This is a genomic window from Streptomyces niveiscabiei (assembly GCF_033794345.1).
Taxonomy (GTDB): Bacteria; Actinomycetota; Actinomycetes; order Streptomycetales; family Streptomycetaceae; genus Streptomyces; species Streptomyces niveiscabiei.
In genome coordinates, this window is sequence record NZ_JARAYJ010000010.1 from 56,804 (window position 1) to 113,244 (window position 56,441).

The 56,441-nt window shown below is 71.7% G+C and carries 49 protein-coding genes, 5 tRNA genes and 1 pseudogene (2 of these 55 running past the window's edge); 20 read left to right on the forward strand and 35 right to left on the reverse strand.

Annotated features, from left to right (window positions below):
- A pseudogene (gene rsmD / locus PV682_RS16270) lies at positions 1-345 on the reverse strand (16S rRNA (guanine(966)-N(2))-methyltransferase RsmD); its annotated part reaches 267 nt to the left of the window's first position; the annotation flags it as partial.
- 31 nt (positions 346-376) lie between these two features.
- Positions 377-3,595, reverse strand: a complete 3,219-nt coding sequence (locus PV682_RS16275; protein ID WP_319730312.1) for a helicase-related protein — start codon at positions 3,593-3,595, stop codon at positions 377-379.
- A 169-nt stretch (positions 3,596-3,764) separates the two neighbouring features.
- Between PV682_RS16275 and PV682_RS16280 the strand changes: the two genes are divergently transcribed.
- Positions 3,765-5,597: an HSP90 family protein gene (locus PV682_RS16280; RefSeq protein ID WP_319730313.1), complete on the forward strand. Its 1,833-nt coding sequence runs from the start codon at positions 3,765-3,767 to the stop codon at positions 5,595-5,597.
- Positions 5,590-8,520, forward strand: coding sequence for a tetratricopeptide repeat protein (locus tag PV682_RS16285; protein WP_319730314.1), 2,931 nt, complete (start codon positions 5,590-5,592; stop codon positions 8,518-8,520). Before PV682_RS16280 ends, PV682_RS16285 begins: the two co-directional genes overlap by 8 nt.
- Before the next feature lie 48 nt (positions 8,521-8,568).
- On the opposite strand, the gene PV682_RS16290 is transcribed toward PV682_RS16285, so the two are convergent.
- Positions 8,569-10,263: a DAK2 domain-containing protein gene (locus PV682_RS16290; protein ID WP_319730316.1), complete on the reverse strand. Its 1,695-nt coding sequence runs from the start codon at positions 10,261-10,263 to the stop codon at positions 8,569-8,571.
- 204 nt (positions 10,264-10,467) lie between these two features.
- On the opposite strand from PV682_RS16290, the gene rpmB reads away from it, so the two are divergent.
- The gene (gene rpmB, locus PV682_RS16295) at positions 10,468-10,653 is read left to right on the forward strand and encodes a 50S ribosomal protein L28 (RefSeq protein ID WP_003973430.1); all 186 of its coding nucleotides are present in this window, start codon (positions 10,468-10,470) and stop codon (positions 10,651-10,653) included.
- An 83-nt stretch (positions 10,654-10,736) separates the two neighbouring features.
- Here the strand turns inward: rpmB and thiD are convergent, their stop codons facing one another.
- Positions 10,737-11,522, reverse strand: a complete 786-nt coding sequence (gene thiD, locus PV682_RS16300; protein WP_319730319.1) for a bifunctional hydroxymethylpyrimidine kinase/phosphomethylpyrimidine kinase — start codon at positions 11,520-11,522, stop codon at positions 10,737-10,739.
- Entirely contained in the window at positions 11,519-12,481 is a 963-nt protein-coding gene (locus tag PV682_RS16305; protein WP_055724029.1) for a thiamine-phosphate kinase, read from the reverse strand. The genes thiD and PV682_RS16305 overlap by 4 nt, the downstream gene beginning before the upstream one ends.
- A gap of 197 nt (positions 12,482-12,678) precedes the next feature.
- Between PV682_RS16305 and PV682_RS16310 the strand changes: the two genes are divergently transcribed.
- Positions 12,679-12,912: an Lrp/AsnC family transcriptional regulator gene (locus PV682_RS16310; RefSeq protein WP_050369289.1), complete on the forward strand. Its 234-nt coding sequence runs from the start codon at positions 12,679-12,681 to the stop codon at positions 12,910-12,912.
- A 20-nt stretch (positions 12,913-12,932) separates the two neighbouring features.
- Positions 12,933-13,415: a DUF3515 domain-containing protein gene (locus tag PV682_RS16315; protein ID WP_319730326.1), complete on the forward strand. Its 483-nt coding sequence runs from the start codon at positions 12,933-12,935 to the stop codon at positions 13,413-13,415.
- On the opposite strand, the gene PV682_RS16320 is transcribed toward PV682_RS16315, so the two are convergent.
- From PV682_RS16320 to PV682_RS16330, 3 genes are all read right to left on the reverse strand, one after another.
- A complete protein-coding gene (locus PV682_RS16320) occupies positions 13,412-14,566 on the reverse strand; it encodes a D-alanine--D-alanine ligase family protein (protein WP_319730328.1) in 1,155 nt (384 codons plus the stop codon). The genes PV682_RS16315 and PV682_RS16320 overlap by 4 nt on opposite strands.
- A gap of 118 nt (positions 14,567-14,684) precedes the next feature.
- Positions 14,685-15,695, reverse strand: a complete 1,011-nt coding sequence (locus PV682_RS16325; RefSeq protein ID WP_055724026.1) for an NAD(P)H-dependent glycerol-3-phosphate dehydrogenase — start codon at positions 15,693-15,695, stop codon at positions 14,685-14,687.
- Positions 15,692-16,456 carry a lysophospholipid acyltransferase family protein gene (locus PV682_RS16330; RefSeq protein ID WP_319730331.1) on the reverse strand — a complete coding sequence of 255 codons (765 nt, stop codon included), beginning with the start codon at positions 16,454-16,456 and terminating at the stop codon, positions 15,692-15,694. The genes PV682_RS16325 and PV682_RS16330 overlap by 4 nt, the downstream gene beginning before the upstream one ends.
- Positions 16,457-16,655: 199 nt before the next feature.
- Between PV682_RS16330 and cofC the strand changes: the two genes are divergently transcribed.
- Together cofC and PV682_RS16340 are read left to right on the forward strand one after the other, a co-directional pair.
- Complete coding sequence (gene cofC, locus PV682_RS16335; RefSeq protein WP_319730334.1) at positions 16,656-17,294, forward strand: 2-phospho-L-lactate guanylyltransferase; 639 nt, start codon at positions 16,656-16,658, stop codon at positions 17,292-17,294.
- Between the two features lie 22 nt (positions 17,295-17,316).
- Positions 17,317-17,520: a hypothetical protein gene (locus tag PV682_RS16340; RefSeq protein WP_319730335.1), complete on the forward strand. Its 204-nt coding sequence runs from the start codon at positions 17,317-17,319 to the stop codon at positions 17,518-17,520.
- Between the two features lie 83 nt (positions 17,521-17,603).
- Here the strand turns inward: PV682_RS16340 and PV682_RS16345 are convergent, their stop codons facing one another.
- From PV682_RS16345 to leuC, 4 genes are all read right to left on the reverse strand, one after another.
- Entirely contained in the window at positions 17,604-18,185 is a 582-nt protein-coding gene (locus PV682_RS16345) for an HU family DNA-binding protein (protein WP_055724022.1), read from the reverse strand.
- Positions 18,186-18,321: 136 nt separating this feature from the next.
- Complete coding sequence (locus PV682_RS16350; protein WP_050369283.1) at positions 18,322-18,552, reverse strand: SCO5555 family protein; 231 nt, start codon at positions 18,550-18,552, stop codon at positions 18,322-18,324.
- Between the two features lie 254 nt (positions 18,553-18,806).
- Positions 18,807-19,400 carry a 3-isopropylmalate dehydratase small subunit gene (gene leuD / locus PV682_RS16355; RefSeq protein WP_319730341.1) on the reverse strand — a complete coding sequence of 198 codons (594 nt, stop codon included), beginning with the start codon at positions 19,398-19,400 and terminating at the stop codon, positions 18,807-18,809.
- Between the two features lie 5 nt (positions 19,401-19,405).
- Complete coding sequence (gene leuC / locus PV682_RS16360) at positions 19,406-20,830, reverse strand: 3-isopropylmalate dehydratase large subunit (RefSeq protein ID WP_319730344.1); 1,425 nt, start codon at positions 20,828-20,830, stop codon at positions 19,406-19,408.
- A gap of 185 nt (positions 20,831-21,015) precedes the next feature.
- Here leuC and ndgR point away from each other — a divergent pair, with 185 nt between their 5' ends.
- Positions 21,016-21,732 (forward strand): IclR family transcriptional regulator NdgR, encoded by a 717-nt coding sequence (gene ndgR / locus PV682_RS16365; protein WP_007384919.1) that lies wholly within the window; start codon positions 21,016-21,018, stop codon positions 21,730-21,732.
- A gap of 128 nt (positions 21,733-21,860) precedes the next feature.
- Here ndgR and PV682_RS16370 read toward each other — a convergent pair.
- The 9 genes from PV682_RS16370 to PV682_RS16410 form a co-directional block, all read right to left on the reverse strand.
- Positions 21,861-21,933 (reverse strand) — tRNA-Glu (locus PV682_RS16370).
- A gap of 4 nt (positions 21,934-21,937) precedes the next feature.
- A tRNA-Gln gene (locus PV682_RS16375) sits at positions 21,938-22,009 on the reverse strand.
- A gap of 21 nt (positions 22,010-22,030) precedes the next feature.
- Positions 22,031-22,103 (reverse strand) — tRNA-Glu (locus tag PV682_RS16380).
- 31 nt (positions 22,104-22,134) lie between these two features.
- Positions 22,135-22,207 (reverse strand) — tRNA-Glu (locus PV682_RS16385).
- A gap of 25 nt (positions 22,208-22,232) precedes the next feature.
- Positions 22,233-22,304: transfer RNA gene (locus PV682_RS16390), tRNA-Gln, on the reverse strand.
- Between the two features lie 94 nt (positions 22,305-22,398).
- Positions 22,399-23,130 carry an HAD family hydrolase gene (locus PV682_RS16395; RefSeq protein ID WP_319730346.1) on the reverse strand — a complete coding sequence of 244 codons (732 nt, stop codon included), beginning with the start codon at positions 23,128-23,130 and terminating at the stop codon, positions 22,399-22,401.
- A gap of 68 nt (positions 23,131-23,198) precedes the next feature.
- Complete coding sequence (gene gltX, locus PV682_RS16400; RefSeq protein WP_319730347.1) at positions 23,199-24,683, reverse strand: glutamate--tRNA ligase; 1,485 nt, start codon at positions 24,681-24,683, stop codon at positions 23,199-23,201.
- Positions 24,667-25,443: a fumarylacetoacetate hydrolase family protein gene (locus PV682_RS16405; protein WP_319730350.1), complete on the reverse strand. Its 777-nt coding sequence runs from the start codon at positions 25,441-25,443 to the stop codon at positions 24,667-24,669. The genes gltX and PV682_RS16405 overlap by 17 nt, the downstream gene beginning before the upstream one ends.
- Positions 25,444-25,585: 142 nt before the next feature.
- The gene (locus PV682_RS16410; protein ID WP_407705683.1) at positions 25,586-25,753 is read right to left on the reverse strand and encodes a hypothetical protein; all 168 of its coding nucleotides are present in this window, start codon (positions 25,751-25,753) and stop codon (positions 25,586-25,588) included.
- A gap of 561 nt (positions 25,754-26,314) precedes the next feature.
- Between PV682_RS16410 and PV682_RS16415 the strand changes: the two genes are divergently transcribed.
- The 4 genes from PV682_RS16415 to PV682_RS16430 all read left to right on the forward strand — a co-directional run bounded on the left by PV682_RS16415 (position 26,315) and on the right by PV682_RS16430 (position 31,578).
- Complete coding sequence (locus PV682_RS16415) at positions 26,315-30,079, forward strand: sensor histidine kinase (RefSeq protein WP_319730352.1); 3,765 nt, start codon at positions 26,315-26,317, stop codon at positions 30,077-30,079.
- Between the two features lie 9 nt (positions 30,080-30,088).
- Complete coding sequence (locus PV682_RS16420) at positions 30,089-30,502, forward strand: roadblock/LC7 domain-containing protein (RefSeq protein ID WP_003993189.1); 414 nt, start codon at positions 30,089-30,091, stop codon at positions 30,500-30,502.
- Between the two features lie 121 nt (positions 30,503-30,623).
- Positions 30,624-31,022, forward strand: a complete 399-nt coding sequence (locus PV682_RS16425) for a DUF742 domain-containing protein (protein WP_055721152.1) — start codon at positions 30,624-30,626, stop codon at positions 31,020-31,022.
- Complete coding sequence (locus tag PV682_RS16430) at positions 31,003-31,578, forward strand: GTP-binding protein (protein ID WP_319730353.1); 576 nt, start codon at positions 31,003-31,005, stop codon at positions 31,576-31,578. Before PV682_RS16425 ends, PV682_RS16430 begins: the two co-directional genes overlap by 20 nt.
- A gap of 138 nt (positions 31,579-31,716) precedes the next feature.
- Here PV682_RS16430 and PV682_RS16435 read toward each other — a convergent pair whose 3' ends face one another.
- Both PV682_RS16435 and PV682_RS16440 read right to left on the reverse strand, forming a co-directional pair.
- Complete coding sequence (locus PV682_RS16435; RefSeq protein ID WP_319730355.1) at positions 31,717-31,908, reverse strand: acyl-CoA carboxylase subunit epsilon; 192 nt, start codon at positions 31,906-31,908, stop codon at positions 31,717-31,719.
- Between the two features lie 35 nt (positions 31,909-31,943).
- On the reverse strand, positions 31,944-33,527 hold the full coding sequence (locus PV682_RS16440; protein WP_319730356.1) for an acyl-CoA carboxylase subunit beta: 1,584 nt from the start codon (positions 33,525-33,527) through the stop codon (positions 31,944-31,946).
- 276 nt (positions 33,528-33,803) lie between these two features.
- Between PV682_RS16440 and PV682_RS16445 the strand changes: the two genes are divergently transcribed.
- On the forward strand, positions 33,804-34,403 hold the full coding sequence (locus PV682_RS16445; RefSeq protein ID WP_319730627.1) for a YceI family protein: 600 nt from the start codon (positions 33,804-33,806) through the stop codon (positions 34,401-34,403).
- A gap of 135 nt (positions 34,404-34,538) precedes the next feature.
- The gene (locus PV682_RS16450) at positions 34,539-35,600 is read left to right on the forward strand and encodes a Hint domain-containing protein (RefSeq protein WP_319730358.1); all 1,062 of its coding nucleotides are present in this window, start codon (positions 34,539-34,541) and stop codon (positions 35,598-35,600) included.
- Here the strand turns inward: PV682_RS16450 and PV682_RS16455 are convergent.
- Positions 35,597-36,802, reverse strand: coding sequence for a GNAT family N-acetyltransferase (locus tag PV682_RS16455; protein ID WP_319730360.1), 1,206 nt, complete (start codon positions 36,800-36,802; stop codon positions 35,597-35,599). The two genes, PV682_RS16450 and PV682_RS16455, sit on opposite strands and share 4 nt — an antisense overlap.
- Before the next feature lie 95 nt (positions 36,803-36,897).
- On the opposite strand from PV682_RS16455, the gene PV682_RS16460 reads away from it, so the two are divergent.
- Both PV682_RS16460 and PV682_RS16465 read left to right on the forward strand, forming a co-directional pair.
- On the forward strand, positions 36,898-39,156 hold the full coding sequence (locus PV682_RS16460; protein ID WP_319730362.1) for an ATP-binding protein: 2,259 nt from the start codon (positions 36,898-36,900) through the stop codon (positions 39,154-39,156).
- 221 nt (positions 39,157-39,377) lie between these two features.
- Positions 39,378-40,166 carry a S1 family peptidase gene (locus tag PV682_RS16465; RefSeq protein ID WP_319730365.1) on the forward strand — a complete coding sequence of 263 codons (789 nt, stop codon included), beginning with the start codon at positions 39,378-39,380 and terminating at the stop codon, positions 40,164-40,166.
- 66 nt (positions 40,167-40,232) lie between these two features.
- Here the strand turns inward: PV682_RS16465 and PV682_RS16470 are convergent, their stop codons facing one another.
- The 8 genes from PV682_RS16470 to PV682_RS16505 all read right to left on the reverse strand — a co-directional run bounded on the left by PV682_RS16470 (position 40,233) and on the right by PV682_RS16505 (position 49,987).
- Positions 40,233-41,567 (reverse strand): hypothetical protein, encoded by a 1,335-nt coding sequence (locus PV682_RS16470; protein WP_319730367.1) that lies wholly within the window; start codon positions 41,565-41,567, stop codon positions 40,233-40,235.
- 140 nt (positions 41,568-41,707) lie between these two features.
- Complete coding sequence (cimA, locus tag PV682_RS16475; RefSeq protein WP_319730369.1) at positions 41,708-43,303, reverse strand: citramalate synthase; 1,596 nt, start codon at positions 43,301-43,303, stop codon at positions 41,708-41,710.
- Between the two features lie 417 nt (positions 43,304-43,720).
- Positions 43,721-44,812 (reverse strand): branched-chain amino acid aminotransferase, encoded by a 1,092-nt coding sequence (locus PV682_RS16480; protein ID WP_319730371.1) that lies wholly within the window; start codon positions 44,810-44,812, stop codon positions 43,721-43,723.
- Between the two features lie 344 nt (positions 44,813-45,156).
- Positions 45,157-46,200: a 3-isopropylmalate dehydrogenase gene (locus PV682_RS16485; protein ID WP_319730374.1), complete on the reverse strand. Its 1,044-nt coding sequence runs from the start codon at positions 46,198-46,200 to the stop codon at positions 45,157-45,159.
- A gap of 102 nt (positions 46,201-46,302) precedes the next feature.
- The gene (locus PV682_RS16490) at positions 46,303-46,434 is read right to left on the reverse strand and encodes a hypothetical protein (RefSeq protein WP_319730376.1); all 132 of its coding nucleotides are present in this window, start codon (positions 46,432-46,434) and stop codon (positions 46,303-46,305) included.
- Positions 46,435-46,670: 236 nt separating this feature from the next.
- A complete protein-coding gene (locus PV682_RS16495; RefSeq protein WP_319730378.1) occupies positions 46,671-47,288 on the reverse strand; it encodes an HAD family hydrolase in 618 nt (205 codons plus the stop codon).
- 99 nt (positions 47,289-47,387) lie between these two features.
- On the reverse strand, positions 47,388-49,019 hold the full coding sequence (gene pruA, locus PV682_RS16500) for an L-glutamate gamma-semialdehyde dehydrogenase (protein WP_319730380.1): 1,632 nt from the start codon (positions 49,017-49,019) through the stop codon (positions 47,388-47,390).
- 41 nt (positions 49,020-49,060) lie between these two features.
- Complete coding sequence (locus PV682_RS16505; RefSeq protein ID WP_319730382.1) at positions 49,061-49,987, reverse strand: proline dehydrogenase family protein; 927 nt, start codon at positions 49,985-49,987, stop codon at positions 49,061-49,063.
- A 106-nt stretch (positions 49,988-50,093) separates the two neighbouring features.
- On the opposite strand from PV682_RS16505, the gene PV682_RS16510 reads away from it, so the two are divergent.
- The gene (locus tag PV682_RS16510) at positions 50,094-51,620 is read left to right on the forward strand and encodes a PucR family transcriptional regulator (RefSeq protein ID WP_407705684.1); all 1,527 of its coding nucleotides are present in this window, start codon (positions 50,094-50,096) and stop codon (positions 51,618-51,620) included.
- A 24-nt stretch (positions 51,621-51,644) separates the two neighbouring features.
- Here the strand turns inward: PV682_RS16510 and PV682_RS16515 are convergent, their stop codons facing one another.
- From PV682_RS16515 to PV682_RS16525, 3 genes are read right to left on the reverse strand one after another with little or no spacing between them, the layout of a single operon-like run.
- Entirely contained in the window at positions 51,645-51,872 is a 228-nt protein-coding gene (locus PV682_RS16515; RefSeq protein ID WP_319730387.1) for a hypothetical protein, read from the reverse strand.
- On the reverse strand, positions 51,872-52,339 hold the full coding sequence (locus tag PV682_RS16520) for a hypothetical protein (protein ID WP_319730389.1): 468 nt from the start codon (positions 52,337-52,339) through the stop codon (positions 51,872-51,874). Before PV682_RS16520 ends, PV682_RS16515 begins: the two co-directional genes overlap by 1 nt.
- The gene (locus PV682_RS16525; protein WP_319730391.1) at positions 52,306-53,004 is read right to left on the reverse strand and encodes a hypothetical protein; all 699 of its coding nucleotides are present in this window, start codon (positions 53,002-53,004) and stop codon (positions 52,306-52,308) included. Before PV682_RS16525 ends, PV682_RS16520 begins: the two co-directional genes overlap by 34 nt.
- 128 nt (positions 53,005-53,132) lie before the next feature.
- Between PV682_RS16525 and PV682_RS16530 the strand changes: the two genes are divergently transcribed.
- The 3 genes in view from PV682_RS16530 to PV682_RS16540 are tightly spaced (each overlapping or abutting the next) and all read left to right on the forward strand, a layout consistent with a single transcriptional unit that may run on beyond the window.
- Entirely contained in the window at positions 53,133-54,623 is a 1,491-nt protein-coding gene (locus tag PV682_RS16530; RefSeq protein WP_319730393.1) for an ABC transporter substrate-binding protein, read from the forward strand.
- A complete protein-coding gene (locus PV682_RS16535) occupies positions 54,620-56,377 on the forward strand; it encodes an ABC transporter permease subunit (protein ID WP_319730396.1) in 1,758 nt (585 codons plus the stop codon). Before PV682_RS16530 ends, PV682_RS16535 begins: the two co-directional genes overlap by 4 nt.
- Positions 56,358-56,441, forward strand: partial view of an ABC transporter ATP-binding protein gene (locus PV682_RS16540; protein WP_319730398.1) — the beginning only. Its footprint extends 882 nt past the window's final position; only the first 84 of its 966 coding nucleotides appear in the window; it begins with the start codon at positions 56,358-56,360; the stop codon falls past the right edge of the window. The genes PV682_RS16535 and PV682_RS16540 overlap by 20 nt, the downstream gene beginning before the upstream one ends.

A 56,441-nucleotide genomic window follows, 5' to 3' on the forward strand; every position in this document is an offset into this window, starting at 1 on the left:
GGGCGCCTGGACGATCTGCTCGGCCTTGCCCTGGCGGACTTCGGCGCCGGGGAGGGAGAGGGATCTCACGTTCTCGCGGATGGTGCGGACCGCTCTGGGGTCGGCTTCGACGAGGAGGGTGTGGCTCGCGCCCCGGGAGAGGGCTTCGAGGCCGACCGCGCCCGAGCCCGCGTAGAGGTCGAGGACCCGTTCGTCCCTCAGGGAGCCGCCGAGGAGGGACTCCCAGGTGGACATGAGGGCTTCGCGTGCGCGGTCGGAGGTGGGTCGGGTGCCGGTTCCCGGGGGTACGGCCAGTCGACGTCCGCCGGCTTCTCCGGCGATCACGCGCGTCATCTTCAGGTCCTTGGTACGGGGTCGAGTACAGGTCCAGTGTGGCTCAACCCTTCTCCAGGTACTGCTCCCTCTCCTTGTCCAGGAGAGCGTCCAGGGCCGTTCGCAGGGCTGGGTACTTCTCGAGTTCGGGGTCTTCCAGGACGACCGCCGTCGCCTCCTCCCGCGCCTCCGCGATGACCTCCTCGTCCTCGATGACCTCCAGGACCCTCAGGGAGGTCCGCGCCCCCGACTGGGCCTGCCCCAGGACGTCGCCCTCGCGCCGCTGCTCCAGGTCGATCCGCGACAGTTCGAAGCCGTCCAGCGTCGAGGCGACCGCGTTGAGGCGCTGGCGGGCCGCGCTCGCCTCCGGCATGTCCGTGACGAGGAGGCAGAGGCCCGCCGCCGCGCCCCGGCCCACCCGGCCGCGGAGCTGGTGGAGCTGGGACACGCCGAAGCGGTCCGCGTCCATGATCACCATGGCGGTGGCGTTGGGGACGTTGACGCCGACCTCGATGACGGTGGTCGCGACCAGGACGTCCGTCTCCCCCGCCGCGAACCTCCGCATCACCGCGTCCTTGTCGTCGGGGTGCATACGGCCGTGCAGGACCTCGACCCTGAGCCCGCCGAGCGCGCCCTTGGACAGCTGGTCGGCGACGTCGAGGACGGCGAGCGGCGGGCGCTTGTCGCCGTCCGGCGCCTCCTTCTTCGCCTTCTTGGCGTCCTCCTCGTCCCCGATCCGGGGGCAGACGACGTACGCCTGATGCCCCTTGCCGACCTCTTCGCGCACCCGCTCCCACGCGCGCGTGAGGAAGTGGGGTTTGTCGGCGGCGGGCACGACATGCGTGGCGATCGGCGAGCGCCCGGCCGGCAACTGGTCGAGTACGGACGTCTCCAGGTCCCCGAACACGGTCATCGCCACGGTCCGGGGAATCGGCGTCGCGGTCATCACGAGCAGATGCGGCGGCTGCTTCCCCTTCCCCCTGAGCGCGTCCCGCTGCTCCACCCCGAAGCGGTGCTGCTCGTCGACCACGACCAGTCCCAGATCATGGAACTGCACCTTGTCCTCGATCAGCGCGTGCGTCCCGATGACGATCCCGGCCTCGCCGGTCACGAGATCGAGCAGCGCCTGCCTGCGCGCGGCGGCTCCCATCGACCCTGTGAGCACGACCACCTTGGTGGCCCGCTCGGACCCGCCCAGCATCCCGCCCTCGGCGAGGTCCCCCATCATCTCGACGACGGACCGGTGATGCTGCTGGGCGAGCACCTCGGTGGGCGCGAGCATCGCGGCCTGTCCCCCGGCGTCGACGACGGCGAGCATGGCGCGCAGGGCGACCATCGTGTTGTGGGTGACGGTGAAGTTGTCGGTGATGTAGGCGTGGCTGGGGTGAGCGACGCTGATGCACTGGACCGGTTTGCAGCCCACGTATTCGACCGCTCGGATGCCGCGCCGGAAAGTGTTGTACGTCGGCCGGGGATGGACACGGGCGGCTTTGCGGGCCAGACGGAACGGGGCGTGCTCGTCCGGAAGAGCCACCGATACGTTGAAAGCGGCCTTCTTGGGCAGAACGCGGGCGCGACCGCCCAGGGAGCGTGCGAGCCAGGCGACATCGTCCGCGAGCCTGCGCGAGGCGGAACAGAACGAGATGCTCATACCATCGGCGTTGACTGTGCCGTCCGTGTCCAGCAGCCCTTGCAGCAGAGCGAGCCGGTTCTTGACCGACGTGTTCTTGAAGTCTTCGGGGACGAACTTGCCGTGCGACGTCTCACCCCAGAGCTTCAGATCCCGCAGGATCTGGATCACCGGATTACGGACTCCGCCGGCACGTTGTGCGAGCTGGATCGTGTAGTCGCAGCGGGACCCTCTCACCGGCACCAGTCGGCATTCCGGCGCCACCGCGGCTGCGGCGGCCTCGCGGATCTCGTCATCGATTGTGGACAGGCGCAGGTTGTGGCGGAACGAGCCGTCGCCGAGGAGGAGTCCGAAAAGATACGGATCCAACGGCAGCCCGGCGTCACCTCCGAGATCGACGGGGGTCGCTGCCGGGATGTACCACTTCGAGGACCCGTTCGCTTTGAACGTGTCCAGACGGATCTCCCGAGTCGTCATCACCTTGGGAGGCTGGCCCCGGTGCCATCCACAGCTCGTACCGACGATCCACAGATGCTCGTCGTCGCACTCCACAGAGCTTCCGTCGGAGAGAACCAGACGCCAGACAGGCCGCTCCCCCTGAGGGAAGACACCGTCGACAAGCGCGATCTCCCCCTCCGGCACGATGACCTCGTCCCCCACGGCCAGATCCCCCATCCGCCGGAATCCGGTGGGGGTGAGCACCTGGGCGTCGAGCGGTTGGGCCTTCCCCGAACCGACCTCCCCCTGAAGGAGCCGGTGCATCGGGTGGCTGGTCGCGAGGTCGTCGAAGATCTCGCGGGAGACCTTCTGCTGGCCGTCGGTGAGGGTGAAGGGGAGGCGGTCGTCGAAGGCGGTGAGGAGGCCGTCGGGGGACGGGACGCGGGGGACGGCGGGGAGTTGGGTGTCGGCGTGGCGGCGGCGGGCGAGGGCTACTTGGAGGACGAACGCCTCGTCCCACTTGAGGCGGGCGCGGGCGTCGGCGATGTCCGCCTTGGTGTGGGGGCGGTGGATCTTGAGGAGGGCCTCGGGGAGGGAGACGAGGCCGCGGCCCTCGCGGAGGGAGGCGGGGAGGGGGTCGAGGGCTTCCTGGGCCGTGGGCAGGACCGTCTGGATCGCCTTCGCGAGTTTCCAGGACTCCAGTTTGGCGGTGGCGGGGTAGAGCGGGATCAGGGCGCCCGCCCAGGTCTCCACCGACTCGCCCGCCTCGCTGTCGCCGCCCTTGAGGAGCTGGTAGGCGGGGTGCGCGAGCTGGAGGCGGCGGTTGAAGACGGACACCTTGCCGGAGAACATCGCGCGGGTGCCGGGGAGGAGGTCCTTGTGGGGTTTGTGCACGCCGTTGCCGAAGAAGACGAGCTGGAGGCGCCCGCTGCCGTCGGTGATGGTGACTTCCAGTCGTTGTCCCTTGCCCCGGGGGGCTTTGGAGGAAGCGAACGTGTGCAGCCGGGCGTCGGCGACCATCGCGACCACCGTCACGTGCTCGTCCATGGGCAGGTCGGCGAGGTGGGTGAGCTGTCCGCGCTCCTCGTATCTGCGCGGATAGTGGTGCAGGAGGTCGCCGACCGTGTGCAGGCCGAGGTGCTCGGCCATCACCTTCGCGGTGGCGGGGCCGAGCACTTTTTTGAGCGGTTCTTCCAGTGCGGGCACGAGATCCATTGCACACCACGCCACTGACAATCCCCTAGACATGTCCTGAAACCCCTGGTCAGCCGCGTCGCTTGGGCCCTAGTATGTCGCGCCTCACGCCATCCCTTCCGCGGTCACCGCCCCAGTCCGGGACCGCCCGACCCCGCGCCGACGCTCACCCCCCAACGGCGCAGCGACGATGGACTCCCAGACCTCGAAGTCATCCCAGGCATCCCAGTCACCTCACACGTTCCAGGTCGACCTGCGTGGTCTGGTGGACCTGCTCTCCCATCACCTCTACTCCAGTCCGAAGGTCTACCTGCGCGAACTGCTCCAGAACGCGGTGGACGCGATCACCGCGCGCCGCGCGCAGGACCCGGACGCTCCCGCGCGGGTGCGCCTGTTCGCGGACGGTTCCGGCCTGCGCGTGGAGGACTCCGGCATCGGCCTGACCGAGTCCGACGTGCACAGCCTGCTGGCGACGATCGGGCGCAGCTCGAAGCGTTCCGACGGTCTCCAGGAGGCGCGTTCGGACTTCCTCGGCCAGTTCGGGATCGGCCTGCTGGCCTGTTTCGTGGTCGCCGAGCGCATCCGGGTCGTCTCCCGGAGCGCGCGTACGCCGGGGGCGCGTCCGGTGGAGTGGACGGCGCGCGACGACGGCTCGTACTCCGTGCGCACGCTCCCGGACGAGGCGCGCCCCGAGCCGGGGACGACGGTGTACCTCCAGGCGCGCGCGGGCGCGGCCGAGTGGCTGTCCGAGGCGCGCGTGCTGGCGCTGGCGAAGGACTTCGGCTCGCTGCTGCCGTACGACGTGCGGGTGGGCGAGGAGGCGGTCACGGACCTGCCGGCGCCCTGGGACCGCGCGTACCCGTCCCCGGCGAACCGGCGGGTGGCGCTGGCGCGGCACTGTCACGGCCTGTTCGGGTTCACGCCGCTGGACTCGATCGAGCTGTCGGTGCCGCTGGCGGGCATCCGGGGCGTGGCGTACGTGCTGCCGGCGGCGGTGTCCCCGGCGCAGCGGGCGACGCACCGGGTGCACCTGAAGGGGATGCTGCTGACGGAGCGGGCCGAACAGCTGCTGCCGGACTGGGCGTTCTTCGTGCGCTGTGTCCTGGACACGGACTCGCTGCGGCCCACGGCGTCGCGCGAGGCGCTGTACGAGGACGAGACGCTGGCGGCCGTCCGGGAGGCGCTCGGGGAGCGGATCAGGGCGTGGCTGACGGGTCTCGCGGCGGGTGATCCGGAGCGGCTGTCGGCGTTCTTGGCGGTGCATCACCTGGGCGTGAAGTCGCTGGCGCGGCACGACCCGGAGATGCTGCGGACGATGCTGCCGTGGCTGCCGTTCGAGACGACGGACGGCCGCCTGTCGCTGGAGGAGTTCGCGCAGCGCCACCCGGTGGTGCACTTCACGCGCACGGTCGAGGAGTACCGCCAGGTCGCCCCGATCGCCTCGGCGCAGGGCATCGGTGTGATCAACGGCGGTTACACGTACGACAGCGAGCTGGTCGAGGCGCTGCCGTCGGTGCGTCCGGGCACGCCGGTGGCGGAGCTGGACGCGGACACGGTGACGGCTCATCTGGACGCCGTGGACACGGCGGAGGAGCTGGCGCTGGCGGGGTTCCTGGCGGCGGCGCGGGCGACGCTGGACCCGCTGGGGTGCGACGTGGTGCTGCGGGCGTTCCATCCGCTGTCGGTGCCGGCGCTGCATCTGGACGACCGGCAGGCGCGGCACGAGCAGGCGCGCGCGGACGCCGAGGAGCAGGCGGACGACCTGTGGGCGGGCATCCTGGGTTCGCTGCGCGGCGGTGCTCCGCGCGCGCGGCTGGTGCTCAACCATCACAACGCGCTGATCCGGCGGATCAGTTCCCTGACGGACCCGGAGCTGATCGGGACGGCGACGGAGTCGTTGTACGGGCAGGCGCTGCTGATGGCGCAGCGTCCGCTGCGGCCGGCGGATTCGGCCTTGCTGAACCGGTCGTTCATCGGTCTGCTGGAGTGGGCGACGCAGGGTGAGGGTGGCAGGAATGAGTGAGATCGAGGACTTCGACGCGCTGCGCCACGCGATGGCGCTGAACGGCGAGGAGCCGGAGGGCCCGGCGCGCAACGCGCGCGCGGAGCACCTGCTGGGCGAGGCGGAGAAGCTGGGGATCCCGCTGGCGGTGGTGGAGGCGCTCGGGCATCAGCTGAAGGTCTACAACTACAGCTCCGAGAAGGCGAAGATGTTCGTCCCGTTCGCGCGGCTGCTGCGCATGTGGGACGAGCGTCCGGAGGACTTCGACGAGTACGAGGCGCATTCGCTGCACTGGGTCTTCAAGTGGATGTCGGCGGGGATGCTGGACCAGCCGCACATCCCGCTGGCGTCGGTGGAGAAGTGGCTCGGCGAGATGGAGCACCGCTACCGGCTGGCGGGGCACTCGGAGCGGGCGGTGCGCAGCGCGGAGTTCAGTGTCGCCGCGCACATCGGTGATCTGGCGCGCGCGGAGCGGGCGTTCACGGCGTGGATGGCGGCGGACCGCGACCAGATGGCGGACTGTCACGCGTGCGAGCTGCACGGGCAGGGCTGGTGGCGTGCGGAGTGCGGGCGCGACGAGGAGGCGCTGCGGCTGTGGGCGCCGGTCCTGGACGGCGAGTACACGTGCGCGCACGAGCCGCACACGGTCCTGGCGTCGTCGCTGGTGCCGCTGCTGCGCCTGGGCAGGCTGGACGAGGCGCGGGCGAACCACCTGCGGGGTTTCCGGCTGGTGCGGTCGATGGAGTCGATGCGGGGCGCGTACGCGGACCATGTCGAGTTCTGCGCGCTGACCGGCAACGAGGCGCGCGCGCTGGAGCTGCTGGCGGAGCGTCCCGCGTACTTCACGGACGACGGTCATCCGCGCAGCAAGCTGGACTTCCTGAGCGTGGTGACCCTCCTGACGGACCGGCTGGCCGGTCTCGGTCTGGGCGGGCAGCAGGTGCCGGGTCCGGCGGGCCGGGAGTGGACGGCGGCGGAGCTGGCGTCCCACGCGCGCGCGGAGGCGCTGCGGCTGGCCGGCGAGTTCGACGCCCGCAACGGCAGTACGCACGTGTCGGACCGGGCCCGCGCGCGGATGGCGCAGGAGCCGCTGGCGGACCGGCTGCCGCTGGGGGTGCGCGGCGCGCGCCCGCCGGTGTCGGCGCCGGTGCCCGCGCCGCGCGTGGCCGAGCGGGCGGCGCCGGAAGGTGAGCCGGATCTCGCGGCGCTGCTCGCTGAGGCCCGCCGCCAGTCGGACACGCTCCAGCCGCACGCGGTGGAGGCGTGGGTGGCGGTCGGCGAGGCCGCCGGGGACGCCGAGCTGGCGCCCCGCGACCGCGCGGAGCTGGCCGAGCACGAGGGCATGGCGCGCGGCGCCGAGGGGCTGGAGTCCTTCGAGGAGGCGGCCCGCTGGTACGCGGAGGCGGACGACCCGGGCGAGTCCCTGGCGGCCCGCGCGCGCGGGGCGTACGTGCGGGCGCTCGCCGGTGACGTCGAGGAGGCCCTCGCGGCCGTCGAGGAGCCCTACGACCGGGTGCTGGCTCTGTACGCCGAGGGCGGCACCGGGGTGCGGCAGGTGGCCGGGGTGCTGATGAGCAGGGCGCGGATCCTGATGCGGTGCGCGCACGAGGAGGGCGCCGGGGACGAGGTGTTCCCGGTCGCCGAGGCGGCCGTGCGGGAGGTGCTCGCGCTGGTCGGCGGGCGTGCGGGGGACGACGTACGGCTGCACGCGCGCGTGGCGGAGGCCCATGCGATGCTCGCCGAGCTGGCGGCCCTGGGCGGGGACCCGGAGGGGGCGGCGCAGCTGTTCGCGCGCGCGTCGGCGGAGTTCGTGGCGGCCGGGCTGCCGTGGTTCGCGGTGGAGTACGAGGCGCGGCTCGCGTCCCTCGCGCACCACCTGGGCGACATGACGCAGGCCGAGCGGGCGCTGCGGGCGGCCCTGGAGCACGGTGGGCCGGTCCTGGAGCCCGTGGGACGGGCCCAGCTGCATCTCCAGCTCGCGGAGGTCGTCGGGGGCCGGGGAGAGGCCGAGGAGGCCGCCGAGCACGCCCTGGAGGCCGCGCACTGGGCCGACGAGGCCGGCGAGGGCCCGACGTTCGGCGCGTGGGCCCGGCACCAGCTGGGCGGTCACCTGGTCCGGCAGGGCCGGTGGGCGGAGGCCGCCGAGGTGCTGGAGTCGGCGCTCGCGGACCTGACCGCCGAGACGCACGGGGACGGGACGGTCGTCCAGACGAAGTGGTGGCTCGGCGACTGCCTGAGCGAGCTCGGCGAGCACCGGGCGGCGGCCGAGCGCCGGCTCCAGGCCGCCGAGATCGCCCGGCACTGGCCGGAGCAGCACGACCACGCGACGCTGGCGCACCTGGCGGCGGAGTCGCTGAGCCAGGCGGAGCTGCTCCCGGAGGCCGATCAGGCGTACGCGCGCGCGGGTGAGCTGTGGCGGGACCTCGGGAACGTGCACGGCCTGGTGCGGGCCCTGCGCGCCCGCGCGTGGCTGGCGCTGCGCACGGACGACGGCGTCGGCAGCGCGCGCGAGCTGATGACGGCGGCGGTCACGGAGTGCGCGGACGCGCTGGACGCCCTCGACCCGGCGGACGACGAGGAGCAGCGCCGCCGGATGGTCGTGGAACTGGGCCACACGCACCGCCAGTTCGGGGACCTGCTGGCCCGCTCGGCCGCCGAGGACGCCGACGACGACTCGATCCGCGCGGCCCTGGAGGAGGCCCTCGCGCAGATCTCCGACGCGGTCGCCGTCTTCGCGTCCCTCGCGGACGACGCCCTGCACGCGCGCACGTCCGCCGAGCTGGCCGCCGGCTGGCTGGAGGCGGACCTGGGGCGCCCGCAGGACGCCGCCGCCCGCGCGCGGGGGGTGCTGGCCGCGTACGGTCCCGCGCCGGACGACGATACGGCGGCGTCCCGTCGTACGGAGGCGGAGCAGTTGCTCCAGGGGGTGCGCGAAGGGAGCTGAGCCTCCCCGCTGAAAGCCTCTTACCTGAAAGCCTCTTAGCTGAGCCTCTTACTCGACGCCGATCAGCAGCAGCGAACCCTGGCGGCCACCCCGGTACACCACCGTGTCCACCGCCAGGTACGCCTCCCGTACGCGCGCCTGGAGCTGGTCGGCGATCGTGTCGGGGGCGTCGTCGCCGAGGACGAGGGTGACGAGTTCGCCGCCCGCCGAGAGCATCCGGTCGAGGACCCCCCGCGCGGTGTCGGTGACGTCCGTGCCGATGACGGCGACATCCCCGTCGACGAGGCCGAGGACGTCGCCGGCCTGGCAGATCCCGGCCATCGTCCAGGACTGGCGTTCGGCGACGGTGACCTCGGCGTAGCGGGTGGCGCCGGCGGCGGAGGTCATGGAGACGACGTCCTCGTCGAAGCGCCGGTCGGGTTCGTGGACGGCGAGCGCGGCAATGCCCTGGACCGCCGAGCGGGTCGGGATGAGGGCGACCCGGATGCCCTCCGTGCGGGACTGCTCGGCGGCTGCGGCGGCCGTGTGGCGCAGGTCGGCGTCGTTGGGCAGGAGCACGACCTCGCGCGCGTGTGCGCGCCGGACGGCCTCGACCAGTTCCCCGCTCGCGGGCGGCTCCCCCGGCCTGGCCAGCACGGTCGTCGCCCCCGCCTGCGCGTACAGCCCCGCGAGCCCCTCCCCCGGCACGACGGCCACCACGGCGCGCTGGACGCGTTCGCGGGGCGCCCGCTCCCCGCGCGCGGTGTGCGCGTCCCCGGTGCCGAAGTGCGTGATGCGGATCCGGTACGGCCGTCCCGCCTCGACCCCGGCCTCGACGGCGGCCCCGGCGTCGTCGACGTGCACGTGGACGTTCCACAGCCCGTCCCCGCCGACGACGACCAGGGAGTCCCCCAGCGCGTCCAGCCGCGTCCTGAGGCGGGCCACGGCCGCGTCCCCGGCCTCCAGGAGGTAGATGACCTCGAAGGCGGGCCCGTCCCCCTCGGCACAGCTCTCGCCCTCGTCCCGCACGCGCGCGGGAACCCCGATCCCGACACTCGTCACGCCGACGGCACCTGCGCGCCCGCGCGTGCCCCCGTCCAGCCCCCCGCGCGAGGGCGTCTCGCCCGTGAACGTCTCCACCAGCGCCCCCAGCACCGCCACCAGCCCCCGTCCGCCCGCGTCGACGACGCCCGCGTCCTGGAGGACGGCGAGCTGGTCCGGGGTGGCCGCCAGGGCCGTGCAGGCGCCCCGGTAGGCCGCGCGGGCGACGGAGCCGCAGTCGCCGGCGGCCTCGGAGGCGGCGTCGGCGGCGGCCGTGGCGACGGTCAGGACGGTGCCCTCGACGGGGTGGGCGACGGCCTGGCGGGCGAGGGCGGCGGCGCTGCTCAGGGCGAGGGCGAGGCCGGGGCCGTCCGTGTGAGGGGCGTCACCGTCGGCGGCGAGGACCTGGGACATGCCGCGCAGGAGCTGGGCGAGGATCGTGCCGGAGTTCCCGCGCGCGCCTATGAGCGCGCCGTGCGCCATCGCGTGCGCGGCGTCGGCGAGGGAGGGCGCGCCGGGTTCGTGGGCCGCGAACACGGCCTCCACGGCGGTCGCCGCCGATTCGAGCGTCAGGTACAGGTTGGTGCCGGTGTCGCCGTCCGCGACGGGGTAGACGTTGATCGCGTCGATCTCCTCGCGGGCCCCGCCGAGGGCGGCCAGCGCGAGGCCGCACCAGGTGCGCACCGCGAGAGCATCGAGGAATGTCTGCGGCACCTGCGCCACCTGCGCCTCCCTGAGCTGCTGGATTGGACGCAGCGTAGACCGATCGTGGTAGTTTCGTTCAACGGGAGCGGTCGTTGTATGCTGCTCCGGTTGCCCGATCCCGATCGGGCCATTCCCCCCGGCACCGCCACTTCCAGATCCTCGATCTCGATCCCGGCATGCCGGGATCATCCGTAAGTGCATCTGAAGTCTTTGGAGTGACCGGTGGCTGCTAACTGCGACGTCTGCGGCAAGGGTCCGGGCTTCGGCAACAACATCTCGCACTCGCACCGCCGTACGTCCCGTCGCTGGAACCCGAACATCCAGCGCGTCCGTACCGTGGTCAGCGGGACGCCGAAGCGCGTGAACGCCTGCACCTCGTGCATCAAGGCCGGCAAGGTTTCGCGCTGACGCTTCGCCGCTGAGCGCGTGGCCACTGCTGGTCCGCCCGCATAGAGCCGATCCACCTCGCGGTGGATCGGCTTTTTGCACGTCTACGTCCTGATCCGCCAGCCGTGATCCACCGGCCCGATCCCCGCGCCGAGCGCGAACCCGCCGCGGATCGCCCCGGTGACGTACCTCTTGGCCGCCGTCACCGCCTCCGGTACGGCCAGCCCCTTCGCCAGCCCCGACGCGACCGCCGACGCCAGCGTGCACCCCGTCCCGTGGGTGTGGCGGTTGTCGTACCGGGGGGCGCGCAGCCAGTGCTCCTCGCTCCCGTCCGTCAGCAGGTCCACGGCGTCCCCGGGCAGGTGCCCGCCCTTGATCAGCGCCCACCGCGGCCCGTACGCCAGCACGGCCGCCGCGGCCTCCCGCATCCCCGCCTCCGTCTCGACGCGTACGCCGGTGATCTGGAGCACTTCGTCGAGGTTGGGGGTGGCGAGCGTGGCCGCCGGGAGGAGCCGGTGGCGTACGGCGTCGAGGGCCGAGGCGGCGAGGAGGGAGTCGCCGTGCTTGGAGACGCCGACCGGGTCGACGACGACGGGCGCGTCGGTCGTGGCGAGCAGCTCGGCGACCGTCTCGACGAGTCCGGCCGAGGACAGCATGCCGGTCTTGACCGCCTGGACGCCAATGTCGTCGACGACGCTGCGGTACTGGGCGCGCACGGCCTCGGCGGGGAGTTCCCAGGCGCCTTGCACGCCGAGGGAGTTCTGCGCGGTGACGGCGGTCACGACGCTCATGCCGTGCACGCCGAGCGCGAGCATCGTCTTCAGGTCGGCCTGGATGCCGGCGCCGCCGCCGGAGTCGGAGCCGGCGACGGTCAGGACGCGGGGGATCACTCGACGTCCCCGAAGTGGTCCCAGCCGCCCTGCCGGGTCCAGGGCGCGCCGTCGACGGTCACCTGGGGCAGCGCGGAGGGGCCCAGCACCTCGCCGATGACCTTCCAGCGGGCGGGGAGTTTCACGTCCGGCGGGAACGTCGCGACGATCGCGTGGTCCTCTCCGCCGGTCAGCACCCACTGGATGGGGTCGACGCCGACCGCGTGGCCGATGTCGTTCATCTGCGTGGGGATGTCGATGGACTCGGAGCGGATGTCGATGCGGACCTTGCTGGCCTCCGCGATGTGTCCGAGGTCGGCGATCAGGCCGTCGCTGACGTCGCACATCGCGGTCGCGCCGAGCCGGGCCGCCGCCGGGCCCGCGTGGTAGGGCGGTTCCGGGCGGCGGTGGGCCTCCACGAAGGCGCGCGGCGAGCGGAAGCCCCGCGCGAGGACCGCGTACCCGGCCGCCGACCAGCCCAGCCAGCCCGTCACGGCGACCAGGTCGCCGGGTTTCGCGCCGCCCCGGGTGATCGGCTCCTGGCCGCGCAGGTCGCCGAGCGCGGTGATCGACACCATGATCGTGTCGCCGCGTACGACGTCCCCGCCGACCACGGAGGCGCCCGCGACCTGGCACTCGTCGCGCAGTCCGTCCATCAGCTCGGTCGGCCAGGTCACCGGGAGTTCCGCCGGGACGACGAGGCCGAGCAGCAGCGCGGTCGGTACGGCGCCCATCGCGGCGATGTCGGCGAGGTTCTGGGCGGCGGCCTTGCGGCCCACGTCGTAGGCGGTGGACCAGTCGCGGCGGAAGTGCCGGCCCTCCAGCAGGATGTCCGTGCTGGCCACGACCCTGCGGTCGGGCGCGGCGACCACCGCGGCGTCGTCCCCCGGGCCGACGCGGACCGCCGGGGTGGTGGTGAGCCGGGAGGTGAGCTCACGGATGAGCCCGAACTCGCCCAGCTCGCCGACAGTGCCCTTCATCGCCCTGGAGCCCCTTCTGTGCCTGCCCGCGCCCGGTCGCGCGGGACCAGTGTCCTCGATACGGTCGAGTCAGCCGTCAACGTCTGTCCCGCCGGCGCCCCGGCGCGGGGGCCGTGGGTCTCCCCCCGGCACGCGGCGACGCGATACCGTGGCGTTCCTTTTCCCCACATGATCCTCGTGGCCGCCCTGGAGGTTCCGTGGTACAGGCGTACATCCTGATCCAGACGGAGGTCGGCAAGGCGTCGACCGTCGCCGAGACGATCGGAGCGATCCCTGGCGTCGTCCAGGCCGAGGACGTGACGGGGCCGTACGACGTGATCGTGCGGGCCCAGGCGGACACGGTCGACGACCTCGGGCGGATGGTGGTCGCCAAGGTGCAGCAGGTGGAGGGGATCACCCGGACCCTGACCTGCCCCGTCGTCCATCTGTAGCCCCCGTCTACCCTTGGCCGGTGAACTTCTTCCGTCACCGGCTCAGTGGTCTGTCCGCCCTCGTCGTGCTGTGTGCCGCCGCCGGCTGCTCATCGGCAGACGACAGCGCGTCGATCGTGGTTCCCAGTCCGTCCGCGAAAGCCGCGGAGATCTGCGGGAAGCTGGACGCCGCGCTGCCGGCGACGGTGGACGGACTGCGGCGCCGGGACCCCGAGCCCGCGTCACCGCTGACCGCGGGCTGGGGAGACCCGGCGATCATACTGCGGTGCGGTGTCGTGAAGCCGCCGAAGATGGACGCCCAGAACGCGGACGCCGGAGAGGCCGACGGGGTCGGCTGGCTGGTCGAGAAGCAGGACGACGGCTCGATCCGCCTCACGAGCGCGCTGCGGGTGGTGTACATCGAGGTGACGCTGCCCAAGTCGCGGGCGGCGGAAGGGATGTCGCCGACGATCGACCTGGCACCGGCCATCAAGAAGACGGTGCCCGAGGGGATCGCCGACTAGCGCAGCCCGGTGGAGCGGCGCAGGGCCGCCTGGATCAGGCGGTCCACCAGCTCGCCGTAGGCGACGCCCGTCTCCTCCCACATCTTCGGGTACATGGAGATCGGTGTGAAGCCGGGCATCGTGTTGATCTCGTTGATGACGAACTCGCCGTCCTCGGTGAGGAAGAAGTCGGCGCGGACCAGGCCCTCGCAGGACGCCGCGTCGAAGGCCTGGACGGCCAGCTCGCGGACCTCGGCGGTCTGTTCGGGGGTCAGGGGGGCCGGGACGATGCCGGGGACCGAGTCGATGTACTTGGACTCGAAGTCGTAGTAGGCGTGCGCGGACGGGATCTCGGCGGGGACCGAGGCGCGGGGGCCGTCCTCGAACTCCAGGACGCCGCACTCGATCTCGCGGCCCTTGACGGCGGCCTCGATCAGGATCTTCGGGTCGTGGCGCTGCGCCTCGGCGATGGCCTCGTCCAGCCCGGAGGCGTCGTCGACCTTCGTGATGCCGATGGAGGAGCCGGCCCGGGCGGGCTTCACGAACAGCGGCCAGCCGTGGTCCGCCGCGAACCCGGCGATCCGCTTGCGGGCCCCGGACTCGTCCTGCGCCCACTCGCGGGGCCGGACCACCAGGTAGGGGCCGACGGCGAGGCCGAAGGAGGTGAAGACGCGCTTCATGTACTCCTTGTCCTGGCCGACGGCGGACGCGAGCACCCCGGAGCCGACGTACGGCACACCGGACAGCTCCAGCATCCCCTGGAGCGTGCCGTCCTCGCCGTAGGGGCCGTGCAGCACCGGGAAGACGACGTCGACCTCGCCGAGCGCCTTCGGCACGGATCCCGGTTCGCTGTAGACGACTTCACGGTTGGCGGGGTCCAGCGGGAGCACCACACCGCCGTCGCCGCCCTCCGCGAGGTCGGCGACCTCGGGCGTACGGCGCTCCTCGATCGCCATCCGCTCCGGCGCGTCCGCCGTGAGCATCCAGCGGCCCTCCCGGGTGATGCCGATCGGCAGCACGTCGTACTTGTCCCGGTCGACCGCCCGCAGCACGGCGCCCGCGGTCACCACGGAGATCCCGTGCTCGGAACTGCGCCCGCCGAACACGACGGCCACACGCGGCTTGCGCGCGGGCTGCGACTGGGGGCTCTGGGGAAGGTTCTCGGTGCTCATATCGCGACGAGAGTACCCGCTGGTAGTCCACGAGTCAGCGTCCACCACCCCGCGGTCGCTGAGCGTCGCGGACCGTTCGCGGTACGTCGCACCGCACCCCTCCGAACTCCCGCCGCGTCTAGCGGCGTTCCGGCTTCGCGCTGCGGGACATCAGTTCCTTCAGCGCGACCACCGGCGGCTTCGCCTCGTGGACGATGTCGACGACCGTCTCCGTGATGGGCATGTCGACGCCGTGGCGGTGGGCGAGGTCGAGGACGGACTGGCAGGACTTGACGCCCTCGGCGGTCTGCTTGGTGACCGCGATCGTCTCCTGGAGGGTCATGCCCTTGCCGAGGTTGGTGCCGAAGGTGTGGTTGCGGGAGAGCGGCGATGAGCAGGTGGCGACGAGGTCGCCGAGGCCCGCGAGCCCGGCGAAGGTCAGCGGGTCGGCGCCCATGGCGAGGCCGAGGCGTGTCGTCTCCGCGAGGCCGCGCGTGATGAGCGAGCCCTTGGCGTTGTCGCCGAGTCCCATGCCGTCGGCGATGCCGACCGCGAGGCCGATGACGTTCTTGACGGCGCCGCCGAGTTCGCAGCCGACCACGTCCGTGTTGGTGTAGGGCCGGAAGTACGGTGTGTGGCAGGCGAGTTGGAGGCGCTGGGCGACGGCCTCGTCGGTGGCGGCGACGACGGCGGCGGCCGGCATCCGGGAGGCGATCTCGCGCGCGAGGTTGGGCCCGGTGACGACGGCGATGCGCTCGGCGGCGACCTTGGTGACGTCCTGGATGACCTCGCTCATCCGCATGGTCGTGCCGAGTTCGACGCCCTTCATGAGGGAGACGAGGACCGTGTCGGGCGCCAACAGGGGCGTCCAGGCGGCCAAGTTGGCGCGCAGCGTCTGCGAGGGCACCGACAGGACGGTGAAGTCGGCGCCGGCCATGGCCTCGGCGGGGTCGGTCGTCGCCCGTACCCGCGTGGGGAGTTCGAGGCCGGGGAAGTAATCGGGGTTCTGCCGCGCCGAGTTGATGGCGTCGGCGACCTCGGGGCGCCGCGCCCACAACGTGACCTCGCAGCCCGCGTCCGCGAGGACCACGGCGAACGCCGTCCCCCATGAACCTGCGCTGAGGACTGCCGCCTTGACGGGCTCGCTCACTTGCCGATCTCTCCTTCGTGGCCGTGCTGCGCCTCGGTACGGCGCCGCTGCTCGATCCGCTCCCGGCGCGGATCGTACGGCGTCTCGGGCGCCTTCTCGCCCCGGATCTCCTCCAGTTGGCGCGTGACGGCGGCCATGATGACCTCGGTGACCTCCTTGAGGAGGTCGGGGGTCATCTCCTTGCCGTAGTACGCCGAGAGGTCCAACGGCGGCCCGGCGAGCACGTGATGGGTCTTGCGCGGGAACAGCTCGGGCTTCTTCGCGTACGGCGGCAGCAGTTCGTTGACGCCCCACTGCGCGATCGGCACGACGGGGCAGCGCGTCTCCAGTGCCACGCGCGCGGCGCCGGTCTTGCCGGTCATGGGCCAGCCGTCGGGGTCGCGGGTGAGCGTGCCCTCGGGGTAGAACACCACGCACTCGCCGCGTTCCACGGCGTCCACGGCGCCCCGGAAGGCGCTGAGGGCGTCGGTGGACTCGCGGTAGACGGGGACCTGGCCCGTGTTCCGCATCCAGGCGCCGACGATTCCCTTCTTGAAAAGGGCGCTCTTCGCCAGGAATCGCGGCATACGTCCGCTGTTGTACTGGAAGTGCGCGTACGCGAAGGGATCGACGTAGGAATTGTGGTTCACCGCGGTGATAAATCCGCCCTCGGCCGGAATGTGCTCCATTCCGCGCCAGTCCCGCTTGAGGAGAGGCACCAGCAGTGGTTTGCAGATCACCGCGGCGAAGCGGTACCAGAAGCCGATTCTGCGGCGGGGCACGCGGACACCTACCTCTTCCTCCAGGAGCCAGGACTTCCCAGGGCCTGTTCCAAGTCGTTCCGGCGGCCGGGAGCCGCACAAGTGTGGCCCCGGCAGGCCGGTCTGTCGAGAACACCGTACGCCCCGAAGGAAGAACCGCCAGATGGGCAAGGTTGCAGCCGGGTGACAATGACCGCGACGAGCAAGGGACGGTAAGCCGGTGCAGTGGACGTTGGTCATCCCCCTGAAACCCCTCGCGCGGGCCAAGAGCAGGCTGTCGGACACGGCCGGCGACGGGGTGCGGCCGGCTCTCGCGCTGGCCTTCGCGCAGGACACGGTGGCCGCGGCGCTGGCCTCGGCGGCCGTACGGGATGTGGCGGTCGTCACGGACGACCCGCTGGCCGGGCGCGAACTCGGGGCGCTGGGCGCCCGGATCGTCCCCGACACCCCGCGCGCGGGCCTGAACGCGGCTCTGGCGCACGGGGAGAGCGCCGTACGCGCTGTGCGCCCGAAAACGGCTCTCGCGGCTCTGAACGCCGATCTCCCGGCTTTGCGGCCCGGTGAATTGACGCGGGTCCTGGACGCCGCCGCTGAATTCCCCCGCGCATTCCTGCCGGATGCCGCGGGGCTCGGCACGACTTTGCTCGCCGCGGCTCCGGAACATCCCCTGCTCCCCGCATTCGGCCCGGATTCCCGCCTTCTGCACCGCGCCTCGGGAGCGGCCGAACTCCTCCTGCCCGCCGTCGACTCGGTCCGCCAGGACGTCGACACCGGCGAGGACCTGCGCGCGGCCCTCACCCTGGGCGTCGGCCCGCGCACCACCACCGCGACCACCCGCCTCCTGACCCCCGGCCAGTGAGCCCGGCCAGTAGGCTGCCCCCATGCAGGCGACGGCTTACACCTACGACCCCGAGACCCGCACCGGCCAGGTCCTCCTGGACGACGGCACCCCGCTCCCCTTCGGCGCGGAGGCGTTCGACGCGGGCGGCCTGCGGCTGCTGAGGGTGGGCCAGCGGGTGCGCATCGAGACGCGGGGGACCGGCGAGGCCCCGCACATCACCCTGGTGACGCTCCAGACGTTCTGAGAGCCCCTGGACACACCGCGGGCCGGACTCCACAAGGGGTGGAAGTCCGGCCCGACGCGTGAGTACCGCCGTCAGTCCCGCGCCTAGCTGGCCGCCGTCTTCTTCGCGGTGGTCTTGCGAGCGGCCGACTTCTTGGCCGGGGCCTTCTTCGCCGGGGCCTTCTTGGCGACGGCCTTCTTCGCGGTGGCCTTCTTGGCCGTCGTCTTCTTGGCGGCGGCGGTCTTGGCGGTGGCCGCCTTCTTCGCCGGCGCGGCCTTCTTCGCGGCGGCGGTGGCCTTCTTCGCCGGGGCGGCCTTCTTCGCCGCCGCCTTCTTGACCGTCGCCGAAGCGGTGCCGCTCAGGCTGCCCTTGGGCGCCTTCTTGACCGCGACGTCGTTCTTGGGGAGCTTCTTCGAGCCGCTCACCAGGTCCTTGAAACCCTGGCCCGCACGGAAGCGCGGGACGGAGGTCTTCTTGACCCGGACCCGCTCGCCCGTCTGGGGGTTGCGGGCGTACCGCGCCGGGCGGTCGACCTTCTCGAACGAACCGAAGCCGGTGACCGAGACCCGGTCCCCCGCGACGACCGCGCGGACGATGGCGTCCAGAACCGCGTCGACCGCCTCGGCGGCGTTCTGACGGCCGCCGACCTTGTCGGCAATCGCTTCTACGAGCTGCGCCTTGTTCACGTCTTCCCCTTCGGAGACATTGCTGGAACGAAAGTGTCCAGGCTTTTTCGCACGTTAGGCAGATGTATACCGCAAATCAAACACGAAACGGGCTTATCACCCTTGTGCCGCAACGGACTCGACCGCATTGGGCCGTTCAGCGTTCCTCGCCGGGGATTCGCCCCTCGTCGAGATCCGCCATGAACAGCTCCAGCCGCCTTGCCGCGTCGGCGAGATCGTGCTTGGCCGCGGCCGTAATGACCAGCAGCTTCCGGGTCAGCGCCATCCGTACGCCCTCCGGGACTTGCAGTGCGCGCACCCTTCTGTGCGCTTCCTTGAGCTGGTCCGCGACGGCCTGGTAGAGCGTGAGTTGGCCGTCGTGTTCCATGCACAGATTGTGCCATCTGGGGCGAGTTGTCGCCCGCCAGGGGTGCAACTGCCGCCTCAAACAGTCGTCCGAGCACTGTTGGACGTCGTGTCCACAGCGGTCGCGTACCCAGTCAACCACCCCTTTAACGTGGGAAGTTGGGAAGATTTCGAGGAGATGTGCGGGGCCGAACGGGTGCAGAAAACGCCGTACCCCCGATCGGACGGATCGGGGGTACGGCGTGGGCTCCGGGTGGCCGAAACTCGCTCTGGCGCTCAGACCTGGAGCGTGCGCGGCTTGTACGAGGGGCGCTTCGCCTCGTACGCCGCGATGTCGGCCTCGTTCTGGAGGGTGATGGAGATGTCGTCGAGACCGTTCAGCAGCCGCCAGCGGGAGTTCTCGTCCAGCTCGAAGGGGGCGGTGACGCCCTCGGCGCGGACCTCCAACGCCTCCAGGTCGACGGTGATCTCGGCCTGCGGGTCGCTCTCCACGAGCTCCCACAGCGCGTCCACGGTCGGCTGGTCGAGGATGACCGTCAGCAGGCCGTTCTTCAGGGAGTTGCCGCGGAAGATGTCGGCGAAGCGGGACGAGATGACCGTCTTGAAGCCGTAGTTCTGAAGGGCCCACACCGCGTGCTCGCGCGAGGAGCCGGTGCCGAAGTCGGGGCCGGCCACCAGGACGGTCGCGCCCTCGCGCTCGGGCCGGTTGAGGACGAACTCCGGGTCCTTGCGCCACGCCTCGAAGAGCCCGTCCTCGAAGCCGTCCCGCGTCACCTTCTTGAGCCAGTGGGCGGGGATGATCTGGTCGGTGTCGACGTTGGAGCGGCGCAGCGGGACGGCCCGGCCGGTGTGCTTGGTGAATGCTTCCATGGCTCTCAGACTCCAGCGGGCGCGGTTGCGTCGGTCAGGTCGGCGGGCGAGGCCAGGTGGCCCAGGACGGCGGTCGCGGCGGCGACCTGCGGCGAGACCAGGTGCGTACGGCCGCCCTTGCCCTGCCTGCCCTCGAAGTTGCGGTTGGAGGTGGACGCGGAGCGCTCACCGGGGGCGAGTTGGTCGGGGTTCATGCCCAGACACATCGAGCAGCCCGCGTGCCGCCACTCGGCGCCGGCCTCCTTGAACACGACGTCCAGCCCCTCGGAGACGGCCTGGAGGCCCACGCGCGCGGAGCCCGGGACGACCAGCATCCGTACGCCGTCGGCGACTTTGCGGCCCTTGACGAGTTCGGCGGCGGCGCGCAGGTCCTCGATGCGGCCGTTGGTGCACGACCCGACGAAGACGGTGTCCACCTTGATGGAGCGCAGCGGCTGTCCGGCCGCCAACCCCATGTATTCCAGGGCCTTTTCGGCGGCGAGGCGCTCCGAGGCGTCCTCGTACGAGGCCGGGTCGGGGACGTTCGCCGAAAGGGGCGCGCCCTGGCCGGGGTTGGTGCCCCAGGTGACGAACGGGGAGAGTTCCCCGGCCTTGATGACGACCTCGGCGTCGAACTCGGCGTCGTCGTCGGTCCTCAGGGTCTTCCAGTACGCGACCGCGGCGTCCCAGTCGTCGCCCTCGGGCGCGTGCGGGCGGCCCTTGAGGTAGGCGAACGTGGTCTCGTCGGGGGCGATCATGCCCGCGCGGGCGCCAGCCTCGATGGACATGTTGCAGATGGTCATCCGGGCCTCCATCGAGAGCTTCTCGATGGCGGAGCCGCGGTACTCCAGGACGTAGCCCTGGCCGCCGCCGGTGCCGATCTTCGCGATGATCGCGAGGATCAGGTCCTTGGCGGTGACGCCCTCGGGCAGTTCGCCGTCGACCGTGATGGCCATGGTCTTCGGGCGGGCCATCGGCAGCGTCTGGGTGGCCAGCACGTGCTCGACCTGGGAGGTGCCGATCCCGAACGCGAGCCCGCCGAAGGCGCCGTGCGTGGAGGTGTGGGAGTCGCCGCAGACGACCGTCATGCCGGGCTGGGTGAGACCGAGCTGGGGGCCGACGACGTGGACGACGCCCTGCTCGACGTCGCCGAGGGGGTGCAGGCGGACACCGAACTCCGCGGCGTTCTTGCGCAGGGTCTCCAGCTGGACCCGGGAGACCGGGTCGGCGATGGGCTTGTCGATGTCGAGGGTCGGGGTGTTGTGGTCCTCGGTGGCGATGGTCAGGTCGAGGCGGCGGACCTGGCGGCCGTTCTGCCGGAGTCCGTCGAACGCCTGGGGGCTGGTCACCTCGTGCAGCAGGTGCAGATCGATGAAGAGGAGGTCGGGCTCGCCCTCGGCGCGCCGGACGACATGGTCGTCCCAGACCTTCTCCGCGAGTGTCCTACCCATCGCTTTCCCTCCGGCCGGACAGGTGGTGTCCCGGCGCTACTAGAGATCTCGGAAGCGGCGCCCGCCCCTGTTCCGGGCACCCGCCACCGCGCCCGTTCGGTCAGCGGGCGCTGTAGGTCCCAGGGTTGCGCGTCTCACGGGAAAATGAACTTGCGTTTCACAGAGTGAGACGGGAGTATCGTTGCATGGACAACAGTAGCGGCGTCGGCGTTCTGGACAAGGCAGCCCTTGTCCTGAGCGCCCTGGAGTCCGGACCCGCGACCCTGGCAGGACTGGTCGCGGCCACCGGACTGGCTCGACCCACGGCCCACCGGCTGGCCGTGGCCCTGGAACACCACCGCATGGTCGCCCGCGACATGCAGGGCCGGTTCATTCTCGGCCCGCGTCTCGCGGAGCTGGCGGCGGCGGCCGGCGAGGACCGCCTCCTGGCGACCGCGGGCCCCGTGCTCACGCACCTGCGGGACATCACGGGCGAGAGCGCCCAGCTCTACCGGCGCCAGGGTGACATGCGGATCTGTGTGGCCGCCGCCGAGCGGCTGTCCGGACTGCGGGACACGGTACCGGTGGGCTCCACGCTCACGATGAAGGCCGGTTCCTCCGCGCAGATCCTCATGGCCTGGGAGGAGCCCGAGCGCCTCCACCGCGGCCTCCAGGGCGCCCGCTTCACGGCGACGGCCCTCTCGGGCGTACGGCGCCGGGGCTGGGCCCAGTCCATCGGCGAGCGCGAGCCGGGCGTCGCGTCCGTCTCCGCGCCGGTCAGGGGCCCGTCCAACCGCGTCGTGGCCGCCGTCTCCGTCTCCGGCCCGATCGAGCGCCTCACCCGCCACCCCGGCCGTATGCACGCGCAGGCCGTGATCGACGCGGCGGCCCGTCTCTCCGAGGCGCTGCGCAGGACGGGCTGACTCCCGCGAGAAGCTTCCGCGACAAGGGCCGGCCTCAACGCCGCGGCAGGCCCTCTTCACCTGGCTTTTTGTACAGGGAACACAAAAATGACCACCCACCTCGCATGAGGTGAATGGTCATTCTGCTGTACCCCCGACCGGATTCGAACCGGCGCTACTGCCGTGAGAGGGCAGCGTGCTAGGCCGCTACACAACGGGGGCGGAGCTGGTCTACCTGGACTCGAACCAAGACTAACTGAACCAGAATCAGTCGTGCTGCCAATTACACCATAGACCAATGTTGGTTTAGACCAGTCAGTACCCCCGACCGGATTCGAACCGGCGCTACTGCCGTGAGAGGGCAGCGTGCTAGGCCGCTACACAACGGGGGCCCTAGCAGTCCCGACACAAGATCGGAACCAGTACCCCCGACCGGATTCGAACCGGCGCTACTGCCGTGAGAGGGCAGCGTGCTAGGCCGCTACACAACGGGGGCTTCGCAGATTTTGAGCTTCTGCAAGCTGGCCTACCTGGACTCGAACCAAGACTAACTGAACCAGAATCAGTCGTGCTGCCAATTACACCATAGGCCACTGGAACGCAATCCCGATCAAGGATCTTGTTCTAGCTGTGCTCCCCCGGGTCCCTCGGCCTTTCGGCCCGCTCCCCGGCGGCGCAGAAAGAACATTACCCGAAGGTGGACGGGGCTCCAAAACGGGTATCCGCGCCGAGCAGCGCGGGGAGTTCGGCGAGGCTCGCGATCCGGTGCCGGCCGGGCAGCGGGGCGGCGTCCGCGCCGGCGTCGTACCGGTCGATCCAGACGGAGAACAGGCCCGCCTCGGCCGCGCCCCGGCCGTCGATGTCGGGGTGGTCGCCGACGTAGGCGACCTGCTCGGGCGCCAGGGCGAGGGCCTCGCAGGCGGCGAGGAAGGCGCCGGCCTCGGGCTTGGAGACGCCGAGTTCGGCGGCGCAGATGATCGACTCGAAGCGGTCGTGGACGCCGAGGGCGCGCAGCTTGTGGTCCTGGACGTGGATGCTGGAGTTGGAGAGGACGGAGTGCCGGTGGCTGGCCGCGAGGGCGTCGAGGGCGGGCAGGACGTCCGGGAAGAGGGTCCAGGCCCGCTCGTAGTGGCCGAGGTAGCGGCCGAACCACGTGTCGGCCTCGGCGTCGGTGAGCTCCTGGCCCACGAACACCCGGACGCGGTCGCGGCGTTGGCCCTCGAAGGTGGTCTCGCCCGCGGCGAAGCGGGCCCACTGGGCGTCGGTGACCGCGCGCCAGCGCTCGACGGCCTGCTCGGCGTCGGCGTACCCGGCGAGCAGGCCCTCGACCGCCAGGTGGTCCCGCATGCCGAGGCGGTCGGCACTCGTGTAGTCGAAGAGGGTGTCGTCCACGTCCCAGACCACGGCGCGAATGTCCATGATCCGACGGTACCGGGAACGGGCAAGGGCGGCACCCCGGTTGGGTGCCGCCCCGGTGAACTGCCGCTTTACGCCGCGAGCTTGGCGAGGGCCGCGTCGATGCGGGCCAGCGACGCCTCCTTGCCGAGGACTTCGAGGGACTCGAAGAGGGGGAGGCCGACCGTGCGGCCGGTGATCGCGACGCGGACGGGGGCCTGCGCCTTGCCGAGCTTGAGGCCGTGGGCCTCGCCGGCCGCGAGGACGGCTTCCTTGAGGGACTCGGGGGACGTCCAGTCGGCCGCCTCCAGCTTCTCGCGGGCCGTGGCGAGGAGGGCGTCGCTGCCGTCCTTCATCGCCTTCGTCCAGGACGCCTCGTCCTCGACGGGCCGCGGGAGGAACAGGAAGTCGACGTTGTCGGTGATCTCCGAGAGGACCTTGAGGCGGGTCTGCGCGTGCGGCGCGATGGCCTGCCACTTCGCCTCGTCGAAGTCCTCCGGCGCCCAGGGCGCGAAGGGGGTCTTCAGCCAGGGGGCGCAGCGCTCGGTGAAGTCCTTGACGTCCAGCATGCGGATGTGGTCGCCGTTGATCGCCTCGCACTTCTTGAGGTCGAAGCGGGCCGGGTTGGGGTTGACGTCCTTGATGTCGAACGCCGCGATCAGCTGGTCCGTCGTGAAGATGTCCTCGTCCGCGGAGAGCGACCAGCCCAGCAGGGAGAGGTAGTTGAGCAGGCCCTCGGGGAGGAAGCCCTGCTCCCGGTAGAGGTTCAGGGACGCCTGGGGGTCGCGCTTGGAGAGCTTCTTGTTGCCCTCGCCCATGACGTACGGGAGGTGCCCGAACGCGGGGGTGGTCTTCGCGACGCCCAGCTCGATCAGCGCCTTGTACAGGGCGATCTGGCGCGGGGTGGAGGACAGGAGGTCCTCGCCGCGCAGGACGTGCGTGATCTCCATCAGCGCGTCGTCGACCGGGTTGACCAGCGTGTACAGGGGGGCGCCGTTGGCGCGGACGATGCCGTAGTCGGGGACGTTCTCGGGGGTGAACGTCAGCTCGCCGCGGACCAGGTCGGTGAACGTGATGGTCTCGTCCGGCATCCGGAAGCGGACGATCGGCTTGCGGCCCTCGGCCTCGTAGGCGGCCTTCTGCTCGTCGGTGAGGTCGCGGCAGTGGCCGTCGTAGCCGGAGGGCTTGCCGGCGGCGCGGGCGGCGTCGCGGCGGGCGTCCAGCTCCTCGGTGGAGCAGTAGCAGTGGTAGGCGTGGCCGGCGTCCTGGAGCTTCTGGGCGACGTCCTTGTAGAGGTCCATGCGCTGGGACTGGCGGTAGGGCGCGTGCGGGCCGCCGATCTCGGGGCCCTCGTCCCAGTCGAAGCCGAGCCAGCGCATCGCGTCGAGGAGCTGGTTGTAGGAGTCCTCGCTGTCGCGGGCCGCGTCCGTGTCCTCGATGCGGAAGACCAGGGTGCCCTGGTGGTGGCGGGCGAAGGCCCAGTTGAAGAGGGCCGTGCGGACGAGGCCGACGTGGGGGTTGCCCGTCGGGGAGGGGCAGAAACGTACGCGGACAGGTGCGCTAGTCACGCTTGACAACCTTGTTGGTGAGAGTGCCGATACCTTCGATGGTGACGGCGACCTCGTCGCCGATCTCCAGGGGGCCGACGCCGGCCGGGGTGCCCGTGAGGATGACGTCTCCGGGGAGCAGGGTCATGGCCTCGGTGATGTTGACGATCAGGTCCTCGATGGGGGTGATCATCTCGCTGGTGCGGCCCAGCTGGCGCTGCTGGCCGTTGACCGTGAGCTGGATGGTGAGGTCGCTCGGGTCGAGGTCCGTCTCGATCCAGGGGCCGAGGGGGCAGGACGTGTCGAAGCCCTTGGCGCGCGCCCACTGCTTCTCGCGCTTCTGGACGTCGCGGGCGGTGACGTCGATCGCGCAGGTGTAGCCGAGGACGACGTCCTTGACGCGCTCGCGGGGGACCTCGCGGCACATCCGGCCGATGACGACGGCGAGTTCGGCCTCGTGGTGGACCTCGGAGGAGAAGCCGGGGTACTGGATGGCGTCGCCGTGGCCGATCACCGAGGTGGAGGGCTTGAAAAAGGCGAAGGGGGCGTCGGGGACCTCGTTGCCCAGTTCGCGGGCGTGCTCGGCGTAGTTGCGGCCGAAGGCGACGACCTTGTTGGGGAGCACGGGCGGCAGGAGCCGGACCTTGCTCAGCGGGACCTTGGTCCCGGAGAGTTCGAACTCGGCGAACGGGATGCCCTTGATGATGTCGAGGACGAGTTCGTCGTCCTTGTCACCCTCGACCGCGCCGAACGCGACGTTGCCGTCGATGGAGAACCTGGCGATGCGCACGGGATCCTCGCGCCCCTTTACCTTCTGCTGGCTGGAGTCTGACGCCCCAGGCTAACGCGCGAGACGGCCCCCACCTCGTCCCTTTCGGAGCGGTGGGGGCCGTCTGAGCGTTTCGCGATCTTTCCGCGTACTACTTGGCGGACTACTCGGCGGAGACGCTGTTCGGCAGCTCCATGAGGATCGTGCGCCGCGGGTTCGCGGTCTGGGCGGGGAGGTCGGCGGAGTGTTCCTGGACCGGGGTCTCCAGCTCGCCGGCGTCCTTGAGGTGGACCAGGGTGGTGCGGCGGGGGTTGGCGGTCTTGCGGGACATGGGCGAGGGCTCCACTGGCTCGTGTCGGATATGCCGAATCTGTAAAGCGTCAGGCTAAACATGGCATTCCCGGGGAAGTCACGGGGGGCTACCCGAGGGCGTGTGAGTTTGCTCACGGAACAGCCGTCAAACCGGTCAATTCAGGCCCGCAAGTGAACGTAACGAATCGGACAATGACCGCCTGAAGCTGTCATTCCGCTCCTGATCATGGCGACTGGGACACCTTGATCATCTGGCGGGTTTGTCGGGGTTCATTCACTTTGGGGCGGATAGAAATCCACGACGGGTGACTCTTCTCGTACGCACTGTCACGGATGTCACAGCCCGGCCACCAAACCTTGTTGGAGATCCGGCACTGTGCTGGAATCTCACGGACCGCCGCGGGATCGAGCCGGCGCGCAGGGGGCGCACAGAAGCGCCGAGTGGCGGCGAGTTAGGGGGAGCCAGCGCCGGGTCACTCAACGACCATCCCGGGGGGCGCAGTCAGGGCGCCTCTCAAGACGCCGACACCGCCTTGTCCGTTCGTTCGGGAAGGCGCCTGGTCCAGAGGTTGCGACGCTAGTGCAGGGACGATTCAAGAGGGACGGCAGTGCCCCGGCAGGGCCGGAGCCGCGCGGCGGGACTGGAGCGAACACAGTCAGCTCCTCGCCCCAGCACGCCCAGAACCCGGGTCCCGCCCAGGCAGGCGACGGCAAGAGCCGCCCCGGCGCTCCCACCACCCCGGTGACCCCCACCTCCATTCCCCCGATACCCCCGGTCAAGCCCGCGAAGGGCGACACCGGCAACCGGGTCGCGCTGCGCAACTGGCGCATCTCCACGCGCCTGGTCGCTCTGCTGACCCTCCCCGTGGTCGCGGCCACCACGCTCGGCGCGCTGCGTATCAACCAGTCCATGGAGGACATCCAGCAGCTCGACAACATGCGGCTGCTGACCGACATGACGAAGCAGGCGACCGAGCTGTCGATCGCCCTCCAGAACGAGCGCGACCGCACCGCCGGCCCCCTCGCGCACGGCGGCAAGGCGGACGACGCCACCGTCAAGGGCCTGCGCACGACGACGGACCGCTCGCTGGACGCCTTCGTCAACGCCTCCGAGGAGATCGACGCCACCAGCAAGAACGGCAACCTCCAGGGCGTCCGCGACAACCTCGTCGGCCTGGTCGGCGACCTCGGCAACCTGGCCAAGCTGCGCTCCACGGCGTACACCGCGCAGGGCAACGCGATGCAGACGGTGGAGGGCTACCACCGGCTCATCACCCGGCTCGTCGACCTCTCCCAGGACATGGCCGAGGCCACCTCCAACCCGGAGATGATCCAGCGCACCCGCGCGCTCGCCGCGTTCTCCTCCGCCAAGGAGTACTCGTCGATCCAGCGCGCCGTGCTGACGGCCGCGCTCCCGGCGAACAACAAGACCTTCGGCGACCTCAGCGACAACGACCGCAACTACGGCGAGACCGCGGTCGAGGGCGAGGATTCCGAGCTCGCGATCTTCCGCTCGATCTACGGCGACGAGGGCGCCGAGGAGCTGCTGAAGCCGATCGAGTCGGGCAACGCCACGATCGAGGAGGCCGACCAGTACGCCAACCGCGCCTTCGCCTCCGACTCCGGTCTCGAGTCGCAGGACAAGCGGTCGTACCAGGACTGGCTGGACGCCTCGGGCACCAAGCTCCAGCAGATGAAGAACATCGAGTCCCAGCTCCTGGACGACATGGAGCAGAAGGCTCGTGAGCTGCGCAACGAGACCGAGCGCGACGCGATCATCTCGGGTGTCCTGATCCTGCTGGTGCTCGGTGTCTCGCTGGTCGGCGCGTTCGTCGTCGCCCGGTCGATGATCCGCTCGCTGCGCCGCCTCCAGGAGACGGCCACGAAGGTCGCCCAGGAACGGCTGCCCGAGCTGGTCAAGCAGCTCTCCGAGTCGGACCCGCAGGACGTCGACACCTCCGTCGAGTCGGTCGGTGTGCACTCCCGGGACGAGATCGGCCAGGTGGCCGCGGCCTTCGACGACGTGCACCGCGAGGCCGTCCGGCTCGCCGCCGAGCAGGCCCTGCTGCGGGGCAACGTCAACGCGATGTTCACCAACCTCTCGCGCCGCTCCCAGGGCCTCATCCAGCGTCAGCTGTCGCTCATCTCCGAACTGGAGTCCCGCGAGGCCGACCCGGACCAGCTGTCCTCGCTGTTCAAGCTGGACCACCTCGCGACCCGTATGCGCCGTAACGGCGAGAACCTCCTCGTCCTCGCCGGTGAGGAGCCCGGCCGGCGCTGGACGCGGCCCGTCCCGCTGGTCGACGTGCTGCGTGCCGCCGCGTCCGAGGTGGAGCAGTACGAGCGCATCGAGCTGGCGTCCGTGCCGACGACCGAGGTCGCCGGGCGGGTCGTCAACGACCTCGTGCACCTCCTCGCCGAGCTGCTGGAGAACGCGACGTCGTTCTCCTCCCCGCAGACCAAGGTCAAGGTCACCGGTCACGCGCTGCCCGACGGGCGGGTGCTGATCGAGATCCACGACACCGGTATCGGCCTCTCCCCCGAGGACCTGGCCGCCATCAACGAGCGGCTCGCCTCGCCGCCGACCGTGGACGTGTCGGTGTCCCGGCGCATGGGCCTCTTCGTGGTCGGCCGTCTTTCGCAGCGGCACGGCATCCGCATCCAGCTGCGGCCCTCCGACTCGGGTGGCACGACCGCGCTGGTCATGCTGCCGGTCGACGTCGCGCAGGGCGGCAAGAAGCCGCAGCCCAAGCCCGGTCAGGGCGGTGCGCAGGCCGGTGGCCCGGCGGCGGCGCAGGCCGCTGCGGGTGCGGCTGCGGCGCGGCGCGGGCAGGGCGGCCAGGGTGTCGCCGGTGCCTTCGGCGGCGGTCCGGTCGGCGCGGGTGCGCCGGGCGGGGGCGGCAAGGGCGGCTTCGGGACGGGCGCGCCCGGTGGTGCGCTCGGCAGCGGCAAGGGCGGCGGCTTCGGGGCCGGACCGGGTGGTCCGGGATCCGGTGGCTTCGGCGGCGGTGCCGGGTCCGACGCGTTCGGGTCGGCGCCCGCCGGTGGCGGGTTCGGTTCTGGTCCGGGTGCCGGGGGCGGTCCGCGTACCGCGCTGCCCGGCCGGGACGGCGCCCCCGGGCGCGGCCAGCAGCAGGGCGGGCGCCCCTCGGCGCCGGCGCCCGCGGGCACCGGTTCCTTCAACGGGCTCCAGGCCGCTCCCCCGCAGGGCCAGGGACAGCAGGGCCAGGACATGTTCGGCGGCGGCACGCGTCCGCCGCGCGGCAAGGACGGGCGCGGCAAGGACTCCGGCGCCGATCAGGGCCGCGGCCGTCAGCCGCAGCTCCCGGCGCGCGGTGGCCCCCGGGCCGAGCTGCCCGGCGGCAACCCCCAGCCCCGGACGCCGAGTTGGGGCGACGAGAACGCCCGCACCCCCGCGCTGGACGCCCCGCGCGGACACGACGAGCCCGATGTGGCGCGCACCTCGCAGATGCCGCGCATCGACGGGCCCGGCGCGACCGCCGAGATACCCCGGGTCGAGGCCGACTTCGGGCGGCCGAACCCGGGTCCCGTACAGAACACCGGGCAGTTCCCGGCTCTGGGCGCCCCGCAGGGGCAGAACCCGGGCCGGCAGGACGACTTCCAGGCGACGAGCCAGTTCCCGGCGATCGGCGGGGGCCAGTTCCCGGCCGACACCAGCGGGCAGTTCCAGCGGCCGGACGTCTTCGGGGCGAACCCGGGTCCCGCGCAGCGCGCTCCGCAGGGGTACGACGGCTCGTCGACCGGTCAGCACGCGCTGCCGGGACGCGCCAACGGGGCGGGCGGGTACGCCGCCCCGCCGCAGCGTCCCGCCGCCCGGCCCGAGCCGGAGGCGCTGCCGCCGGCCGGCCCCGGGGACGGTCGTACTCCGCTGTACGACACGCTCGAGACGAACTGGTTCCACCAGCAGGGCGGTCAGGCGCAGGGGGTGCCGCAGCAGCCGCAGGCTCAGGCGCCCGCCCCGGCGCCGGCTCCCGCGCCCGCTCCGGCGGCTCCGCAGCGGCCCGCCGCCGCTCCGGCGACGTCGGCGGCCTCCTCGTGGCGGGCCACTCCGAACGACGAGCTGGTCCGGCAGGCCGAGCGGGTGCGTCAGCCCGCCTCGGGCGGGATCACCACCTCAGGTCTGCCGCGCCGGGTGCCCCGGGCGAACCTCGTGCCGGGCACGGCGCAGCAGCAACAGCACCAGGCGGGCCCGCAGGTCTCGCGCGCGCCGGACGACGTGCGCGGCCGGCTGACCAACCTCCGTCGGGGCATCGCTCAGGGCCGTCAGGCCGGGAGCGGGCAGACGGACAGCTTTCCGAGCCCCACCCACCAGCAGGAGCGTTAGTTGAGTCAGATGAGCCAGGCGGCACAGAATCTGAACTGGTTGATCACCAACTTCGTGGACAACACCCCGGGCGTCTCGCACACCGTGGTGGTCTCCGCGGACGGTCTCCTGCTCGCGATGTCCGAGGGCTTCCCGCGCGACCGCGCCGACCAGCTGGCGGCGGTCGCCTCCGGGCTGACCTCGCTGACGGCGGGCGCCTCGCGGATCTTCGAGGGCGGCAGCGTCGCGCAGACGGTCGTGGAGATGGAGCGGGGATTCCTCTTCCTCATGTCCGTCTCCGACGGCTCCTCGCTCGCCGTCCTCGCCCACCCCGAGTGCGACATCGGCCTCGTCGGCTACGAGATGGCGCTGCTCGTCGATCGCGCGGGCGCTGTGCTCACGCCGGATCTACGGGCCGAACTGCAAGGCAGTCTGCTCCACTAGACCGCCCCGGCACCACCCACCTCACCAAATCACCGTCCGGTCGGCACACACTCCCCACCCGACCACCAGGGACGGCACGAGACCAAGACTTGCCGACTTGCCTGTCCCGCCCGGAGGATCCATGACCCCGCCCACCGCCCATCATGATCCGTACGCGGACCCGTACGCGGACGAGGGTGACCAGCCGCTGGTGCGTCCGTACGCGATGACCGGTGGCCGGACCCGGCCGCGCTACCAGCTCGCCATCGAGGCGCTGATCAGTACGACGGCCGATCCGGCGGCGCTGATGGGGCTGCTCCCCGAGCACCAGCGCATCTGCCACCTGTGCCGCGAGGTCAAGTCGGTGGCCGAGGTCTCCGCGCTGCTCGCGATGCCGCTCGGGGTGGCCCGGATCCTGGTCGCGGACCTCGCCGAGGCCGGTCTGGTGGCGATCCACCAGCCGGGCGGCGACGAGAACAACGGTGGCGCTCCGGACGTGACGCTGCTCGAAAGGGTGCTCAGTGGACTTCGCAAGCTCTGACGGGGGTCGGGCCACCACCTCCGCGAAGATCGTGGTGGCGGGCGGCTTCGGCGTGGGCAAGACCACGTTCGTGGGCGCCGTCTCCGAGATCAACCCGCTGCGCACCGAGGCCGTGATGACGTCCGCCTCGGCGGGCATCGACGACCTGACCCACACCGGGGACAAGACCACCACGACGGTGGCGATGGACTTCGGCCGGATCACGCTGGACCAGGACCTGATCCTGTACCTGTTCGGTACGCCGGGCCAGGACCGGTTCTGGTTCATGTGGGACGACCTGGTGCGCGGGGCGATCGGCGCGATCGTCCTCGTCGACACGCGCCGCCTCGCCGACTGCTTCCCGGCCGTGGACTACTTCGAGAACAGCGGCCTGCCGTTCGTCATCGCCCTCAACGGCTTCGACGGCAACCAGCCCTACTCCCCCGACGAGGTCCGCGAGGCCCTCCAGATCGGGCCCGACACCCCGATCATCACCACCGACGCGCGCCACCGCGCCGACGCGAAGTCGGCACTGATCACGCTGGTGGAGCACGCGCTGATGGCCCGCCTGCGGTAGGGGTCCCGCGCGAACCGCTTGCGGCCCTCGTCTCCCTCGTTGGGGAGACGGGGGCCGTTCTCGTCCGTGCCCGCGCCGCCGCACACCGAAAACCCCGCCCTCCCGAAGGAGCGGCGGGGTTGCCGGAGTGCGTGCGGTTCAGCGCCAGCTGTGCGGTGCGCGGAAGCCGTTCTCGCGTTCCAGGCGGCGCCAGCCGGCCCGGACGTGGCCCCGGTGGGAGGGGGTCTCGGTGGGGCGGGCGGCGGCGCGGGCCAGGAGGATGGCCGTGATGGCGGCGACTTCCTCGGGCTCGGCGTTGCCCTTTTCGACGCGGATGTCTGGGGTGGTCATAAGAGTGAGTCTCCGTGAGAGAGGTTTCCGCAGGGTTACTGCGGGGGGTTGCCGTGTTTGCGGGACGGCAGGTCGGCGTGCTTGGACTGGAGCATCGCCAGGGACTTGATGAGGACCTCGCGGGTTTCCGCGGGGTCGATCACGTCGTCCACGAGGCCGCGTTCCGCCGCGTAGTACGGGTGCATCAGCTCGGCCTTGTACTCCTTGACCATGCGCGCGCGCATCGCCTCGGGGTCTTCGGCGCCGGCGATCTGGCGGCGGAAGATGACGTTGGCCGCGCCCTCCGCGCCCATGACGGCGATCTCGTTGGTGGGCCAGGCGTAGGTCAGGTCCGCGCCGATGGACTGGCTGTCCATGACGATGTAGGCGCCGCCGTAGGCCTTGCGGAGGATGAGGGAGATCCGGGGGACCGTGGCGTTGCAGTACGCGTACAGGAGCTTCGCGCCGTGGCGGATGATGCCGCCGTGCTCCTGGTCGACGCCGGGGAGGAACCCGGGGACGTCCAGGAAGGTGACGATCGGGATATTGAAAGCGTCACACATCTGGACGAAGCGCGCAGCTTTTTCGGAGGCCTCGATGTCGAGGACGCCGGCGAGGCTCTGGGGCTGGTTGGCGACGATGCCGACGACCTGGCCGTCGAGGCGGGCGAGGGCGCAGATGATGTTGCGGGCCCACCGCTCGTGGACCTCGACGTAGTCGCCGTCGTCGACGATCTCCTCGATGACCTTGGTCATGTCGTACGGGCGGTTGCCGTCGGCGGGGACCAGGTCGAGCAGGACGTCGCTGCGGCGGTCGACGGGGTCGGTGGACTCGACGCGCGGCGGGTTCTCGCGGTTGTTCTGCGGGAGGAGCGACAGGAGGTAGCGGACCTCCGCGATGCAGGTCTCCTCGTCGTCGTAGGCGAAGTGGCAGACGCCGGAGGTCTCCGCGTGGACGTCGGCGCCGCCGAGGCCGTTCTGGGTGATCTCCTCGCCGGTGACGGCCTTGACGACGTCGGGGCCGGTGATGAACATCTGCGAGGTCTCGCGGACCATGAAGACGAAGTCGGTGAGGGCGGGGCTGTAGGCCGCGCCGCCCGCGCAGGGGCCCAGCATGACGGAGATCTGCGGGATGACACCGGACGCCTTGGTGTTGCGCTGGAAGATGCCGCCGTACCCGGCGAGGGCGGAGACGCCCTCCTGGATGCGGGCGCCGGCGCCGTCGTTCAGGGAGACGAGGGGCGCGCCGGCCGCGATGGCCATGTCCATGATCTTGTGGATCTTCGTGGCGTGGGCCTCGCCGAGGGCGCCGCCGAAGATGCGGAAGTCGTGGGCGTAGACGAAGACCGTACGGCCCTCGACGGTGCCCCAGCCGGTGATGACGCCGTCGGTGTAGGGCTTCTTGGCCTCCAGGCCGAAGCCGACCGCGCGGTGCCGGCGGAGTTGTTCGACCTCCTGGAAGGAGCCGGGGTCGAGGAGCAGCTCGATGCGCTCGCGGGCGGTCAGCTTGCCCTTGGCGTGCTGCGCCTCGGTCGCCTTCTCGCTCGGGCCGGCGATCGCGCTCGCACGGATCTCGTGCAGCTCGGCCACGCGGCCTCGGGCGTCGGCGGGCCCGTCCGTCGCTTCGTCCAAAACGGTCATGTAGCGACCTTACGAAGCGGTCCGAGGATTACGAGACGTCGACTCCGTACAGTCTCCGGCCCGTTTTCCTGGTACCCCTGAACAGAAGCCGGGGCGGGTGCACCCCTTCCGACTGCTCAGAGGGGTCGCGCGTTGTGGGGGATCGACAAAGACACGGCGCGAGACTCACATCACACGCGAGGGGAACACGGTCAACCCTATAGCTCTTCTGGAGGCGATCTTCGGCGACGGAGAGTAGCTTCGTCAGCACGGTAAGGAAGTTGAATGGAGGACATGATGGGGATCTTCGGCCGTAAGAGCGACGACTCCGCCGAGGCACCGGCGGCGAGCGCGGACCTGGCCGCCCTCACCGGCGACTACACCATCGACCCGGCCCACTCGACGCTCGGCTTCACCGCGCGGCACGCGATGGTGACGAACGTCAAGGGCAAGTTCGACGAGTTCAGCGGCGAGCTGCACCTGGACGGCTCGGACCCGTCCGCGTCCACAGCGTCCCTCGACATCGTGATGGCCAGCATCGACACCGGTTCCGCGGACCGCGACGGGCACCTGAAGAGCGCGGACTTCTTCAAGACGGACGAGTTCCCGACGATGACGTTCCGCTCGACCAAGGCGGAGTCGCTCGGCGGGGACGACTACCGCGTCACCGGCGATCTGACGATCCTCGGGACGACGAAGACGATCGGCATCGACCTGGAGTTCAACGGCGCCGCGAAGGACCCGTTCGGCAACGAGCGCGTCGGGTTCGAGGGCCGGGCGGAGCTGCTGCGCTCGGAGTGGGGCATCACCTGGAACGCGGCGCTGGAGACCGGCGGCGTCCTGGTGTCCGACAAGATCAAGCTCAACTTCGACATCTCGGCGATCAGGAAGAGCTGAGAGCCGGTCGCATCGGCGGCCCGCCGGGGCAGTTCCTGTCGATTACCGACAATCAGCATCAAAGAGGACTCTTAGGGCGCTTTCCGGGCATCACCCAGGCTCGGCAACACGGTCCCGGGAGGCACTTTGAGCACGATGTCAGGTCCGCAGAACTACCCCGGCGCGGACCGCGGTCACTGGTACCAGACGAAGTACGGCGGCAGCCGGATGGAGGTCAACGTCGTCGTGCTCCATACGACGGAGGGCCGCAGCCTCCCCGACTACCAGGGGGGCGCCGCCGCCCCCAACCTGACCGCGCTCCCCGACCTCGCCGCGCACAGGCTCCGCTGGTACCAGCACTTCCAGATCGACGTCTCCTCCCGAGCCCTGGTCAACTCCCCCGGCGGCGTCCAGACGAACACGCTGAACGTGTGCCAGGTGGAGCTGATCGGCACCTGCGACCCCCGCCTCCACAGCAAGTGGAAGGCGAACGACACCCCGCACGTCTACTGGCCGCAGGCCCCGGAGTGGGCGCTGCGCGAGGTCGCCCGCTTCCTCGCCTGGATGCACGACCACCACGGCGTCCCCCTCAAGGGACCCTCGCTGTGGCCCGCGTACCCCGCGTCCGCCGGCAACGGGTCGGGCCAGCGCATGAGTCACGACCGCTGGAACGGCTTCCGGGGTGTCTGCGGACACATGCACGTACCCGAGAACTGCGTCCACCCCGACACCCCGGTCCTGCGCGCCGACCTCACGTGGCGGCGCGCCGGCGACCTCCAAGTGGGCGACGCGATCGTGTCGTTCGACGAACACGCGGCGCCCGACCGCCGTTACCGCACCGGCACGGTCACCCGCAACGAACCCGGCGTGAAGGGGAGTTGCCGGATCACCACGGCCGACGGCGAGATCACCGCCACGTACGACCACCCCTGGCTGGTCCGCGAGAACGGCACCGTCTCCTGGGTGCCCAGCAAGGAACTCGACCCGTTCCGCCACCGCATCCTGCGGCTGTGCCCCGGGGCGGGCTGGGCGGGGACGGCGGTGGGCGGCGACGACACGGCCGTACTCGGTGTCGAGTACGTCGGTGAGCAGCCCATCGCGTCGCTGTCGACCAGTACGCGGACGTACGTCGCCGACGGGCTGCTCTGCCACAACACCCATGGCGATCCCGGGTCGATCGACTTCGAGCGGCTGATCGAGTTCGCCAAGGAGGGCTAGAACCAGTGGAGGCAGTGCGGGGTGCGGTCGGCGCGGAAGAGGGCGTCGGCCCGTGAGGCCGCGTCCGGGTGGTGGGCGCGGATGCGGCCCGCCCTCACCAGGGTGGTCGGCGTGGTGCCGCCCAGGTAGACCGAGCCCAGGTCGCTGACGTCCAGGGAGAGATCGGGCGCCCGGTCGGTCCGTACGCACTCCGCCTTGCCGTCGGTGACGGTCAGCAGGTAGCGGCCCTGCTCGCCGTCGCCGAGGAAGCGGTCCTCGACGTCCAGGACCAGTTCGCCGTCCGCGCACCAGCCCCGGGCGGTCAGGGCGCGCGGGATGTCCAGGAGGCGGACCCACAACCAGTCCATGTGATCGGTGAGTTCGGGGCCCCGGAAGTCCACGAACTGCCAGCGCAGGGGGTGTTGCGGCGGGAACTTCCGGAACACGGCCTTCTCGGTGAGGTCGTGTTCGAGGACGAACCTGGCGAGCGCCGTGAAGACCGCGTCGTCCCCGGCGATCGTCTCGTCGACGGTCAGCGTGGAGCCCTCCTTCGCGTAGCTCGCGTACCCGTCCGGGACGCCGTGCGCGTCGCGGTGGACGGCGATGTAGCGGTGGGCCGGGGCGATCGGGGGCATGCCCGCGCGCCGCGCCCACCAGCGGTGGGGGCGGGAGAGGGCGCCGGGCTGGGTGCGGCGGTAGCGGTCGTACACCTCCTCCATGATCTCCACGGCGGCCTCGCGGTTCAGGACCTCGACCGTGCCGGGGTCCTCCGGCGCCGCTATGAGGGCCGCCCGGTGGCGGGGGACCGTGAGGCGCTCGGTGTACGTCGCCGGGCCGTAGCCGAAGCGGCGGTAGATCAGCGCCTCCGAGGCGAGGAGGACGGCCAGGGACTCGCCCTGGGCGCGGAGGTCCGTGAGCTGGTGGCGCATCATCGCCGTGAGGGCGCCCCTGCGGCGGTGCGTGGGCAGGACGCCGACCGCTGTGACGCCGGGGGCGGAGATCAACCGGCCGCCGGGGAGCGTGAGTTCGAGGGTGTACGAGCCCGCCGTGCCGACCGGCTCGCCGTCCTCGGTCTGCGCGAACAGGTTGCGGTCCATCTCGGTCGCCGCCCACCAGACTCCCCCGCCGTCCTCCGCCGGGGTCTCGGGGGCCAGGCCGAACGCGGCGAGCAGGGTGGTGACGAAGAGGTCGTGGTCCTCGTCGGTGGTGGGGCGGATGTGCATGGGATGCGGCGCCTTCCCGGAGGGTTCGTGGTGTCGCGCCACTGTGCCGTGCCGGGGGGCGGCGGGGTCAAGCCAATTAGGGGCACCATGGGGGCATGAACGGGGATCACATCGATTTTCGGGGCGGGATCTTCTACGGGCCCGTGTACGGGAAGGTCGAGGGAGGTGGCGGCGCGGCGCCGGGCGTGGTGTCGACGCTGCCGGGCGCTCCTGCGGGGTTCACCGGGCGGGAGGGTGAAGTCGCCGCCGTGCTGGGGGCGTTGGAGGGGGACCGGGTCGTCTCGCTGTCCGGGCTCGCGGGCGTCGGGAAGACCGCGCTGGCCGTCGCGGTGGCGTACGAGGCGCGGGCGCGGGGGCTGTTTCCCGGGGGTGTGCTGTTCGTCGATCTGCGGGGGTACGACGAGGTTCCGGTGAGCGCGGAGCAGGCCGTGTCGTCGTTGCTGTGGGCGCTGGGGGCGCGGGAAGGGGAGTTCGCCCGGTACCGGAGTGAACTGGCCTCCCGGGAGGCGATGTTGGTGGTTCTCGACAACGCGGGCGGGAGTGAGCAGGTGGTGCCGTTGCTGCCCGGGGAGGGGGCCGGGCACCGGGTGCTGGTCACGTCCCGGGAGGTGCTGGGGTCGTTTCCCGTGCGGTCGGTCGAGGTGGAGGCGTTGTCGGGGGACGCGGGGCGGGAGTTGATCGAGCGGGCGTTGCCCGGGGATCCCCGACTCGGGGACGGGGTGCGGAAGTTGGTGGAGGTGTGTGGGGGGTTGCCGTTGGCGTTGGTGATCGTCGCGGCGTTGTTGCGCAGGCGGCGGGGGTTGGGGGTGCGGGAGCTGGTGGCGGAGTTGGAGAGGGATCGGGTGGGGTTGCTGGCGGCTGATGGGGTGGATCAGTACGGGAGGTCGCTGGTGCTGCGGCCGGTTCTCGACGCGATGTACCGGAGGCTGGGAGAGGAGACGGCGCGGGTTTTCCGGGGGTTGGGGGTGGCGCCGGGGAAGTACTTCGATGCCGTTTCGGGGCAGATGCTCGGCGGGGTGGTGGCGGAGGGGTGGCAGGCGGCTGCGGATGAGTTGGTGGCCGCGTCACTGATCAGTGTGTTGCCGGGCGGTGGGGGGTGGCAGATGCATGACCTTGTGCGGGCGTACGCGGGGGCTCTGGTCACGGAGGAGGAGGCCGGCCGGGCCCGGATGCAGCTTCAGGCCATGTACTACGCCCGGCTGACGCTGGCCTACGAGGTGATCACGAAGCCGGATCAGCCGGAGAAGATGTTCCCGGGCGGGCCCGAGGAGGCGCTGAGCTGGTTCGAGACCGAGCGGCTCGGGATGCTGAACGCGGTGCGGTGGTGCGAGAGCGAGGATCGGCAGACGGCCGTCCTCGCGTTGCAGACGGCTCTCGCGCTCATCCCTCACCTGCGCAACCGGCGCGCCTTCGACGACATGCTCGGTGTGGCGACAACCGCTCGCGACACCGCACGCCGCCTCGGCGCCGGCCACGACGAGACGATCGCGCTCGGCTCCCTCAGCACGGCGCTGATCCATCTGCGCAGGTTCGCGGAGGGGCTCGACGCCGGCCGGGAGGAGCTGGAGCTGTGCGACCGCGTCGGCAACCTGGAGGGGCGGTACTACGCGTGGAGCCGCATCGCGACGGCGCTGGCGCAGCTCGGGCGACTCGACGAAGCGCTGGATGCGCGCAAGCAGGCACTGACGGACGCCCTCGCGCTGGACGACCCGTCGTACGCCGCCCTCGCCCGGGCCCAGCTCGCCGCGACGTTCGGTGACTGCGGACGGCTCGAAGAGGCGTACCAGACGCTCTCCCTGGCCGTCGCCCAGTTCGAAGAGCTGGGTATGCGGCACCAGTTGGCGGAGCCGCTGTACAACATGGCGCAGACCCTGCGGGGTCTGGGGCGGCACGAGGAGGCGTTGCCCCATGCCGTGCGCTCACTGCGGATCAGCACCGACCTCAACGACTGGCGCGGCAAGGCGGACGCGTGGGGGCTCATCGGGCTGATCCTGCGGGAGTCGGGGCGGCGCGTGGAGGCGGTCCAGGCGCTCACCCGGTCCCTGGAGTGGAGCAAGCTGATCGGGGACGAACACCAGGCGGGGGTGGCCTGGTTGGGGCTCAGTGCCGCGCTGACCAACCTCAGGCGCTATCCCGAGGCGATCGACGCCGCCCGCCGCGCGATCGAGTCCGGCACGAAGTTCGAGGAGTGGAGCATCGTCGCGGACGCCGGCTACAACCTCGGCATCTCCCTGCACAAGGTGCGGCGCAAGGGGGAGGCCCGGCTCGCGTTCGGTGCCGCCGCGGACGCCTACGAGCGGGGCGGGATGTCCGAACAGGCCGCCAGAGTACGGAGGTTGGCGGGCCGTTCCTGATCCCACCGGCACCCCTTGGCCGGAATCCCGCCCCGCGACCGGCCTGTTCCCACCCCTTGCACAACCTCTTACCGCTTTCTCATAATCCTCCGAAGATCCTGACTCACCCGTGGCGACCCCGTCGGACTCCTCGTGGCGTCCAAAGTTGGCATGGGCACGTCATGATCGGTACCCGTTGCAGGTCCGTCAAGCTCCAGCCCCCCTCACGGAAGGCAACAACGGTGAAGAAGCTCATCACGCTCGCGAAGAGATGCATGGCCGCCGCAGCCGTCACCCTCGCGGTCGTCAGCCTCCAGCCCCTCTCCACGGCCACCGCCGCCCCCGCGCCGGTCGTCGGCGGGACCCGTGCCGCGCAGGGCGAGTTCCCGTTCATGGTCCGCCTCTCCATGGGCTGCGGCGGCTCCCTGTACACGTCCCAGATCGTGCTGACCGCCGCGCACTGCGTGAACGGCACCGGCGCGAACACGAGCATCACGGCGACCGCGGGTGTCGTGGACCTCCAGTCCACCACCGGCCGCCAGCAGGTCCGTTCGACGTACGTCTACCGCGCGCCGGGCTACAACGGCACCGGCAAGGACTGGGCGCTGATCAAGCTCGCGTCCCCGATCACCGGCCTCGCCACGCTGCCGATCGCCACCAACACGACGTTCAACACGGGCACGTTCACCGTCGCCGGCTGGGGCGCCGCCGTCGAGGGCGGTGCGCAGCAGCGCTACATGCTGAAGGCCCAGGTCCCCTTCATCTCCGACGCCACCTGCCGCGCGTTCGGCGGCCTGTACAGCGGCCTCGTCCCGAGCGAGGAACTCTGCGCCGGGTACGCCGCCGGCGGCACCGACACCTGCCAGGGCGACTCCGGTGGCCCCATGTTCCGCCGCGACGCGGGCAACGCCTGGATCCAGGTCGGCATCGTGAGCTGGGGCGACGGCTGCGCCCAGCGCAACGCGCCCGGCGTCTACACCGAGGTCTCGACCTTCGCCTCCGCGATCGCGTCGGCGGCCCGGACCCTCTGACGTCCGCCCCGCCTTCTCCGTACGGACCCGGTGCCGCGACTCGGCGCCGGGTCCGTCCCGTTGCCATCAGAAGTCGCCCCCGAAGTCCCCTCCCCCGCCGCCCGGATCGCCGCCCCCGTCCCCGAACCCGCCCCCGAAGTCGCCGGGGTCGAAGTCCGCGCCGGACAAGTCGCCGCCCTCGTAGCCCTGTTGGGCCGGGCCGCCGAAGTCCGACGCGTACGACGGGGCCGTCATCAGGCTGCCCAGCATCGTGCCGGCCAGCAGCCCCGGCAGCAGGCCGCCGCCGAAGTAGCCGCCCGCCCAGGGGCCGTACGCGGGTCCCGCCTCCCAGTAGGGGCGGCGGCCGTAGTCGCTGTCCACCTCGCGGATGACGGGGTCGCGGCCGTCCGCCAGGCGGGTCCGGTCGGCGGCGCAGACCGGGACCTCGCGGGGGCTGCCGCCGGGCGGGGTCCAGGCCGCGTCGGCGGTGGACGGGCCGTGGCGGGGGTCGAAGAAGCACGGGGGGCGGCGTTCCGGCAGGGGGCGGCCCTCCCGGCGGGCGGCCAGCCGGGCCAGCGAGAAGCGGCCGTCCTCCAGGGCCTGGGTGACGCCCCGGACGTCGTCCGGTCGCGTCGCCCGCGCCATCGCCGACTTCGCCGTGTCGTACGCGTCGAGCGCGCGCTCGTAGTCGGCCCGCGTCGCGTCGTCCGCCCCTTTCTCCGCCGGGTGGAAGTCGAGGCGGTCGAGTTCCTCGCCGAAGGCCGTGATGTCCTCGTCCACGACGACGCGCAGCCGGTCCAGGGCGGCGCGCTGCTCCGCCGCCTTGCGGCGCCTGGTGCGGCGTACCAGGACGTACGCGCCCGCGCCGGCCGCCGCGAGGACTCCGCCCGCCGTGACCAGCGCGGTCGTCGAGACGCCGTCGCCGCCCCGGGAACCCCAGGACTCGGGGGCCCGGCCGGTCATGTTCGTGAGGGCGCGGGCCGTGAAGTCGGTGAGCTGGGTGCCGGTATCGGTGGTCGCGCGCACGCTCTGTACGAGGTTGGCGACCGCCGTTCCCGGCAGGACCCGGGAGTCCGCTCTGGCGTCGAACCTCGTGCCCAGGCGGATCGCGTACAAACCCGTGATCCCGGTGGCCGTACGGAGGTTCTGGAACAGGGACGCGGTCGGATAACCGGTCGGCAGCACCGCGACGAACAGGGGCTTGTCCGCGTCCTCGATCCGGTCCGCCAGGGCCCGTTCGTCCTGCTCGGAGAGCTGGCCGCGGGCCGCCGGGTCCACGTACACCGGGCTCTGCCGCAGGGCCGTCGCGATCGCCGTCAGGCTCGTGGCCGTCGTCGCCGTACGGGCGGGCGGGGCGGTCGCCGGCAGGATGATCAGCACCGCCAGGGCCAGCCCGAGCAGGATGGCGCCTTTGACCTTCATACGACCGACGCTACGGCGTGTCGCCCGGGGCGGCACTTCGGTGCGCCTGCGGGCCCCCGGCACGCGGAATGTGGTGTCCGTGGTCCGAGGGGTCCGGCGGTACGGCAGGGGTGTCGCCGTCGGCCGGGAGGTGTACGGGGTTACTCCGCCGGGGCGACGGCCGCGCGCAGGAGGCCGTAGGTGTAGGCGTCCTCCAGGGCCTGCCAGGAGGCGGCGATGACGTTCTCCGCCACGCCCACCGTCTGCCATTCGCCGGAGCCGTCCGTGGTGGAGATGAGGACGCGGGTCGTGGACTGGGTGCCGTGGACGCCCTCCAGGATGCGGACCTTGTAGTCGACGAGGTCCAGCTTGGCGAGCTGGGGGTAGATCTTCTCCAGGGCCACGCGCAGGGCCCGGTCCAGGGCGTTGACCGGGCCGTTCCCCTCCGCCGTGGCGACGATGCGCTCGCCCTTGGCCCAGAGTTTGACCGTGGCCTCGTTCGCGTGGGTGCCGTCGGGGCGGTCCTCGACGATCGCCCGCCAGGACTCGACCTCGAAGTAGCGCAGGGGGCTGCCCTTGACCTCGGCGCGCAGGAGGAGTTCGAAGCTGGCGTCGGCCGCCTCGTACGTGTAGCCCGCCAGCTCGCGTTCCTTGACGCGGGCCACCACCCGGCCGACCAGTTCGCGGTCGCCGCCGAGGTCGATGCCGAGTTCCTTGCCCTTCAGCTCCACCGAGGCGCGGCCCGCCATGTCCGAGACCAGCATGCGCATGCTGTTGCCGACCAGCGCCGGGTCCGTGTGCTGGTACAGGTCCGGGTCGACCTTGATCGCGGAGGCGTGCAGGCCCGCCTTGTGCGCGAACGCGGAGACGCCCACGTACGGCTGGTGCGTGGAGGGGGTGAGGTTGACGACCTCGGCGATCGCGTGGGAGATGCGGGTCATCTCGCGCAGCTTGCCCTCGGGGAGGACCTGCTTGCCGTACTTCAGCTCCAGGGCGGCGACTACGGGGAAGAGGTTCGCGTTCCCTACGCGCTCGCCGTAGCCGTTCGCCGTGCACTGGACGTGGGTCGCGCCCGCGTCGACCGCCGCGAGGGTGTTGGCGACCGCGCAGCCCGTGTCGTCCTGGGCGTGGATGCCGAGGCGGGCGCCGGTGTCCGCGAGGACCGTCGTGACGACGGCCTGGATCTGGGCGGGGAGCATGCCGCCGTTGGTGTCGCACAGGATGACGACGTCCGCGCCGGCGTCGCTCGCGGCGCGGACGACCGACTTCGCGTACTCCGGGTTCGCGCGGTAGCCGTCGAAGAAGTGCTCGCAGTCCACGAAGACGCGGCGGCCCTGGGCCTTGAGGTGGGACACCGTGTCCCGGACCATCTCCAGGTTCTCGTCCAGGGTCGTGCGCAGGGCCAGTTCCACGTGGCGGTCGTGGGACTTCGCGACGAGGGTGATCACCGGGGCGCCGGAGTCCAGGAGGGCCTTGACCTGGGGGTCCTCCGCGGCCTTGCCGTTCGCGCGCCGGGTCGCGCCGAAGGCGACGAGTTGCGCGTGCTGGAACGTGATCTCCTGCTGGGCTCGTGCGAAGAACTCCGTGTCCCTCGGGTTGGCTCCCGGCCAGCCGCCCTCGATGAAGCCGACGCCGAAGTCGTCCAGGTGGCGGGCGATGGCCAGCTTGTCCGCGACGGTGAGGTTGATGCCCTCGCGTTGGGCGCCGTCTCGGAGGGTGGTGTCGAAGACGTGGAACGAGTCGTCGGTGTCGGTCATGGTTCGGGGGCTCCTCGATGCGGGTCGCATGCTGCCGGAAAACGAAAAGACCCCTCGCGGGTGCGAGAGGTCTGCGCGGGTCGCTGTGCGGCTTGCTCAGCTAGGACCGGCGCTTGATGCTAATAATCGTGACGTTTGAGGGCACGGGGCAGTCTTACACGGGTTTCGGGTGGGGGCGGGGGGTGTCTCAGCATGCGGGAGGGGTGGGGGTGCCTACTCGTCTGCCTGGCTGGGATTCGTGGGCGAATACGGGGTCGTGCGTGGTTTCTCGCGCAGTTCCCCGCGCCCCTGAAAGACGTGGTGCTGCCCAGTGGGCGGGTGCGGGTTCGTCGTGGCTGGTCGCGCCCGCGCGGCGGAGCCGCACATCAGATGCAGCCCCGCGCCCCTGGGGACAGACAGTCCAGCCCTCTTGAAACGTCAGTCTGCGATCTTGTGCATCCAGCCGTGCTTGTCCTGCGCCACTCCCCGCTGGATGCCCAGCAGGGCCTCGCGGAGGCGGAGGGTCACCGGGCCCGGGGTGCCGTCTCCGTGGGTCCAGGACGCGGTCTTCGTCCTGGCCGCGCCGATCGGGGTGACGACTGCCGCCGTGCCGCAGGCGAAGACCTCCGTGAGGGTGCCGTTCGCCGCGTCCTCGCGCCACTGGTCGAGGGTGATGACGCCCTCCTCCGCCGTGTAGCCGAGGTCCCGGGCCACCTGGAGGAGGGAGTCTCGGGTGATGCCCTCCAGGATGGAGCCCGTGAGTTCGGGGGTGACGATGCGGTCGCCGTAGACGTACGCGACGTTCATCGAGCCCGATTCCTCGACCTTCGTACGGGTGACCGCGTCGAGGTAGACGACCTGGGCGCAGCCGTTCGCGGCGGCCTCGGCCTGCGGGAGCAGGGACGCGGCGTAGTTGCCGCCGGTCTTCGCGTCGCCGGTGCCGCCGGGGACGGCGCGGACGTAGTCCTCGGAGACCCAGATGGTGACCGGCTCGACGCCGCCCTCGAAGTACGCGCCGGAGGGGGAGGCGATCAGCATGAAGAGGTACTCGTTGGCCGGGTGGACCCCGAGCGCGGCCTCCGTGGCGAACATGAACGGGCGTAGGTAGAGGGACTCCTCGCCGCCGTGGGCCGGGACCCAGTCGGCGTCCTGCGCGAGGAGCGCGTCGAGCGCGCCGATGAACAGGTCCTCCGGCAGCTCGGCCATCGCCATGCGGCGGGCGGAGTTGCGGAAGCGCCGCGCGTTGGCCTCCGGCCGGAACACCGCGACCGAGCCGTCCGCCTGCCGGTACGCCTTGAGGCCCTCGAAGATCTCCTGCCCGTAGTGCAGGACGGCCGTGGAGGGGTCGAGGGAGATGGGGCCGTACGGGACGAGCTGGGCGTCGTGCCAGCCGCGGCCCTCCGTCCACTTGATCGTCACCATGTGGTCGGTGAAGTGGCGGCCGAAGCCGGGGTTCTTCAGGATGGCCTCGCGGTCGGCGGCGGCCAGGGGGCTGGCGGACGGCTTGAGCTCGATCGTGGGCGTCGTCATGAGTGGTTGTCCTTCACCGGTTGTAGTGACGGCCGCGCGCACCGTCTCCCGTATTCCGCGGCTCTGTGTTCGATTATCGCGCGGACGGCGACGAGCACGGGGGGAAACGGGGTGTTTGCGGCCTGGGGTCATGGTTTCACCCGGCGCGGGCATGGCGAAAGCCGCCGGGTGCAGGATGCGACCCGGCGGCTTCGAGGTTCTCGCGGCGCGCGGGGCCTGGGGCGGCCCCGGAGCTGTCGGCGGCGGTTCCGGTCACGCCCTTGAGGGGCGCGGGGAACCGCGCGACCAGCCACGACGGTGCCGCGGTCGAAAGACGGCACCTCGCGGCGGTTCCCGCGATGTGCCTAGCTGGTTACTCGTACGACGAGGGCGTCGCCGATCTCGGCCGTGGACCTCGCCGGGAGGCCCGCACGCTCCGTGAGGTCGGCGCTGACGGCCTCCTCGACGCGGGCGGCCTCCGCCTCGTAGCCGAGGTGGCGCAGCAGGAGGGCGACGGAGAGGACCGTGGCGGTGGGGTCGGCCTTGCCCTGGCCGGCGATGTCGGGGGCCGAGCCGTGGACGGGCTCGAACATCGACGGGAACTCGCCCGAGGGGTTGATGTTCCCGGACGCCGCGACCCCGATGCCGCCGGAGACGGCCGCCGCGAGGTCGGTGATGATGTCGCCGAAGAGGTTGTCGGTGACGATGACGTCGAAGCGGGCGGGGTCGGTGACGAGGTAGATCGTCGCCGCGTCGACGTGGATGTACTCGGTGGTGACCTCGGGGAACTCGGTGGCCACCTGGTTGAAGATGTTCGTCCACAGGTGCCCGGCGAAGGCCAGCACGTTGTTCTTGTGGACCAGCGTGAGCTTCTTGCGGGGCCGGGCCTGCGCGCGGGCGAACGCGTCACGGACGACGCGCTCGACGCCGTACGCCGTGTTGACGGAGACCTCGGTGGCGACCTCGTGGGGCGTGCCCTTGCGGATGGTGCCGCCGTTGCCCGTGTACGGGCCTTCCGTGCCCTCGCGGACGACGATGAAGTCGATCTCCGGCTGGCCGGCGAGCGGGGTGGCGACGCCGGGGAGCAGCTTCGAGGGGCGCAGGTTGACGTGGTGGTCGAAGAGGAAGCGGAGCTTGAGCAGGAACCCGCGCTCCAGGACCCCGGACGGCACCGACGGGTCGCCGATCGCGCCGAGCAGGATCGCGTCGTGCGTCTTGAGGGCGGCGGCGTCGGCGTCGGTGAGGGTCTCACCGGTCGCGTGGTAGCGCTTGGCGCCGAAGTCGTACTCCGTCGTCTCCAGCTTCACGTCCTCGGGGAGGACGGCGGAGAGGACCTTGAGGCCTTCGGCCACGACTTCCTGCCCGATGCCGTCACCGGGGATCACTGCGAGATCGATGCTGCGAGACATGTCGGCACCCTACTCCGGGTCCCAGAGGGTGACACGGGGCGTCCGCGATACGGACACCCCGTGTCGACCAGGATGCGGCTCCCGGTGGTCCGGCGACCGGCCTCAGTGGCCGGTCTCGCCGCCGTTGTCCCGGCGGTCGAGGGCCCGCTGAAGGGCGGCTGCGGCGTTCTTGCGGTCGTTCTCGCTGGTACGGGACACGTGGCGGACTCGGCGGCGGGCGGTCGTCTCGGCCATGGGTGATCGGCTCCTTCTTCACCAAGGGGAGAGTTACGAGACGCCGGTCGGGCGGGGAACCTCGGACCCGCAGGGGTGGCTGCGTCGGGGCCCGGCTCGCATCCGCCTTCGCTTGGTCGAGCGAGACGTTCGGCTCCTACAAAGTTACGGGGCGCGGGCGCGGTTGTCTGCACAGTTACTCGGACTTCCTACTATCTGAGACGGCACCGCTCTGACCTGCGGTTACGTGCCGTGCGTCAGCCCCTGATGCCGTCCAGCAGGTCCGGCGGGAGCACCCCGGGCGAGACCGAGAACGAGTACGTCAGAGTGCGGAAGCCGGCGGACCCGGCTCGGGCGGCGTCGCGTGGGCGGCCCTCGACGACCAGGGTCGTCGCCGGGTCGACGCGGGCCGCCGCGTGCTCGAACAGGCCCTGCCCCGGGGTGCCTTTCGAGACGCCCTCGCGACAGGAGAGGAAGACGAGGGCGGGGTCGATCCACTTGTCCAGGCGGAGGCGGCCGGACTGCTTCGCGTACCAGAACGTCGTGTTGTTGGAGACGATGCCGATGCGGCGGCCCGGCGCGGCGGCCGTGAGCATGGTCTCGGCCGCCGGGTTCGCGGTGAGGAGTTCCTCCTCCAACTCCCGTATCAGGAACGGGGAGACGGGCTGGCCCAGGCGGCGGGAGAGGGCCCTCCAGTAGTCCTGTTCGGAGGTCTCGCCCAGGCTGAAGCGGTGCCACAACTTGCGGCCCGTCTCGGCGACTTGCGCACGGTCGAGGCCCAGACGGTCGGCGAGGCCGGTGCGTTCGGTGAGCAGGAGCGTCTCCCACGGGTCGCAGAAGAGGACGTCACCGAGGTCGAAGAGGACTGTGGACACCGGCTCCGGGCTCATCTCGTGTGCCTTCCCGCAGAGTTGGTCCGCCACGCGTGCCGTCGGGGCCGGGGTGCGTGACGCTGGCACGCACCCCGGGACAGGTCAGCCCATGTGCGGATACGTGTAGTCCGTCGGCGCGACCAGCGTCTCCTTGATGGCCCGGGTCAGCGTCCAGCGCGTGAGGTTCTGCGGGGCGCCCGCCTTGTCGTTGGTCCCGGAGGCCCGCCCGCCGCCGAACGGCTGCTGTCCGACGACCGCGCCGGTGGACTTGTCGTTGATGTAGAAGTTCCCGGCCGCGTACCGGAGTTTCTCCATCGTGTACGCCGCAGCCGCCCGGTCACCGGCGATGACGGAGCCGGTGAGCGCGTAGTCGGAGACCGACTCCATCTGCGTCAGCATCTCGTCGTACGTCTCGTCCTCGTAGACGTGCACGGCGAGGAACGGGCCGAAGTACTCGGTGCGGAAGACCTCGTTCTCCGGGTCGGTGCACTCGACGACCGTCGGGCGGACGAACCAGCCCACCGAGTCGTCGTACGTGCCGCCCGCGACGATCGTGCAGGCCGGGTCCGTCTTCGCGCGGTCGATGGCCGCCTTGTTCTTGGCGAAGGCCCGCTCGTCGATGACGGCGCCGACGAAGTTGGCGAGGTCGGTGACGTCGCCCATGGTCAGCTGGTCGACCTCGGCGGCGAACTCCTCGCGGAAACCGTCGTTCCAGATGGACGCCGGGATGTACGCGCGGGACGTCGCACTGCACTTCTGGCCCTGGTACTCGAACGCGCCGCGCGTCAGCGCCGTCCTGAGGACCGCGCGGTCGGCGCTGGGGTGGGCGACGACGAAGTCCTTGCCGCCGGTCTCGCCGACGAGGCGCGGGTAGGAGCGGTACTTCTCGATGTTGGCGCCGACCGTCTTCCACAGGTACTGGAAGGTCTTCGTCGAGCCGGTGAAGTGGATGCCCGCCAGGTCGCGGTGTTCCAGGGCGACTTCGGAGACGGCGACGCCGTCGCCGGTGACGAGGTTGATGACGCCCTTGGGGAGCCCGGCCTCCTCCAGGAGTCGCATGAGCAGGACGGCCGCGTGGGTCTGCGTCGGGGACGGCTTCCAGACGACGACGTTGCCCATCAGGGCGGGCGCGGTCGGCAGGTTCCCGGCGATCGCGCTGAAGTTGAAGGGCGTGATCGCGTAGACGAACCCTTCGAGGGGGCGGTGGTCGAGGCGGTTCCAGACACCCGGGGAGTTCGCCGGGGGCTGCTCGGCGAGGATCTGGCGGGCGTAGTGGACGTTGAAGCGCCAGAAGTCGACCAGTTCGCAGGGCGTGTCGATCTCGGCCTGCTGCACGGTCTTCGACTGGCCCAGCATCGTGGAGGCGGCGATCGTCTCCCGCCAGGGTCCGGCGAGGAGTTCGGCGGCACGCAGGATGATGGCGGCACGGTCGTCGAAGGCCATCGCCCGCCAGGCCGGGGCGGCGGCGAGGGCCGCGTCGATCGCGTCCCGGGCGTCCTGCTGGGTGGCGTTTCGGTAAGTGCCCAGTACGGCGCGGTGGTTGTGCGGCTGGACGACGTCGAAGGCGTCCCCGCCGCCGAGCCGCTTCTCGCCGCCGATCGTGCAGGGCAGCTCGATCGGGTTCTCCGCCAGCTCCTTCAACCTGGCTTCCAGCCGGGCCCGTTCGGGCGATCCGGGGGCGTAGCCGCGCACCGGCTCGTTGACGGGGGTGGGGACCTGGGTCACAGCGTCCATGGACAACTCCCTTGTGGGTATCGGTGCTTGTCGGGACAACGTCAGTGCTTGGTGAGCGTGGAGCGTGCGAAGAAGCGCAGGTTCGCGGGCTTCTCGGCGAGGCGCCGCATGAAGTAGCCGTACCAGTCGGTCCCGTACGCCGTGTACACCCGCATCCGGTGGCCCTCCGCCGCCAGCCGGAGATGCTCGTCGCCGCGGATGCCGTACAGCATCTGGAACTCGTACTCGTCGGGCTTGCGGTGGGCGCGGTGGGCGAGTTCCTGGGCGATGGAGATCAGGCGGGGGTCGTGGGAGCCGACCATGGGGTAGCAGTCGCCGTCCATCAGGGTGCGCAGGATGCGGACGTACGCCTTGTCGATCTCGTGTTTCCGCTGGTAGGCGACCTCGGCGGGCTCCTTGTACGCGCCCTTCACCAGCCGTACGCGGCTGCCGCTCGCGGCGAGGCGGCGGGCGTCGGCCTCGGTGCGGAAGAGGTACGCCTGGATGACGCAGCCGGTCTTCGGGAAGTCGCGGCGCAGGTCGGTGTGGATCGCGAACATCGAGTCGAGGGTGGTGTGGTCCTCGGCGTCCAGCGTGACGGTGGTGCCGATCGCGTCGGCGGCCTCGACGACCCGGCGGACGTTCCCGTGAGCGATCACGTGACCGTTCACGAGCGCCTGGCCGAACATCGAGAGCTTGACGGAGACCTCGGCCTTCTCACCGAGGCCGAGTTCGCCGAGGCGTTCGAGGAGCTGGAGGTAGGCGTCGCGGGCGGCCGTCGCCTGCTCGGGGGTGGTGATGTCCTCGCCGACGACGTCGAGGGTGAGTTCGAGGCCCTTCGCCGCGAGGTCGGTGACGATCGGGACGACGTCGTCGACCGTCTCGCCGGGGATGAACCGGTCGACGACCTGCCTGGTCACCGGGGCCGCCGAGATCAGGCGGCGCATCCGGTCGCTGCGCGAGGCGGCGAGAATCACGGGACCCAGCACGGGCACCTCCACAGACATAAAGCACCAAGTCACCGTGAACCTAAGGATCTCTCCGATCGTGGGCCATCGACAGGTGTCACGCATCCGTGGCGGGGATCTCAGACAGATGTATGAACACGGGCTCCCGTCGGCGCAGAATGGCCGGGTGACCCCGACCTATCAGGACCTCGTGGACGAGATCTCCGGCCTCCTCGGTGTCCCCGCGACGCTGGAGAGCCGGGACTTCGAGCTGATCGCGTTCGGCGTGTACGACAGCGACGCCGAGCTGGACGCGTCCGCCCTCGACCCGGTCCGCGCGCGCTCGATCCTCACGCGGCGCTCGACGGCCGCCGTACGGGAGTGGTTCGAGGGGTTCGGCATCACCCGCGCGACCGGGCCCGTCCGTATCCCGCCGACCCCCGAGGCGGGCGTCAACCGGGGCCGGATCTGTCTCCCCGTCCGCCATCACGGCGTCGTCCTCGGCTACGTCTGGCTCCTCGACTCCACCACCCTCGACGACGCCCGCCTGGCGGCGGCCATGGAGGTGACGGCCCGCATCGGAGTCCTCCTCGGCGACGAGGCACAGCACGGGGCGGACCTGAGCCGGGAACTGCGGGCCGTCCTGGAGGCGGACGCCGGATGGCAGCGCGAGATGGCACTGGCGGAGCTGCGCACCGGGCTGGGGGCACGGGCGGAGGGGACGCACGTGGTGGTGTGCGTGGCGCCCTGGGGGGCTCGGGAGATGCCGTCGGTACGGATGGTGCCGGGGGCTGTGGCGCTGTGCGGGGTCCGGTGGGACGACGGGGCGCGGCCGGGCAGCGGGGCTGGGCGGGACGGGGGTGCCGGGGCCGGGCGGGGCGGAGGGTCCGGGTGGGGTGCCGGAGCCGGGCGGGGTGGTGAGGCCGGGCGCGGCGGCGAGACCGGGCGGAGTGGCGGGACCGGGCGCGGCAGCGAGACCGGGCGGAGTGGCGGGGCCGGGCGCGGCAGCGAGACCGGGCGGAGTGGCGGGACCGGGCGCGGCAGCGAGGCCGGGCGGAGTGGCGGGGCCGGGCGCGGCAGCGAGGTCGGGTGGAGTGGCGGGGCGGTGGGGGGGTCGGTTGGTTCGGGGTGGGGTGGGGTGGGCTCGGTGCCGTATGGGGAGGGGGCGGCTCGGCATGCGGTGGTGCCGTACGGGGACGCGCTCGCCGTTCTCCTGCGGCCCCTCCCCGGTGTCGATGTCGGTGCGCGGTTGCTGGAGCGGGCCGGGGCGGGTGCGGGGGCCGGGGTGTCCGGGGCGCGTGAGGGGCTGGAGGAGCTGGCGGTGTCGTGGGCGGAGGCGTCCGCCGCCGCGCGCGCCGCGCTCGCGGAGCCCCGGCTGGGGCCGGTCGCGCGGTGGGGCGGGATCGGCGCGTACCGGCTGCTGACGTCGCTGGGCCGCGCCGACGACCCCGCCGTGGCCCCCCTCCTGTCCCCCGCCCACCGGGAGCTGGCGCGGACCGCCGAGGTGTACCTGGACTGCGCGGGTCAGGCGGGCCGTACGGCGGCGGCGCTCGGCATCCACCGGCAGACGCTGTACTACCGGCTGTCGCGGGTGGAGCAGCTGACGGGGCTGGACCTGGACGACGGGGAGGACCGGCTGCTGCTGCACATGGGGCTGAAGGGGGCGCGGCTGTAGAGGCTCAGCCCTCCTCAGTCCTCCTCAGTCCTCCGCGAGCTTCTCCAGCCCGCTCGCGCACCCCGCCGCCAGGAGTCCGGTGAACCGGGGGCACGTCCACGACTCCAGCGTGCGGGTGTGCTCGGTGACGGGGAACTCCTCGGGGGCGTACACCTGCGGCAGGCCGTGCCGGATGCCGGCGTACCGGGTGGCGGGGTGGTCGTCGGTGTGGGCGCAGGTGCCGGGGCGTCCGGCGGCGGCGAGGGGGGCCATCAGCGCGAGGACCCCGGCGGCGACGCTGGGCGGCGGGCCGCCCACAGGCCGAGGTCGTCGGCGTACCGCTCGTTCCAGTGCTTGTGGTCGAGGCGGCCGACGATCTTCTCGACGTCGAGGCGCCCGTCGGCGCGCAGGTACTCGGCGTCGAGGTGGTCGAGGGGACGTTCACCGAAGAGCCGCTCGCGGCCCTCGCGGACGGTCGCCAGGGTCTCCTGGGCGACCTCCACGAGCCGTACGGGGCACAGGAGTTCACCGATCGGGGGCTCGTCCCGGCCGGCGTGGCCGCGCTCGTAGCGCTCGCGTCCGGCGGCGCAGGTCAGCCGGAGCCCGGTCTCGGCGTACTCGGGCCCGTCGTCGTCGAGTGCGCGGTGTTCCCCGTGGCCGCAGGTGGCGTCGGCGTAGTGCGGGAGGGTGTCCTCGACGGCCTCGATCAGGTCGTCGAGGATCTCCCGGTCGCGGACCATGCCGGAGACGAGGTGCCGGCTGATGGCGTGGGCGACGAGCAGCCGGCCGGGCCGTTCCTCGTCGTCCGCGGCGGCCAGGGCGGAGACCTGGCAGGCGAGGGTCGCGTCGGGGTCGCCGGTCGGGTAGAGGTTGAGGGTCGAGGAGAGGCTGTGATGTCGTCGAGGGTCTCCTCCGGTATCCGCGCGGGTACGTCGGCCGCCGAGCCCGGCACGACGAGGTCGAGGGCGATGCGCGCGTACCCGGCGATGTTGTGCGGGCAGGCCCACTCATCGCGGGGGGCGTCGTACGAGGGCCACTGCGCGGGGTCGGCGAGGGTGCGGACGCGGCCGGCGAGGTCGCGGTCCCGCTCCTCCTCGTGGTCGCGGTAGGGGTGGGTGCCGTGGGTGCAGGGGAGGGCGCGCAGGGCGGCGTCGGCGCTGGTCAGCGCGGTGCGGGCGGCTGTCGCGGGCTCACTGTCGGGGCGCTGTGCGAGGGAGGGGGCGAGGAGGACCAGGCCGAGGGTCCAGGCGTACGCCGGGCCGGCGGTGGGGTCGGCGGCGAGGCGGGCGGCGCAGTCGCGGACGTGGCGGTCGGTCTCGTCGTCCGGCCGGCCGGTGCCGCGCCGGTGGAGCTTCTCCCAGGCGCGGGAGAGGTCGTCGAGAGCGTGGGGATCCTGGTTCGTCACGGTCCTGTCGACGTGTGGGGCGGGGGGCCAGTTCCCGGCCGGAGGAAGAGGGGACTATTGAAAACGATTGTCATCGTGTTAGCGTCTGGGCGACCATGCCTTGACCACCCCTTGACCCGGAGGGCTCTGTGCGCCTGCCCGCTCGCCGTCTGCTTCCCGCTTCTGCTCTCGCGGCGGCGTCCACCCTGCTCGTCTCGGGCTGTTTCACCGGGTCGTCCGAGACCAGCGGGGACGGCGGCAAACGCATACGTGTCACGATGATGCAGCCGCCCAGATCGGGCCTCTCACCGCTGGCCGACGACGCGTTCATGCTGTCGCGGTGGTCGACGGCCGAGACGCTGGTGAAGCTGGACGCCGCCGGGGACGCGCAGCCCGCGCTCGCCACCAAGTGGACGCAGTCCGGCAGGAGTTGGACGTTCACCCTGCGCGACGGGGTCACCTTCCACGACGGCACGGAGCTGGACGCCGCCGCAGTGGTCCGCTCGCTCGGCAGGGCCGCCGCCGCCTCCCCCAAGCCCCGCATCCTGGACGGCGTCGGACTGACCGTGCAGGCGTCCGGTGCCGACGTCGTCGTCACGACCCGCGACGAGGACCCCCTCCTCCCCCAGCGGCTCAGCTCCCCCCAGCTGGCGATCCTCGCGGCGAAGGCGTACACGGGGAAGACCGTGAACCCCGTCGGCACCGGTACCGGACCCTTCAAGCTGGTCTCGGTGAACGGGACTTCGTCCGCCTCCCTCGACCGGTACGACGGATACTGGGGCACCAAGGCCAAGGCCCCCGGCATCGACGCGAAGTTCGTGCCGGACGGCACCGCGCGGGCCGCCGCGCTGCGCAGCGGTGAGACCGACATCGTCGAGGCGGTCCCGGTGTCGCAGGCCGCACTGCTCGACAAGGAACTGATCACCGAAGTACCGACGCCCCGCACCAACGCCCTGTACCTGAACACCTCTTCGGGCCCCTTCAAGGACGCCTCCCTGCGCGCCGCCGCCCGGGAGGCCATCGACACGGAGTCGATCGTGAAGGGCGTGTACGAGGGGCACGCGGACGCCGCTCAGGGGCTGCTCGGGCCCGCGCTGCCGTGGGCTGCCGGGCTGCGGAAGCCGGTGACACGGGTCGCCGCCGGCCGGCCGGCCGGAGCGGGCATCACCATCGGGACGTACACCGACCGCGCCGAGCTGCCCGAGGTCGCCGCGACGCTCCAGCAGCAGCTCCAGAAGGCCGGCTTCAAGGTGAAGCTGGAGGTGCGGGAGTACGCGGCGATCGAAGCGGACGCGCTGGCCGGGAAGTTCGACGCGTTCATCCTGTCGCGGGCGACCGTCCTCGACTCCGGGGACCCGGCCGCCTACCTGTACAGCGGCTTCGCCTCCGACGGGTCCTTCAACGTCGCCCGGCTCAAGAACCCTTCCGTGGACGCCGCGTTGAAGAAGGCCGGGGCGACGCCGTCCGGGGACGCGCGGCGGGCCGCGATCGTCGCCGGGGAGGGCGCCGTGCTCGCGACCGACGCCGCTGTGCCGCTGCTGCACGAGCGGGTGATCCTGGGTGACGCTGCCGGTGTGGTCGGCGCCGCGCACGATCCGCGGGAGCGGGAGCTGATCACGTCCGCGACCTACGTCAAGTGAGCCGGTCCGCCCTGGGGAGTTCGCTGCGGCCCTCCCCCGCCGCCCTGACCCGTACCCTCGGGCTCCTCGCGGTCGTCGCCGCCGTCGGCCTGCTCCCCTGGCTCTCCGGGAGCGATCCCGCGCTGACCGTCCTGCGGGCGCGCTCGGCGGAGCAGGAGCCGACGGAGGAGGCGCTGGACGCGATCCGCCGGGACCTCGGCCTCGACGCCGGTCCCCTGTCCCTGCTGGGGAGTTGGGCCTCCGACCTGCTGCGCGGCGACCTCGGCACGTCCTGGGTGTCCGGCACGGACGTCCTCCCGTCGGTCACCGCCGGGCTCCAGGTCTCGCTGGCCCTGATGGGCGCGGCACTCTGCGTCGCGGTCCTGCTGGCCGCGATCGTCGTCGCGCCGGTCCTGGTGCGCGGGCGGGGTTCGGTGGGCGCCGGGGCCGCGATGCTGGCGGCCGTACCGGAGTTCCTGCTCGCGACCGTCGCGCTGCTGGTGTTCGGCGTGTGGCTCGGCTGGCTGCCCACGTCCGGCTGGGAGGGCCCAACCCACATGGTCCTGCCCGCCGTTGCCCTCGGCGTCCCGGCCGGTGGCCTGCTCGGGCGGCTCGTCGCGGACGCGCTGCCGTCCGTGCTCGACGAGCGGTGGGTCGAGCTGTGGCGGGGCGCCGGGGTGAGCCGTACGCGGGTTTCCGGGGCGGCGCTGCGGCGCGTACTGCCGCCGCTCGTCCCGCAGTTCGGGATGGCCGCCGTCGGTCTGACGGGCGGCGCGGTCGCCGTGGAGACCGTCTTCGCGGTCCCCGGCATCGGGCGTACGGCGCTCGGCGCGGCCAAGTCGCAGGATCTGCCGCTGCTCCAGGGGTCGGTGCTGGCCCTGCTGCTGCTCGGGCTCGTCGTCGGGGCGCTGTCGGCGCTGGCGCGGCGGCGCTTGCTGGGGCCCGCGCTGCGGGACGCGTCGCTGGCGCTGCCGCCGCCCCGGCCGGTGCGGGTGCCGGTGGCCGTGCCGGTGGCGCTGTTCGCGGTGCTCGCGGGGGCCGTCGGGTGGGGGATGCTGCGCGATCCGTACTCCGTGCACACGAACGAGCGGCTCTCCGCGCCGAGTTGGGGGCATCCGCTGGGGACGGACGGGCTGGGGCGGGATGTGCTCGCGCGGCTCGGGCACGGGGCCGCCACGACGGTCGGGACCGCAGCCGCCGTGTGTCTGCTGGGGCTGCTCGTCGGGCTGGCGCTCGGGTTCCTGCCCGGGGTCGCGGCCGGGGCGGCGGACATCGCGAACGCGTTGCCGCCGGTCATCGTGGGGATTCTGGTAGTCGCGGCGACCGGGCCGGGAACCGGCGGTGCCGCCTTGGCGGTCGCCCTCGTGTCGTGGCCCGCGCTCGCCGCGCACACGGCCGCGCTGGTGCAGGAGGTGCGGGCCTCGGCGTTCCTCACGGCTCAACGGGCCATCGGGGCGACGCCGTCGTGGATCCTCACCCGGCATGTGCTGCCCACGGTGGCGGGGCCGGTGGCCCGGCACGCCCTGCTGCGGCTGCCGGGGATCGCGCTGGCGCTGGCGTCGCTCGGGTTCCTGGGGCTCGGGGCCCAACCCCCGGCGCCCGAGTGGGGGTTGCTGCTCGACGAGTCGCGAGCCTATGTGGAGCGGGCTCCCTGGGCCGCGCTGGCCCCCGCGGTGGCGCTGGCCGTGCTGGCGGGGCTCGCGGTGTCGGGGGCGGCGTTCACGGAGGGGCGCGAGCGGCGGAAGGCGAAGAAGGATGTGTCCCTTGCGGAATGATGAAGTGGTGGGAATCGACGGGGAGTTGACGAGCGAGCCGCTGGGCGTTCCGCTGCTCTCCGTC

Coding starts and splice junctions, on each gene's coding strand:
- PV682_RS16515 (WP_319730387.1), bottom strand. CDS start 51,872: ATGGCCCCCCTCGCCGCCGCCGGACGCCCCGGCACCTGCGCCCACACC.
- PV682_RS16490 (WP_319730376.1), bottom strand. CDS start 46,434: ATGGCCGAGACGACCGCCCGCCGCCGAGTCCGCCACGTGTCCCGTACC.
- PV682_RS16460 (WP_319730362.1), top strand. CDS start 36,898: ATGAACGGGGATCACATCGATTTTCGGGGCGGGATCTTCTACGGGCCC.
- PV682_RS16280 (WP_319730313.1), top strand. CDS start 3,765: ATGGACTCCCAGACCTCGAAGTCATCCCAGGCATCCCAGTCACCTCAC.
- ndgR (WP_007384919.1), top strand. CDS start 21,016: ATGGACAACAGTAGCGGCGTCGGCGTTCTGGACAAGGCAGCCCTTGTC.
- PV682_RS16410 (WP_407705683.1), bottom strand. CDS start 25,753: ATGTCCCGCAAGACCGCCAACCCCCGCCGCACCACCCTGGTCCACCTC.
- PV682_RS16275 (WP_319730312.1), bottom strand. CDS start 3,595: ATGGATCTCGTGCCCGCACTGGAAGAACCGCTCAAAAAAGTGCTCGGC.
- PV682_RS16435 (WP_319730355.1), bottom strand. CDS start 31,908: ATGACCACCCCAGACATCCGCGTCGAAAAGGGCAACGCCGAGCCCGAG.
- PV682_RS16350 (WP_050369283.1), bottom strand. CDS start 18,552: ATGGAACACGACGGCCAACTCACGCTCTACCAGGCCGTCGCGGACCAG.
- PV682_RS16520 (WP_319730389.1), bottom strand. CDS start 52,339: ATGGTCCGCGACCGGGAGATCCTCGACGACCTGATCGAGGCCGTCGAG.
- PV682_RS16305 (WP_055724029.1), bottom strand. CDS start 12,481: ATGAAGGGCACTGTCGGCGAGCTGGGCGAGTTCGGGCTCATCCGTGAG.
- PV682_RS16420 (WP_003993189.1), top strand. CDS start 30,089: ATGAGCCAGGCGGCACAGAATCTGAACTGGTTGATCACCAACTTCGTG.
- PV682_RS16440 (WP_319730356.1), bottom strand. CDS start 33,527: ATGACCGTTTTGGACGAAGCGACGGACGGGCCCGCCGACGCCCGAGGC.
- PV682_RS16480 (WP_319730371.1), bottom strand. CDS start 44,812: ATGACGACGCCCACGATCGAGCTCAAGCCGTCCGCCAGCCCCCTGGCC.
- PV682_RS16395 (WP_319730346.1), bottom strand. CDS start 23,130: ATGGACATTCGCGCCGTGGTCTGGGACGTGGACGACACCCTCTTCGAC.
- PV682_RS16320 (WP_319730328.1), bottom strand. CDS start 14,566: ATGAGCACCGAGAACCTTCCCCAGAGCCCCCAGTCGCAGCCCGCGCGC.
- PV682_RS16470 (WP_319730367.1), bottom strand. CDS start 41,567: ATGAAGGTCAAAGGCGCCATCCTGCTCGGGCTGGCCCTGGCGGTGCTG.
- PV682_RS16340 (WP_319730335.1), top strand. CDS start 17,317: ATGCAGGCGACGGCTTACACCTACGACCCCGAGACCCGCACCGGCCAG.
- PV682_RS16510 (WP_407705684.1), top strand. CDS start 50,094: ATGTATGAACACGGGCTCCCGTCGGCGCAGAATGGCCGGGTGACCCCG.
- PV682_RS16450 (WP_319730358.1), top strand. CDS start 34,539: ATGTCAGGTCCGCAGAACTACCCCGGCGCGGACCGCGGTCACTGGTAC.
- leuD (WP_319730341.1), bottom strand. CDS start 19,400: ATGGAAGCATTCACCAAGCACACCGGCCGGGCCGTCCCGCTGCGCCGC.
- PV682_RS16445 (WP_319730627.1), top strand. CDS start 33,804: ATGGGGATCTTCGGCCGTAAGAGCGACGACTCCGCCGAGGCACCGGCG.
- PV682_RS16425 (WP_055721152.1), top strand. CDS start 30,624: ATGACCCCGCCCACCGCCCATCATGATCCGTACGCGGACCCGTACGCG.
- PV682_RS16485 (WP_319730374.1), bottom strand. CDS start 46,200: ATGTCTCGCAGCATCGATCTCGCAGTGATCCCCGGTGACGGCATCGGG.
- PV682_RS16285 (WP_319730314.1), top strand. CDS start 5,590: ATGAGTGAGATCGAGGACTTCGACGCGCTGCGCCACGCGATGGCGCTG.
- leuC (WP_319730344.1), bottom strand. CDS start 20,830: ATGGGTAGGACACTCGCGGAGAAGGTCTGGGACGACCATGTCGTCCGG.
- PV682_RS16455 (WP_319730360.1), bottom strand. CDS start 36,802: ATGCACATCCGCCCCACCACCGACGAGGACCACGACCTCTTCGTCACC.
- cimA (WP_319730369.1), bottom strand. CDS start 43,303: ATGACCGACACCGACGACTCGTTCCACGTCTTCGACACCACCCTCCGA.
- pruA (WP_319730380.1), bottom strand. CDS start 49,019: ATGGACGCTGTGACCCAGGTCCCCACCCCCGTCAACGAGCCGGTGCGC.